The sequence below is a fragment of the Providencia sp. AGC89 genome, from assembly GCF_053543535.1.
The window spans coordinates 1-57,671 of record NZ_JBIXLP010000068.1 but is presented as its reverse complement, the minus strand read 5'-3'; the positions used below and the strand labels follow the sequence as shown (position 1 = coordinate 57,671).

Sequence of the window (57,671 nt, the reverse complement as noted above, 5' to 3'; positions counted from 1 at the left end):
AGGGCCCATCACATGGACAATACCTTGATATGGGTGATTTAAATCATATAAAGTCACACCAAACTCTTGGCAGTTTTTCATTAATTCTTGCATTTGGATGCGAGCCATATCGCCACAAGCATTGATATCTTTTGTTTGTGTCGAAACGTTATGATCCATAGTAGCAAAGGTCTTACTCGGCTGATGTAACGGGCGGTTTTTAGTTCTTAACCCATCAAAAGCTTGAGGAGAAGTCACTTCATGTACCAGATGGCGGTCGATATAAATTAACGGGGTTTCATTTTCGACTTCCCGAATAACGTGCGCGTCATATAATTTTTGATATAAAGTCTTAGCCATGTTACACCCCTTCTGCAATATAACGAGCAATGGTATCGCCCATTTCACTGGTACTAATTGATTTACCTGTACCAGCTAAATCTGATGTTCTATAGCCTTCTTCTAAGGCTTTATTGACTGCACGCTCAATAGCATCTGCAGCGTCAGCTTGGTCTAAGCTAAATCTTAACAGCATAGAGGCTGATAGGATCTGAGCAATTGGGTTTGCGATATTTTTCCCTGCAATATCGGGGGCAGAGCCGCCAGCAGGTTCATACAAACCAAACCCAGATTCATTCAAACTTGCAGAAGGTAACATACCCATAGAACCAGTGATCATGGCGCATTCATCAGAAATAATGTCGCCAAATAAGTTAGAACATAACACCACATCAAATTGTGAAGGTGCTTTAATCATTTGCATTGCCGCGTTATCGATATACATATGGCTGATTTCAATATCTGGGTATTCTTTTGCAATTTGATTAACGACTTCACGCCATAACACTGAACTTTGTAACACGTTAGCTTTATCAATAGAGGTCACTTTTTTATTTCGCTTACGAGCTGATTCAAATGCAATACGTGCGATACGCTCAATCTCATAGCGGTGATACACCTCGGTATCAAATGCATACTCTTCGCTGCCTTCACCTTTACGGCCCTTTGGTTGACCGAAGTAAATACCACCTGTTAATTCACGGACACAAAGGATATCGAAACCTTGGGCTGCGATATCAGCACGTAAAGGGCAGAATGCTTCCAGTGCCTGATATAAACGGGCAGGGCGTAAGTTGCTGAATAATTTAAAATGTTTACGTAAAGGTAATAACGCACCGCGTTCAGGTTGGCTATCGGGTGGTAAATGCTCCCATTTTGGTCCACCGACAGAGCCAAATAACACCGCATCTGCTTCTTCGCAACCTTGTACTGTTGCTTGTGGTAAAGGTTCTCCGTGTTTATCGATAGCCGCACCACCAACGTCATACTCTTTAGTATTAATAGTGATAGCAAAGCGTTTGCTAATGGCATCTAAAACTTTGTGTGCTTGCGCCATAACTTCAGGACCGATGCCATCACCCGGTAATACGGCAATTTTATAACTAGACATTGTTAAACAGCTTCCTTTGTGTTTGATTGTGATTCTTGGTTTATTTTTTGTTTTTCTATTTCGACTTGTTCTGAACGCCAAATGCTATTCAACACATGCACCATGGCTTTCGCTGAAGATTCGACGATATCTGTCGCTAACCCCATGCCGTGGAACTTACGGTTATGGCATTCAACCACGATATCCACTTGGCCTAATGCATTTTCACCGTGGCCTTTAGCTGATAACTGGTAAGATACTAATTTCATAGGGAATTTCGTGATGTTGCTGATGGCTTGGTAGATGGCATCAACGGGGCCATTGCCGGTTGCCGCTTCAGACTTCACTTCATCGCCACACTGCATTTTGACTGTTGCTGTTGCGACAATGCTAGAGCCTGATTGTGTACTGAAATAGTCCATCACGAAGTGGTCAGTTTCATCTTGTTGTTTCGTAAAGAAAGCTAAGGCTTCTAAGTCATAGTCAAAGACTTGACCTTTCTTATCGGCTAAATTCAAAAATGCAGTATATAATTCATCCAATTTGAAGTCTTTACCTTCGTGATACCCCATTTCTTCCATACGGTGTTTAACGGCAGCACGGCCTGAACGCGAGGTTAAATTCAATTGTTGTTCTTTTAAGCCGATAGACTCTGGCGTCATGATTTCGTAGGTTTCACGGTTTTTCAAGACACCGTCTTGGTGAATTCCTGATGAGTGAGCAAATGCGTTGCTACCTACAACCGCTTTATTGGCTGGGATTGGCGTATTACATAATTGGCTAACTAATTGGCTGGTACGGTAAATTTCTTTGTGATTAATATTGGTATGCACATTTAACATTTGTTCGCGCAATTTAATTGCCATAATCACTTCTTCTAATGCTGTGTTGCCAGCACGCTCGCCTAAGCCATTGATAGTCCCTTCAACTTGGCGGGCACCGGCTTGCACAGCACTGATTGAGTTAGCAACGGACATCCCTAAATCATCATGGCAATGAACAGAAATTACGGCTTTGTCGATATTGGGCACACGGTTATACAAATCAGTGATAATGCCGCCAAACTGGTAAGGCGTTGTGTAACCGACAGTATCTGGGATATTGATTGTCGTTGCACCTGCATTAATAGCCGTTTCTACAATGCGACATAAATTGTCAGGGTCAGTACGGCCCGCATCTTCACAGGAGAATTCAACGTCATCGGTATAGCGTCTAGCGCGCTTGATGGAATTGATTGCCATATCCATTATGCCATCAAAGGATTTATTTAATTTTTTCTCCATATGCAAATTGGAGGTGGCTAAGAAAATATGGATACGAAAGGCTTCGGCAACCTTTAATGACTCGGCTGCAACATCAATGTCATTTTCAATACAACGTGCTAATGCACAGATTCGGCTATTTTTAATTTCACGAGCGATGGTTTGGACTGACTCGAAATCACCTGGAGAGGAGACAGGGAAACCCGCTTCAATAACATCAACACCTAAACGCTCTAAGGCGAAGGCAATTTGTAATTTTTCTTTGACTGACAAGCTTGCCTGCAATGCCTGCTCACCGTCCCGTAAGGTGGTGTCGAAAATAATAACTTGGTTGCTCATATTGTGTTCCTCATCTCGAATTTTATTTTATTAAACCAATCGTTATGTTCTTTTAAAGCCGCAGGCATAAAAAAACCCGCGGGTTGCGCGGGTTCTTAATGTTTGTGGACAGTGTCTTGCTATTTTCCGTCCATAAGCATACCGCGCAAGTTTAATGCGAGTAGTAGTAGGCTTAGTAGGCGGATAGAAAACATCATTTTAAACTGTCTCTCTTGTGTTGCTTAATTAACTGTATTTATTGATACGTGATCTCATGGTTAATGTCAATCTTAGATTTTTCACATATTTTTACCAATCATGAATTACCTCTAAAAACTAGGGGTTGTGACTAAATTTTATAATTTATATGACGTTTTTACCTATATTTACTGGCTGAAATAAGGGTAAAATTCTTTTGGTGAAATAGTTGTGCGGATTGATTCATGTAATCTATTGTTTTTTAACTATTTCTTTGTTTTTGTATGTGGGTGATGGATTAAAAGAGGGAAATGAATCATGTTCACTGATGGTTTTCAATTAAATTAATTATCTAATAAATATATAATTAAAAAATAATCTGATAATGCGAATATTTCTTGAATTCACACACGATTTATTATGATTTCTTTCACAAATTGTTTTATTATTTTTACTGAGAGTGATTGTTCGCTTAATAAGTAACCATCATTCATTACTTTAGTGAATATTTACGTTTTAATAATGATATTTATACTGTGAATCTAATTAATGGGTAAAATAATATAAACGTCGTTTTAATAAATGCAGGGAAAGCGAAATGACTTATTATCTATAAGTTGTTTTAAACATAATATTTAATGAATTTATATATTCGTCGGTTTTTTCTCGATGAATGAGCCTTTTCATTAATGAAAAATGATAAATATATTTAGTGGAGTAAAAAATGACTGATTTTGATACGATTTTAACAGCCAAAAAAGACAATGGTGATATTCATTTGCGTAATGTTGATTTAAACTTATTAACGGTTTTTGATGTTGTCATGCAGATGCAAAACGTGACAAAAGCGGCTCAAGTTTTAGGGATGTCTCAACCCGCTGTAAGTAATGCGGTTTCTCGTTTAAAATCCATGTTTAATGATGAGCTGTTTGTTCGGTATGGTCGGGGTATTCAACCAACATCTCGTGCTAAACAGTTGTTTGGCCCCGTTAGGCAAGCGTTGCAGTTAGTACATAATGAATTACCTGGCGCGGGGTTTGACCCACAAGATAGCGAACGAATGTTTAATTTGTCTATTTGTTCTCCATTAGATATTCGCTTAGCTGCAATTATTGTCGCGAAATTTAAAATAGTATCACCTAATATTAATATTTTTATTCATTCATTTATGGATAACAACATTGCTCATCAATTAAAATATCAAGAAATAGATTTTTTCCTTGGCTATAGCCAATTCGAAAAACCCGAATATCAACAACAAATTTTATTTGATGATGAATTAGTATTAGTTGCATCAAACCATCACCCTCGTATTGGAAATACTATTTCTGCTATTGAAATAAACAATGAGCGTCATGCTATTGTTGCTATGGATAATATTGGCTCATTCAGTAAGCCTTATTATTATAATACTGAATTATCTGACAACGTGAGTTATCAAGGAACTGATTTAAACAGCGTGCTTAATATTGTTGCTCAAACTGATTTAGTGGCATTTGCACCAAAATGGTTGGTTGAACATTACTCAGGTCAATTCAAATTACGTTCGCTAACATTACCGTGGGAAAATAACACACGCCCTTGTTATTTAACGTGGCACGAGTCAACGGCAAGGGATAAAGGCCACCAATGGATGAAGTCTCAATTCAACCAAATGATTGCAGGGCTAACTGAGCAGGCGGCAGCGGCATAATTATTTTGGGCGTTAACTAAAGCTAGAGGAACAGACGTAATGGTTTTCAGTCAGTTGTCAGGGTGAGGCCAATGCAGCTAAAGGGTATTAACAAGCACGATTAATCTCCCTTCTAAAAACTACCTATAAAACAGAATAGGCACTACAACAGCATAACTAACTCATTATAGTGAGAACTATGATGAGTTTTGTAGTGCATATAACATTTGCAAAAAATTTACATATAAATGCTTTCCACGCTTCCCTTTAGTCGATACACTTCGAATATTCAGCTAACAGTTGTAAGCTGAAATTGTAAGATAGCTAAGTGCTTGTGAGCAAACCGAGCAACTTATATTGATAATGGCCGATAGGAAATTAACTTTGATTACTGAAAATCTATATCCATACCACTTGGTTAATCGCTTACGTAGCAGAATTAATGCACAAGAGTCAGCGAACCGGATAGCTTTCAGTCAATGGGATTGCGGGCAACAAAGCTCGTTAACATGGAGTGAGGTTGGTGAACGCATTTCTGCGATTTCTCGCCGCCTTTTGGCGTTACAAGTTGCAACGCAAGGTAATATTGGTCTCTTTGCTCATAACAGTATGGACTGGTCGCTTGTTGACTTTGCGGCTTTGCAAATTAGGGCGGTCACCGTTCCACTTTATGCAACCAGTAGCGTTGAGCAAGCAGCCTATATTGTTAATGATGCAAATATCAACATTCTTTTTGTTGGGGAAGACGTTCAATATCAGGTCGCTTGCCAGCTACCAGCACTTTGTCCACAGTTAAAAATGATTGTCGTGATGAATGAGAGCGTGGAGCTGATCAGTAGCTCCGTAGAAACGATGCATTTGTCGGCATTTATGTCTCAAGCTAAGCCTGAATTTCAAACTGAGTTAGATGCCCGTATTGCGGCGCATAATCTTAGTGATTTATTTACGATAATCTATACATCAGGGACCACTGGTGAGCCGAAGGGGGTCATGTTGGACTACTACAACATGGCGGCGCAATTGTACCTTCATGACCAACGGCTAAAATTAACAGCGGATGATATTTCTTTGAGCTTCTTGCCGCTTTCCCATGTGTTTGAGCGTGCTTGGAGCTTTTATGTGATGCACGTGGGGGCTTTAAATGTTTATCTAACCGATACCAACAATGTACGTGAAGCTCTCGCCGATGTTAAACCAACCGTCATGTGTGCGGTACCGCGTTTCTATGAAAAAGTGTATAGCGCGGTACAAAGTAAAGCGGCTAAACAACCGTGGTTACGCAGGGGGTTATTTAACTGGGCAATTTCGCTAGGTAAAAGCCGCGTCAATGCCATAGCAAAAGGTCGCCAACCTTCATTGTTTAACCGGGGTCTTTTCCCTCTCGCAGATAAACTAGTATTGAGTAAAATTCGTGCTGGTTTAGGTGGGCGAATTCGCTTTATGCCAGCAGCAGGTGCTCGTCTAGATGATGACGTGATTGCCTTTTTTCTTTCAGCAGGTGTCGATATCAAGTATGGATACGGCATGTCAGAAACCTGTGCCACGGTATCTTGCTGGGAAGAAGGTAAATACCCGTTAGGGTCTATTGGCACACCATTATCGGCAGTCTCTGTACGTATTGGTAAAGATGACGAAATTCAAGTCAAAGGTCCTGTCGTCATGAAAGGCTACTATAATCGGCCAATAGAGACCTTAGACACTTTTACATCTGATGGTTGGTTAAAAACTGGGGATGCAGGGAAAATCGATGCCCACGGTAACCTCTATATTACAGATAGACTGAAAGATTTAATGAAAACGTCTAACGGTAAGTATATTGCTCCACAAATGATTGAAGGCGTTTTAGGGCAAGACAAATTTATTGAACATATAGCCGTTATTGCTGATGCACGTAAATTTGTTTCTGCGCTGATCGTACCTTGCTATGACAGTTTGGAAGAGTACGCTAATTCAATTAATTTGAAATATCGTGACCGTTTAGAGCTCTTAAAAGACTCAAAAATTGTGGCGTTGTTTGAGTCCCGCTTAAAAGACTTACAAAAGAATGTAGAACATTTTCATCAAGTTAAACGTTTTACCTTATTACCGACTACTTTTACGATGGAACAAGGGGAATTAACCCCCACATTGAAGTTGCGCCGTAAAATTATTTCTGAGCGCTACCAATTAGAAATTGAAACTATGTATAAAGAATAATAGATATAGAAACTAAAGCCACTCAAGCTAACTTACTTGGGTGGCTTTTTTGTTTATGAACCTTGTGATTTTTGCAACTGACAATGCGAAGGGAAATTCCACTGTTTTTTTAGCTAAACTAGTCATTCAACCTCCTATTTTTTTCATATATAGTCAATCTACCTACCAACGACTGATGTTCAAGATTATCTGAAAGTTTAATGTACTTGGTGCTGAAAATGATGTTTGCTTCGTTTCAGCCGGAGCGATATGTTAATAGCACTAATTCACCTATTTTAATGATAAAAATAAAGGGGTAATTGATACCTCTTAACTTGCAAATAATGTCTGGGGGCAAACTCATGGAGATGTTGTCGGGAGCTGAAATGGTCGTCAAATCATTGATTGACCAAGGAGTAAAGCACGTGTTTGGTTATCCAGGCGGTGCAGTATTAGATATTTATGACGCACTTCACACTGTTGGTGGGGTAGAACATATTTTAGTGCGTCATGAACAGGCTGCGGTGCATATGGCAGACGGTTACGCTCGTTCAACAGGGGATGTCGGCGTGGTGCTTGTGACATCGGGTCCTGGTGCAACGAATGCAATCACAGGGATAGCGACAGCATATATGGACTCTGTTCCGATGGTCGTGTTATCAGGGCAGGTTGCTAGTTCGCTAATTGGCAATGATGCTTTCCAAGAATGCGATATGGTTGGGATTTCTCGTCCAATAGTTAAACACAGCTTTTTAATTAAAGATGCACAAGAGATCCCTGAAACAATCAAAAAAGCTTTTTATATTGCAGCCAGCGGTCGTCCGGGTCCGGTGGTCATTGATTTTCCAAAAGATACCGTTAATCCGGCTTTAAAATTTGCTTACCGTTATCCAGACAGTGTCTCTTTGCGTTCTTATAACCCAACGTTGCAAGGGCATAAAGGCCAAATAAAAAAAGCGCTATCTAAGCTAGTCGCAGCAAAAAAACCGGTTTTTTATATTGGTGGGGGTGCCATCAATGCAAATTGCTCCGCAGAAATTATTGAACTGGCTGAGAAACTGCAATTGCCGGTAGTATCCACACTAATGGGGTTAGGGGCTTTCCCTGAAACTCACCAGCAGTCTGTTGGTATGCTAGGTATGCATGGTACCTATGAAGCCAATAAGGTTATGCATAACTCGGATGTTATTTTTGCAGTTGGTGTGCGCTTTGATGACCGTACAACCAACAATTTAGAAAAATACTGTCCAAACGCGACGGTCATTCAAATTGATGTTGACCCAACGTCTATCTCAAAAACGGTTAATGCGGACATTCCTATTGTCGGAGATGCCAAATTAACACTAAAACAAATGCTGGGTCAGTTAGAGCAAACATCATCACAACAAGACAGCCAAGCGCTCAAAGATTGGTGGAAAGATATAGCGCAATGGCGTACTAAACAATGTTTGCGTTATGAAACTAACTCAACAAAAGTTAAGCCCCAGCAGGCGATTGAAATGATCTATCGTTTAACGAATGGGGAAGCCTATGTCACGTCTGATGTAGGGCAACATCAAATGTTTGCTGCATTATATTACCCTTTTGATAAACCACGTCATTGGATTAACTCAGGTGGCTTAGGCACGATGGGGTTTGGTTTGCCAGCTGCATTAGGGGTGAAATTAGCACACCCTAAATCAACGGTTATTTGTGTGACTGGCGATGGCAGCATCCAAATGAATATTCAAGAGCTTTCAACCGCGCTGCAATATGGTTTGCCAGTTGTCGTACTTAATTTAAATAACGGTTTCTTAGGCATGGTGAAACAATGGCAGGACATGATTTACCAAGGTCGCCATTCACAATCTTATATGGAATCATTACCTGACTTTATTAAGTTAGCAGAGGCTTATGGTCATGTGGGGATTTCAATCTCCTCACCTGATGAACTTGAAACCAAGTTGCAACAAGCCCTCGTTGAGGTGAACGAAAATCAACGGTTAGTATTTGTTGATATTAATATTGATGAAACTGAGCACGTCTATCCAATGCAAATCCGTGGTGGGGCAATGGATGAAATGTGGTTGAGCAAAACAGAGAGGACCTGATCATGCGTCGTATTTTATCCGTTTTATTAGAAAATGAATCAGGTGCTTTGTCCCGCGTCATAGGTCTGTTTTCTCAACGTGGTTATAATATTGAAAGCCTAACCGTCGCACCAACGGATGACCCAACCTTGTCACGGATGACCATCCAAACTAAAGGTGATGCAAAGGTGCTTGAGCAAATAGAAAAGCAATTGCATAAACTGGTTGATGTTTTGCGTGTCAGTGAGCTAACAGCGTCAGCACATATTGAACGCGAGGTCATGTTAGTGAAGCTACAAGCTTCCGGTTATGGGCGTGATGAAGTGAAACGTTGTGCTGATATTTTCCGTGGGCAAATCGTAGATGTGACTCCAACGCTTTATACCGTTCAGCTAGCGGGAACAAGCGAAAAACTCGATGCTTTTATCGAATCTGTACGCGGTGTTGCTGAAATTGTTGAAGTTGTGCGCTCAGGGATCGTCGGTGTTTCACGTGGTGATAAAATTATGCGATGAAAAATTTATCTTCCAAAGGTAGAATACTCGCGTTTAAGGCTCCGAATGACTCGGAGCTATTCCCAAAATTGTAAAGAGGTTAACGTGAAACTGGATGAGATAGCCCGTCTAGCGGGTGTTTCCCGCACAACGGCTAGTTATGTGATCAACGGCAAGGCCAAGCAGTATCGAGTCAGCGATAAAACTGTAGAAAAAGTGATGGCAGTCGTCAGAGAGCACAATTACCATCCAAATGCAGTCGCGGCGGGTTTACGTGCAGGTCGTACCCGTTCTATAGGGTTAGTGATCCCTGATCTGGAAAATACCAGCTATACCCGTATAGCGAACTACCTTGAAAGGCAGGCACGTCAGCGTGGTTACCAATTACTCATTGCGTGCTCAGAAGACCAACCAGACAACGAAATCCGCTGCGTTGAACACCTTCTGCAACGGCAAGTTGATGCCATTATTGTTTCAACGGCATTACCCCCAGAGCACCCGTTTTACCAGCGCTGGGCAAACCGTTCTTTACCTATTATTGCACTCGATAGAGCCCTTGAAAAAGAGCACTTTATTAGCGTAGTAGGGGATGACCAAGAAGATGCTTTCATGATTTCAGCAGAATTGCGTAAGTTTAAAGCTGAATCGGTATTGTATTTAGGGGCATTACCTGAGTTATCTGTCAGCTATTTGCGTGAGCAAGGTTTTCGTAAAGCATGGAACGAAGACCCTCGCCAAGTTGATTATTTATATGCAAATAGCTATGAACGGGATTCAGCAGCGGAAGTTTTTGCCCACTGGCTTGATAGTGGTAATGAAATGCCTGATGCGTTGTTCACGACGTCATTCTCCTTGCTACAAGGGGTACTTGATATTGCGCTTAAACGCAGCGGTCGTTTACCGGAACACATGGTCATTGCCACCTTTGGTGATAACGAACTGTTAGATTTTCTGGGGTGCCCTGTGCTTTCCCTAGCTCAGCGTCATAGAGACATAGCAGAACGTATCTTAGAGTTGGTATTAGCCAGCCTAGATGAAAAACAAAAACCGGAACCGGGTGTCACCCGTATTCGTCGTGATTTATGTCGTCGTGGAAGTTTAGGTCGTAAGCAATAATTACTCGCTTTAACTTTAGCCGAACAGTTAATTATTTATGCGATAATGAGTGATGTTAATCACAAAAATGAGTAAGATAACGGCCCCTACACAGTAGGGGCTTTTTTTTTATATGCAAAAATAGGTAAATATTTAACTTTAGGAATTATCTTAAAATATTTATTAACCATTTAACAGTGAAAGCTAAATTAGCGGATTAGAGTGAGAATTCGAGTCTGACTGTTTTATAAAAAATTAGTTTGTAAATCTTCTATAAATTAATACTGTTTATTAAAACAGTTATTTATTGGGTTGAAATATAATGGTTTTATTTTATTACAGGGGTGTTTTTGCTGTGATTATATATTAGTGGTTGTTTTAAGACCAAGTAAACCCAAAAAATTGGTGAGAGATGCACGGATTAAAAATAAAACATAGGTCAGACTTATAATAAATTGTTTGATTTTTAGTCAAATTATCATAATTTAGCTTATTTAGACTGTGTTCTATAAAATATGTCAATTATATCAATCTGTTATTTCTTATTTTCTTTCCTAGTAAGATTTTACCCGCCATTATTTTTTCTGAATTGTTCTGTAAATAAAGCTAAAGCTCAATCTGACTGGCTTGACAAGGTTTTCATACCATTCGTAAACTTTATATGTGGTGAATTGTGGGGTAAAGTGGGTGGCTTGGAAATAAAAGGGGTTTAATCGGGTATGTTTCGTGGGGCAACACTGGTTAATCTCGACAGCAAAGGGCGTTTAACCGTGCCTACTCGTTATCGAGGAATGCTGAACGAGGAATCAAAAGGGCAAATGGTTTGTACCATTGACCTTCACCAGCCATGCCTACTGCTTTATACCTTACCCGAATGGGAGATCATCGAAGAAAAACTTTCTCGGTTATCGACCATGAACATTGCAGAACGGCGCGTACAAAGGCTTTTGCTTGGCCATGCAAGTGAATGCCAAATGGACAATGCGGGGCGTCTTTTGTTAGCCAGTACATTGCGTCAACACGCAGGGCTAACCAAAGAGGTCATGTTGGTTGGCCAGATTAATAAATTTGAACTTTGGGATGAACAAACTTGGTATCAGCAAGTGGATGACGATATTGCCGCTGAACGCCTTACCAATGAACCACTTTCAGCCCGCTTACAGGATTTGTCACTATAACAATGACGCAACAGCAATTTAAGCACGTAACAGTATTATTGGATGAAGCCGTTAATGGCTTAAATATTCAGCCTAATGGGGTATACATCGACGGCACATTTGGTCGCGGTGGGCACTCCCGTCTGGTTTTAAGCCAACTGGGTGAACATGGTCGATTGATAGCCATTGACCGTGACCCAGAAGCCATAAAAGCAGCACAAAGTATTGATGACCCTCGTTTTATGATTAAACATGGGCCGTTTTCTGATATAGCAGCCTACGTAGAAGAAGAAGGTTTAGTGGGTAAAGTTGATGGGGTCTTGTTGGATTTAGGTGTTTCTTCGCCGCAATTAGATGACCCAGAAAGGGGGTTTTCCTTCATGCGTGATGGGCCATTAGACATGAGAATGGACCCAACGAAAGGCCAGTCAGCACAACAATGGCTGATGAACGCTGAGGCAGATGACATTGCTTGGGTACTTAAAACATTTGGTGAAGAGCGTTTTGCTAAGCGTATCGCAAGGGCGATCGTTGAACGTAATCACAATCCAGAAGAAGAGCCATTAACTCGTACGCGGCACCTTGCTGAATTAATTGCCAAAGTTAGTCCAATGAAAGACCGACATAAGCACCCAGCAACCCGCAGTTTTCAAGCGATTCGTATTTATATCAATAGCGAATTGGAAGAAATTGAACAGGCATTAGAGGGGGCGATGAATGTACTTGCTCCAAATGGGCGTTTATCTGTAATTAGTTTCCACTCTTTGGAAGATAGGCTAGTTAAACGATTCATTCGCAAAAATAGCAAAGGGCCTACTGTACCTGCGGGGATACCCCTCACGGAGAGTCAAATAAAGGAACTCGGTGCTGCGAAATTGCGCGACTTAGGGAAAATGAAGCCTTCAGATAGGGAAATAAACGAAAATCCACGCGCACGTAGCTCTGTGCTGCGTTTTGCAGAGAAGGCGGGGCAATAATGGTTCCTGAAAGGCACAGCCTAGCACGCGTGATTGGGCGCGATTTATTCCGTTATGGCGTTGTTCCTTTGATTTTATTAGCTGCAATTATTGTTAGTGCAATATTTGTGGTGACCACGGCACATGAGACACGTTTGTTAACTGCTGCGAAAGACAGGCTCTACGAAGAGAAAGACTCGCTAGATATTGAATGGCGCAATCTGATCCTTGAGGAAAATGCATTAGCGAGCCATAGCCGGATAGAACGTTTGTCTATTGATAAATTACAGATGGTACAAGTTGAACCATCACAAGAAAAAATTATTGTTTCTAAACAATAAAAAGGTCCCTAATGAAAGCACCGAAAACAGCGAAAAATAAGAAACAAGATGAAAGCACCAGCTTTATCCGCTGGCGTTTTATTTTGCTGTGTGGATGCATTGTCTTAGCGTTAGCTGGTTTATTGGCGCGTGTGGCTTATCTACAAATTATAGCGCCAGAAAAACTGGTAAAAGAAGGCGACATGCGCTCTTTGCGTGTGCAAGAAGTGGCAACCTCAAGAGGAATGATTAGTGACCGAGAAGGGCGCCAACTCGCCGTCAGTGTGCCTGTTAATGCAATTTGGGTTGACCCAAAAGAAGTGTTTGAAAAAGGGGGGATCAGCAATGATGAGCACTGGAAAGCACTCGCTGATGCACTTGAGATACCACTGGAACAAATTACCAACAAAATATCGGCCAATCCAAGAGGCCGTTTTGTGTATTTAGCGCGCCAAGTTAATCCATCTATCGGTGATTACGTTAAAAAATTAAAAATCCCAGGGATCTATTTACGTAAAGAATCCCGCCGCTATTACCCATCAGGCCCAGTTACCGCGCATTTGCTTGGTGTGACAAATATTGATGGTGAAGGGATTGAAGGGGTCGAAAAAAGCTTTGACCGTTGGTTAAAAGGGGCGCCGGGTGAGCGTACCGTGCGTAAAGACCGTAATGGACGCGTTATCGAAACTATCTCATCGGTTGATAGCCAAGCAGCTCATAACTTAACGTTGAGTATTGATGAGCGAATTCAGTCTATTGTATACCGTGAGTTAACTCGTGGTGTTCAACAAAATAAAGCCGAATCTGGTGTGGCAATTTTAGTGGATGTGCATACAGGGGAAATCTTAGCGATGGCTAACAGCCCATCCTACAACCCTAATAACCTTGCTGGTACACCAATGGATGCAATGCGTAATCGTGCTATTACCGATATTTTTGAACCGGGTTCGACCGTGAAACCAATGGTCGTAATGAGCGCGTTGCATAATAAAATTATTAAAGAAAACTCAGTGATAAATACTTATCCATATCGTGTTGGCGGTCATGAAATTAAAGACGTTGGGCGTTATGCAGAGTTAACAATCACTGGGATTTTACAGAAGTCGAGTAACGTTGGTGTTTCTAAACTGGCGTTAGCGATGCCTGCCACAGAGCTGGTGGATGTGTATAACCGCTTTGGGTTTGGCAAGCCGACTAATCTGGGGTTAGTCGGGGAAAGTAGTGGCATATTCCCAAGTAAAAAAACACGGTGGTCTGATCTTGAAAGGGCCACCTTTTCTTTTGGCTACGGGCAAATGGTAACTCCGTTACAGCTTGCGCGGGCCTATGCAACAATCGGTAGTTTTGGTATTTATCGCCCATTATCTATCACAAAGGTAGACCCTCCTGTTCCAGGGACTCGTGTATTTCCCGAGCCGATTATGCGAACAGTGGTTCATATGATGGAAAGCGTCGCTTTACCAGGCGGTGGTGGTGCAAGTGCAGCCATTAAAGGCTATCGCATTGCAATCAAAACAGGGACCGCGAAAAAAGTCGGTCCTGAAGGGCGTTACGTCGAAAAATATCTAGCCTACGCCGCTGGCGTTGCGCCAGCCAGTAATCCGCGTTATGCATTGGTGGTGTTAATTAACGAACCAAGTGCAGGCAAATATTATGGTGGTGCGGTATCTGCACCTATATTTGGTTCAATTATGGGCGGGGTCTTACGACTCATGAATATTGAACCTGATGCATTACAACCGAACGAACAAAACGAAATTGTGAATAGCAAAAAAGAGGTTAAAAGTGGCAGATCGTAATCTTTGTGATCTTCTCTCACCTTTTGGTGTGAGCATAGCTCCAGTCTCACTACGTGAGATGACACTAGACAGTCGAAAGGCTGCCTCGGGCGATCTGTTCATTGCTATAAAAGGTCATCAATCGGATGGTCGACACTATATTCCTCAAGCAATTGCTCAAGGAGTTTCCGCTGTTATTGCTGAGGCACAGGGAGAAGCGGCAGAAGGCGAAGTGCGTTTTATCCACGGCGTACCTGTTATTTATCTGCATGACCTTAATAATCGCTTGTCGGCACTTGCTGGTGAGTTTTACCAACATCCATCAACAAAAATGAAATTAGTTGGTGTTACTGGGACAAACGGTAAAACGACGACAACACAATTAATTGCGCAGTGGGCAAAAGGCTTAGGTGAAACCAGTGCCGTAATGGGAACTGTGGGTAATGGGCTATTAGGGCAGGTTACGCCAAGTGAAAACACCACTGGCTCAGCAGTTGATATCCAGCTTGAACTTACACAATTATTAAATAAAAAAGCGAGTTTAACCGCGATGGAAGTATCTTCACATGGCTTAATTCAAGGCCGTGTGGCTGCATTACAATTTGATGCGGCAGTATTTACCAACTTAAGCCGTGATCACCTTGATTATCATGGTGATATGGAAAATTACGAAGCCGCAAAATGGTTATTATTTTCTACTCATAATACAAAATCGCAAATCATTAATGCAGATGATGATGTCGGGTTGAAATGGTTACAGCGTTTACCTCAGGCCTGTGCGGTAACGATGGAAAATCGAATACCTAATGGTTGGCAGGGCCCATGGTTAGCTGCGACAGAGGTGGAATACCATGATAAAGGCGCGACGATCCACTTTGCTTCCTCGTGGGGGAATGGGGTGTTCGAAAGCCCATTAATGGGGGCTTTTAATGTCAGTAACTTATTAGTGGCGATGGCAACTTTATTAATGATGGATTACCCATTGGGCGAACTGATGGCGACAACATCCTCATTATCGCCAGTGTGTGGTCGCATGGAAGTATTTAGTGCACCTAACAAACCGACAGTGGTGGTTGATTATGCCCATACACCTGATGCCTTAGAAAAAGCATTAGCTGCGGCTCGTTTACACTGTAAAGGGCAACTCTGGTGCGTGTTTGGCTGTGGCGGCGACCGTGATAAAGGCAAGCGCCCACTAATGGGGGCTGCGGCGGAAGAATGGGCTGATAAAATAGTCATTACAGATGATAACCCTCGTAGTGAAGACCCGATTGACATTATTAATGACATTATGGCGGGTTTGTTAGATTCAAGCCGAGCATTAGCTATCCCTGGCCGTCCAGAGGCGGTGACCAGTACAATTTTGCAAGCCTCACCAGATGATGTGATTGTGATCGCGGGTAAAGGCCATGAAGACTACCAAATTATCGGCCAGCGAAAATTGGATTATTCAGACCGCTTAACGGTCGCAAGGTTATTGGGGGTAATCGCATGATCCCACTAACACTTGCACAATTAGCACAAATTACAGCTGGGCAGATTGAATGCACGGCAGATAACCAATTACAGCTAACCGCAGTGAGTACGGATAGCCGGAAAATTCCAGAAAACGGCTTGTTTATTGCTTTAAAAGGTGAGCGTTTCGATGCCCATGATTTTGCACAGCAGGTGGTTGAGGCGGGTGCAAAAGCCTTATTGGTAGCACGTAAACTGAATGTGGATTGCCCACAAGTCATCGTGAAAGATACTCGGATTGCTATGGGGCAACTGGCTGCGTGGGTACGTCAACAAAGCCGAGCGAAAGTTGTTGGCTTAACGGGCTCTTCTGGCAAGACGTCGGTGAAAGAAATGGTGGCGTCAATTTTGTCAGAGCGGGGCAAAACACTATATACCGCGGGTAATTTGAATAATGATATTGGTGTTCCGTTAACGTTATTTCGCTTGACTGACGAATACGATTTTGCCGTCATAGAAATGGGGGCCAATCACCCCAATGAGATTGCTTATACGACGAATATAGTGAAGCCTGAAGCGGCACTAGTGAATAATTTATTTGGGGCGCATTTAGCAGGTTTTGGTTCACCTGAAGGGGTTGCTAAGGCCAAAGGTGAAATTTATCAAGGTGTGGCAGAAGAAGGCACTGCGATTGTTAATCTTGATAGCTACAGTGATAAATGGCGGTTTCAGCCACGCCAGACGGTTTGGTATTATTCATTAGCGCCAGAAGCTAACGTGGATTTTTACCCTTCAGATATTCAAGTTAAGCAACTGACAACGGATTTTGTTTTACACACACCAGTGGGGCGTGCTGATATCACATTGCCACTTCCGGGGATGCATAATATTGCGAATGTCCTTGCTGCGAGTGCATTAGCCATTTCAGTGGGGGCTAGCCTTGAAAACATTAAAAATGGCTTGGCGAAAACTCAAGCTGTACCGGGGCGCTTATACCCTGTCAGTTTAGCTGAGCATAAAGTGGTTTTCGATGATACCTATAATGCAAATGATGGCTCAATGATTGCTGCTATTAATGTGCTAGCACAAATGCCGGGATATCGCATTCTGGTTGTCGGCGATATGGGCGAGCTAGGCGATTACGCTCACGATTGTCACCAACGTGTTGGTATCGCAGCTAAGCAAGCAGGTTTAGAAAAAGTATTAAGTGTTGGTGAACTGAGTGAGCTGATCAGCCAATTAAGTGAGTGCGGTGAACACTTCACCACCAAAACAGATTTATTGTCCCGACTAATTCCGCTAGCACAGCAGAATGATGTTGTTTCCATTTTAGTTAAAGGTTCACGCAGCTCCGCGATGGAAGATGTAGTGAATGCATTAAAGGAGTGCTTTGAATGTTAGTCTGGCTTGCCGAAATGTTGGTCCACAAGTTTTCCGTGTTGAACGTCTTTTCTTATTTGACGTTCAGAGCCATTGTCGGTTTGCTGACAGCACTCGCTATTGCTTTATGGATGGGTTCACATCTAATTACTTACTTGCAAAAAATGCAAATTGGTCAAGTCGTTCGTAGTGAAGGGCCTGAGTCACACTTTAGTAAACGCGGCACGCCAACCATGGGCGGCTTATTGATTTTATTCTCAATTACAGTTTCAACACTGTTATGGGCTCGCTTAGATAATCCGTATGTTTGGTGTGTATTACTGGTGTTAGTCGGCTACGGTATTGTTGGCTTTGTTGATGATTACCGCAAAGTGGTTCGTAAAGATACGCGGGGGTTAATCGCGCGTTGGAAATATTTCTGGCAATCCGTTATCGCATTAGTCGTTGCATTTTCAATGTACGCGATTGGTAAAGACACACCAGCAACACTGTTGGTTGTTCCATTCTTTAAAGATGTTATGCCGCAACTGGGTGTGCTGTATATTTTATTGACTTACTTTGTGATTGTCGGGACTAGCAACGCGGTTAACTTAACGGATGGCCTAGATGGCTTAGCGATTATGCCGACTGTTTTCGTTGCAGCTGGGTTTGCTTTAGTGGCATGGGCGACAGGTAACGTCAACTTTGCAGGTTATTTGCATATTCCATTTTTACCTCATGCAGGTGAATTGGTGATTGTGTGTACCGCCATTGTTGGCGCTGGCTTGGGCTTCTTGTGGTTTAACACCTATCCAGCACAAGTCTTTATGGGCGATGTTGGCTCATTAGCGCTTGGTGGTGCACTCGGTACCATTGCGGTGCTACTACGCCAAGAGTTTTTATTAGTGATTATGGGTGGTGTGTTTGTGGTTGAAACACTGTCGGTGATCTTACAAGTTGGTTCGTTTAAATTACGCGGTCAACGTATTTTCCGCATGGCACCAATTCACCACCATTATGAATTGAAAGGCTGGCCAGAGCCACGAGTGATCGTGCGCTTTTGGATTATTTCGTTAATGTTAGTCCTGATCGGGCTAGCAACCTTGAAGGTGCGTTAACATGGTCGATTATCAGGGTAAGAATGTAGTTATTATAGGTCTTGGGGTAACAGGCCTATCCTGCGTTCATTTTTTCATTGAGCGTGGCGTTGTGCCGCGTGTGATGGATACCCGAACCGTACCGCCCGGTGTTGATAAACTTCCTGTAAATGTGGCGTGCCATAGCGGTAGTTTGAATAACTCATGGCTACAAGAAGCGGATTTAATTGTTGCAAGCCCTGGTATTGCTTTAGCAACACCGCAATTGCAGCAAGCTGCACAAAACGGCATCGAAATTGTGGGTGACATTGAACTCTTTTGCCGTGAAGCCGATGCTCCGATAGTGGCTATTACGGGGTCGAATGGTAAAAGTACGGTTACCTCACTTGTGGGTGAAATGGCAAAAGCCGCCGGGATTTCAGTCGGCGTTGGTGGCAATATAGGTATTCCTGCACTTTCATTACTGAATGCAGGGCATGCTCTCTATGTTTTAGAGCTATCAAGCTTTCAACTGGAAACGACATCCAGTTTAAAAGCGGCTGCTGCAACGGTATTGAATATTAGTGAAGACCATATGGATCGCTATCCATTGGGGCTAGTGCAGTATCGCGCAGCAAAATTGAAAATTTATCATCAAGCTGAAAACTGCATTGTGAATGGGCAAGATGCGCTGACATTACCCGAAAACCTAACACAAGATGAATGCATCAGTTTTGGTTTAAATAACGGTGATTATTTCTTTGATACCCAAAAACGTGTGTTAGTGGCTAAAGGTGAGCAACTGTTGGATGTTAACGAGATGCATCTGACCGGCCAACATAATTACCTCAATGCGTTAGCCGCATTAGCCTTGGCAGATGCAGTTAATATTCCTCGTAAAGCGAGTGTACAAGTCTTGAAAGAATATGCAGGGCTGGCACACCGTTTTGAATTGGTCCTATTTAAACATGGTGTTCGTTGGATTAACGACTCTAAAGCAACTAATGTTGGTAGTACAGAAGCGGCGCTGAATGGGTTACATGTTGAAGGCACTTTGTATTTATTATTAGGTGGCGATGGTAAGTCTGCTGATTTTTCATCACTCAAACCTTATATTGCTGCGGATAACTACCGTTTGTATTGTTTTGGTCGCGATGGTGAAACATTGGCGGCGCTGGCGCCGGAAAAATCAGTATTGACAGAAACCATGGAGCAAAGCTTACGCCAAATTGCACCAAATTTAAAAGCCGGTGATATGGTGTTGTTATCTCCTGCCTGTGCAAGTTTGGATCAATTTAAAAGTTTTGAGCAGCGCGGTGCTGTCTTTGCTCAATTAGCCGAGGAGTTAGGTTAATGACAATACCGGGTGCATTGCGTATCAAAAACTGGGTCATTGGTGAAAGAAATGGCGTGATTTCAGGCTCAACGCTTTACGACCGTACATTAGTATGGTTGGCATTCGGTCTTGCTGCGGTTGGTTTCATTATGGTGACATCCGCGTCGATGCCCGTAGGGCAACGTTTAACGGAAGACCCATTCTATTTTGCTAAACGTGATGTTGTGTATATCGTCATTGCATTTATTTTAGCGCTAGGTGTAATGCGTATTCCGATGGCGGTTTGGGAAAAATACAACTTTATATTACTGATGGCATCATTAGCCATGCTAGTTGTAGTACTTGTCGCAGGCAGCTCGGTTAATGGTGCATCACGCTGGATAGATATCGGGTTGGTAAAAATCCAGCCTGCGGAGCTCTCAAAATTTACATTATTTTGCTATGTATCTAGTTATTTAGTTCGTAAATCAGATGAGGTACGTACACGCTTCCTCGGTTTTATCAAACCAATGTGTATTTTGGTCGTTATGGCCTCTTTACTGTTATTACAGCCTGATTTAGGAACCGTCATTGTTTTAGTGGTCACGACACTTGGTTTATTGTTTTTAGCTGGGGCAAGGCTCGCACCATTTATTATTGGGATCGCTGCTTGTGCAGTTGGGGTATTAGCATTGATTTGGTTTGAACCATATCGTTTGCGACGTGTTACCTCTTTCTTAAACCCATGGGATGACCCGTTTGGTAGTGGTTATCAGTTAACGCAATCCTTGATGGCTTTTGGTCGTGGGGAAATGTTTGGTCAGGGGTTAGGTAATTCAGTACAAAAATTGGAATATTTGCCCGAAGCGCATACGGATTTTATTTTTTCAGTTTTAGCCGAAGAGCTGGGTTATTTAGGCGTGGTACTGGTTCTGCTAATGGTATTTATGTTGGCATTCAGGGCGATGATGATTGGTCGCCGCGCATTAATGTCAAATCAACTGTTTGGTGGTTATTTAGCGTGCTCAATTGGGATTTGGTTTACTTTCCAAGCACTTGTCAACGTCGGTGCGGCATCCGGTATGCTGCCAACGAAAGGGTTAACATTACCATTAATTAGTTATGGTGGTTCAAGTTTACTGGTTATGGCTGCTGCGATAGCAATATTATTACGAATTGATTTTGAAACACGTCTTGAAAAAGCACAGGCGTTTGTAAGGAGCGTTAAATGAGTCAGGCAAAAAAACTACTCGTCATGGCCGGTGGAACAGGGGGACATGTTTTTCCTGGTCTAGCTGTGGCGCATTATTTGCAGGCTCAGGGCTGGGAAATTCGTTGGTTAGGCACCGCCGATCGTATGGAAGCTACATTAGTACCTAAACATGGCATTGATATCGAGTTTATTCAGATATCGGGTTTAAGGGGAAAAGGGATTGCGGCATTGGTCGGTGCACCTTGGCGGATTTACAAAGCGATCCGTCAAGCTAAGGCCATTATTAAACAGTATCAACCCGATGCAGTCTTAGGGATGGGGGGCTATGTCTCCGGTCCGGGTGGAATTGCAGCATGGCAGTGTGGGGTTCCGGTTGTTTTGCACGAACAAAATGGCATCGCTGGTTTAACGAATAAATGGTTATCTCGAATAGCTAAGCGTGTATTACAAGCTTTTCCGGGGGCATTTCCAAATGCACCTGTGGTTGGCAACCCCGTCCGTGAAGATGTTTTAGCTTTACCGGCCCCACAAATCCGTTTGGCGGGTAGAGATGGCGCAATACGTGTATTGGTTATCGGTGGTAGCCAAGGGGCGCGAATTTTAAACCAAGTTATGCCTTTAGTGGCTGAAAAAACAAGCAAGCAGTTAAATATTTGGCATCAGGCTGGAAAAGGTAGTAAAGGTTCTACTGAAGCATTGTATAATGAACACCTGCAAGTTTCGGGTAATTCCGAGTATAAAGTTACTGAATTTATTGACGATATGGCGCAAGCTTATGCTTGGGCAGATATTGTTGTTTGCCGCTCAGGTGCATTGACAGTAAGTGAAGTTGCAGCCGCAGGTTTACCTGCCATTTTTGTTCCTTTTCAGCATAAAGACCGCCAGCAATATTGGAATGCACTGCCGCTAGAAAAAGCAGGGGCCGCTAAAATATTAGAACAGCCGCAATTTACGGCTGATGCTGTGGCTAACCTACTTGAACAGTGGGATAGGGCAACGTTACTGTCGATGGCGCAAAAAGCCCATGATTGTGCAATAACTGATGCAACGGAACGCGTTGCTGCTGTTATTTGCGAAGTGGCTAAATAATTTTAGCCATAATTGATACCGATTTAATTAGAAGCGAAGAAATATAGTGAATACACAACAATTAGCGAAATTAAGAATATCAGTGCCAGAAATGAGAAGAGTTAGGCACATCCATTTTGTTGGCATCGGTGGTGCCGGCATGGGTGGTATCGCTGAAGTGTTGGCAAATGAAGGTTATGAAATTAGTGGTTCTGATTTAGCACCAAATGCAGTGACTCAACAGTTAACCGAATTGGGCGCAACAATTTATTTTAACCATCGCCCCGAAAATGTTGAAAATGCGAGTGTGGTTGTAGTTTCTACAGCTATTTCCAGTGAGAACCCTGAAATTCAAGCAGCAAAAGAGTTACGTATTCCTGTTATTCGCCGTGCAGAAATGTTAGCTGAACTAATGCGTTATCGTCATGGTATTGCTGTTGCAGGGACTCATGGCAAAACAACAACGACAGCAATGATTTCTGGGATTTATGCACAAGCAGGTTTAGACCCAACCTTTGTGAATGGCGGTTTAGTTAAATCAGCAGGGACACATGCTCGCTTAGGCAGTAGCCGTTACTTAATTGCTGAAGCTGATGAAAGCGATGCTTCATTTTTGCACTTACAACCGTTAGTTGCGGTCGTCACGAATATTGAAGCTGACCATATGGATACTTATCAAGGTGACTTTGATAATTTAACCAATACGTTCATTAACTTCTTACATAATTTGCCATTTTATGGCCGTGCAGTCATGTGTATTGATGACCCTGTAATTCGTTCATTATTACCCAAAATTGGTCGTTATATAACGACTTATGGTTTTAGTGAAGATGCTGATGTGCGTATCACAAAATATGAACAAAAAGGTAATCAAGGTTTTTTCACCATTGCGCGTGAAGGAATGCCAGAACTGACTGTCGTACTTAATGCGCCGGGGCGTCACAATGCATTGAATGCAACGGCTGCGGTTGCTGTGGCAACTGAGGAAGGCATTGATGACTTACATATTTTGTCTGCGCTGGTAGAGTTCCAAGGCACTGGGCGTCGTTTTGATTTCCTAGGTAATTTCGCATTACGCAATGTGAATGGTAAGGAAGGCGAAGTGATGTTAGTTGATGACTACGGTCATCATCCAACAGAAGTTGACGCCACCATTAAAGCAGCAAGAGCAGGTTGGCCAGATAAACGTATTGTTATGATTTTTCAGCCTCATCGCTATACACGTACGCGTGATTTATACGATGATTTTGTTAATGTGCTGGGGCAAGTTGATATATTACTGATGTTAGATGTGTATTCTGCTGGTGAGAAGCATGTTCCGGGGGCTGATAGCCGCTCATTATGTAGAACAATTCGTGGTCGCGGTCAGATTGATCCTATTTATGTTGCCGACGTTGAACAAATACCACACATCCTAGCTCAAACTCTTGATGAAAATGATTTAATTTTAGTTCAAGGCGCAGGAAATATTGGTAAAATAGCAAAAAACCTAGCGGAAACGAAATTACAGCCGCCGATGGTTGAGGAATAAATATGGCAGAGAAAGTTGCGGTTTTATTAGGAGGGACATCCGCTGAACGTGAGGTTTCACTTCAGTCAGGGAGTGCTGTGCTGACAGGGTTACGTCAAGCAGGTATTGATGCTCATCCTATTGATACCAAAGATTTTCCTGTTGAAACACTGAGAAATGCAGGTTTCGATAAAGTATTTATTGCGTTACATGGTCGTGGCGGTGAAGACGGAACATTACAGGGGTTATTGGAATTTTTAAACCTACCTTATACTGGTAGCGGTGTAATGGCCTCGGCACTCAGCATGGACAAGCTAAGAACAAAACAATTGTGGGAAGGGGCAGGGTTAAGTGTGTCTCCGTATGTATACTTGACTCAGCAGCAGTATACCCAAGCTTCCCATGAACAAGTTATCGAAAAGGTTCAACAACTCGGTTTACCACTTATTGTTAAGCCAAGTTTAGAAGGTTCCAGTGTTGGGATGAGTAAAGTCGACAGTTTAGAGACATTGTCTTCAGCACTAGAATTGGCATTTCAGTTTGACGATACAGTGTTGATAGAAAAATGGCTTAGTGGCCCAGAATTTACGGTTGCAATATTAGGTGATAAGACATTACCGTCCATCCGTATTCAACCACCGGGTATTTTTTATGACTATGAAGCAAAATATCTGTCAGATGAAACGCAATATTTTTGCCCAAGTGGTTTAGATGAACAAGCGGAATCTGAGTTGTCTGAGTTAGCAATGAATGCATATCAGACAGTAGGATGTGAAGGCTGGGGGCGAGTGGATGTAATGCAAGATAGTGACGGTCAGTTCTATTTATTAGAAGTGAATACCTCACCAGGCATGACTAGCCATAGCCTAGTACCAATGGCCGCACGTCAAGCAGGTATGGAGTTTTCTGAGTTAGTTGTGCAAATTTTGAAATTGGCTCGTTGATATGTCGCAGGCAGCATTAAACGTTAAACATCATAACCATAAGAACGATGAAGACCCAAGTTCAGGGCCAAGTAATGGTGCATTTTTAGGTGGGTTATTTTTCTTCCTAATTGTTGTAAGTACTATCATTTGGAGTGGTTGGATGGTAACGACATGGATGAAAGATGCAGATAGGCTACCAATGTCTAAGTTGGTTCTAACAGGGGAGCGTCATTACACCAAAAATGATGATGTTAGAAAGGCAATTTTAGCATTAGGGCAACCGGGTACGTTTATGACAGTTGATGTCAATGCTATCCAAAATCAAATAAGCATGATGCCTTGGATACGCCAAGTTACAGTGCGCAAACAATGGCCTGACGAATTAAAGATTCACATTGTTGAGTATCGTCCATTTGCAAGGTGGAATGATCAAAACATGGTAGATGGAGAGGGGCGGGTATTTAGTTTACCGGTCAGCGAAAATGGGAAAGGCGACTATGTGTTGCTGTATGGCCCACAAGGTAGCCAAAAAGAAGTTCTTAAAGAATTTGCAGTATTTAAGAATACGTTAGCTGCACATAACTTAAAGCTAAAGTCACTCTCTATGACTGCTAGGCATGCATGGCAAATTATTTTAGACAACGATGTCAGAATTGAACTGGGTAAAAAAGATGTTTCAGAGCGGCTAAACAGGTTCCTTGAACTTTATCCGCTTTTGCAGCAAACGACGGATAAACGAGTTGATTATGTTGACTTACGTTATACCAGTGGTGCTGCGGTGGGTTGGGCACCACTATTGGTCGATGCTCCACCGAGTTTACAATAATGACTAATAACTCTAATTAGGCAGAAGAAATGATTAAAGCAACGGACAGAAAATTAGTGGTAGGCCTTGAAATTGGAACTTCCAAGGTATCAGCCCTTGTTGGCGAAATTCTGCCCGATGGTATGGTTAATATTATTGGGGTGGGAAGTTGTCCATCTCGCGGAATGGACAAAGGTGGCGTAAACGACCTTGAATCAGTGGTAAAATGTGTCCAAAGAGCGATTGATCAGGCCGAATTAATGGCAGATTGCCAAATATCTTCAGTATATCTTGCGTTATCGGGTAAGCATGTTAGCTGCCAAAATGAAATTGGTATGGTGCCAGTTTCAGAAGAAGAAGTGACACAAGAAGATGTTGATAGTGTGGTACATACTGCAAAATCAGTTCGTGTTCGTGATGAACACAGAATATTGCACGTAATTCCACAAGAGTTCGCGATAGATTACCAAGAAGGGATTAAAAACCCGGTTGGGTTATCGGGTGTACGTATGCAAGCCAAAGTACATCTGATCACCTGCCATAATGATATGGCGAAGAACATAGTCAAAGCAGTTGAGCGTTGTGGGTTAAAAGTCGATCAGCTTATTTTTGCGGGTCTTGCTGCAAGCTATAGCGTGTTAACTGAAGATGAGCGTGAGTTAGGCGTTTGTGTCGTCGATATTGGTGGCGGTACAATGGATATGGCAGTTTATACGGGGGGCGCTTTACGCCACACTAAGGTTATTCCATACGCAGGTAATGTGGTGACTAGTGATATCGCTTATGCTTTCGGAACACCGCCAACAGATGCAGAGGCAATCAAAGTGCGTCATGGTTGTGCAGTAGGTTCGATTGTCAGTAAAGATGAGACCGTAGAAGTGCCTAGTGTGGGTGGTCGTCCACCTAGAAGTTTACAGCGTCAAACCTTAGCAGAAGTTATCGAGCCACGGTATACTGAGCTGTTAAACTTAGTAAATGAAGAAATTTTAAATTTACAGGAACAGTTACGCCAACAAGGTGTCAAACACCATTTGGCCGCTGGTATCGTGTTGACTGGTGGAGCAGCTCAAATCGATGGTTTAGTCGAATGTGCTCAAAAAGTGTTCCATACGCAAGTGCGAATTGGTACACCGCTCAACATCACAGGATTAACGGATTATGCGCAGGAGCCATACTATTCAACTGCGGTTGGGCTTCTGCACTACGGTAAAGAAAGCCATTTAGGCGATGATACCGAAATAGAAAAACGAGCATCAGTGAGCGGGTGGTTTAGTAAAATAACTAGCTGGCTGAGAAAAGAATTTTAATTTTTATAAAGAAGCATATTATTAGCTTCAAAAGTAGTAAGCACAAAACGGAGAGACATTATGTTTGAACCAATGGAGCTAACCAACGATGCGGTGATTAAAGTCATCGGCGTTGGGGGCGGCGGCGGTAATGCCGTTGAACACATGGTGCGTGAACGTATTGAAGGCGTTGAGTTCTTCGCTGTCAATACAGACGCACAGGCACTGCGTAAAACCGCAGTTGGACAAACTATCCAGATCGGTACAGGTATTACCAAAGGTCTGGGTGCTGGCGCAAACCCTGAAGTCGGCCGTAATGCCGCTGAAGAAGATCGTGAAGCTCTGCGTAATGCATTAGATGGCGCAGATATGGTCTTTATCGCAGCAGGTATGGGCGGTGGTACAGGAACTGGGGCTGCTCCAGTTGTTGCCGAGGTAGCCAAAGAACTGGGTATTCTGACAGTTGCTGTTGTGACTAAGCCTTTCAATTTTGAAGGTAAAAAGCGCATGGCATTTGCAGAAGCGGGGATTACTGAGTTATCAAAACACGTAGACTCACTGATCACCATCCCAAATGATAAATTATTGAAAGTACTTGGTCGTGGTATCTCGTTACTAGATGCTTTTGGTGCGGCAAATGACGTACTTAAAGGTGCAGTACAAGGTATCGCTGAACTGATTACACGCCCAGGTTTGATGAACGTAGACTTCGCTGACGTACGTACAGTCATGTCAGAAATGGGCTACGCGATGATGGGTTCAGGTGTCGCTCGTGGTGAAGATAGAGCAGAAGAAGCGGCTGAAATGGCCATTTCTAGCCCACTACTTGAAGATATCGACCTGTCTGGTGCGCGTGGTGTGTTGGTTAACATCACCGCTGGTTTCGACCTGCGCTTGGATGAGTTTGAGACGGTAGGTAATACTATCCGTGCTTTCGCATCTGATAATGCGACGGTAGTAATCGGTACTTCTCTAGACCCAGAAATGCACGAAGAGCTGCGCGTCACTGTTGTTGCTACGGGTATTGGTATGGACAAACGTCCTGAAATTACCTTAGTCAGCAATAAGATGTCTCAGCAGACGTCAATGGAGCAACGTTATCAGCAAATGCAAAATAGCATGTCTTCATTAACAGAAGAGAAACCAGCAGCTAAAGCGGTTAATGACCAAAATACGCAAACAAATAAAGAACCAGATTATCTTGATATTCCTGCGTTCTTGCGTAAGCAGGCCGATTAATTTTAATTTATATTGGTTTCTCCGCTTTTTGTGCTAAAATTTCCTACTGGTTATCCTGTAAGATAATCAGTAGGACTTATAACATTGCGAGAAAAATACGATGATCAAACAAAGGACATTAAAACGTATAATTACAGCGACTGGTGTCGGTTTACATACCGGCAAAAAAGTTACGCTTACTTTACGTCCAGCGCCGGCCAATACCGGGGTCATCTACCGTCGTACTGACCTTAATCCACCGGTTGATTTTCCGGCAGATGCGAAATCAGTTCGCGATACTATGTTATGTACTTGCTTAGTCAACGAAGATAACGTACGTATTTCAACTGTTGAGCATTTGAATGCTGCCTTAGCAGGGTTAGGTATCGATAACATTGTTATTGAAGTCAATGCGCCTGAAATCCCTATTATGGATGGCAGTGCAGCACCATTTGTTTTCTTACTGCTTGATGGCGGTATCGAAGAGTTAAATTGTGCAAAGAAATTTTTGCGTATTAAAGAAACTGTACGTGTTGAAGATGGTGATAAATGGGCAGAGATGAAACCTTATAATGGGTTTAGTCTTGATTTCACTATTGATTTCCAACACCCGGCTATTGATAGCAGCACACAACGCTATTCACTTGATTTCTCTGCGGAATCATTTGTTAATCAAATCAGCCGAGCACGTACTTTTGGTTTTATGCGTGATATTGAATATCTGCAATCAAAAGGCTTATGCTTAGGCGGTAGTTTCGACTGCGCTATCGTTGTTGATGACTATAAAGTTCTTAACGAAGATGGCTTACGTTTTGAAGATGAATTCGTTCGTCACAAAATGTTGGATGCAATAGGTGACTTATTCATGTGTGGGCATAACATTATTGGCGCATTTACTGCGTTCAAATCTGGTCATGCACTGAATAATAAACTTCTACAAGCGGTTTTAGCGAAAGAGTCCGCTTGGGATCTTGTTACCTTTGAAGATGAAGCTCAATTGCCAGTGGCATTTAAAGCCCCTTCAGCTGTATACGCATAACGTTGGTTATGCGGCTATCACCGAAAATAATCGGGGTTAGCCCTTTCTGTTGGCTGTGCTAGTACTCTCTCCGGCTAGTGCAGCCAGCCGCTCAAACCTTTCTTTTAACCCTTTTGGGCTATTCTCCGCTAATTTTAATAATGTTAGTGCTGTTTGCGTGCTTATCTGACGGTTGTTCATTTTTTGACTTGCTGAGTCTGTTTGCTTAGTTACTGAACTATTTTGCTTCGATTTTCGCATTAGATCGGGATTGATTCTGATGTCGATAGAAGATAAAGATGGTAGAATAGATGTCCTTAATGCAGAAAGAAGGTTTATTTTTTCATAATTAAGGCGGGTCATCCAGCTGGCATTAGCCACTTCGAGGACCATAACATTGTTACGGTAGTTTGCAACACGGCACATTGGTTTGATTTCACTAGGAAGTAAGCCTTTTACTGCACGGTTCAGTTTAACAATGGCTTTTGCATTGCGCTGAATTATCTGCAACGTGTTCGATGATGTTGCCAATGACCCTTCAAGAACATCAAAAAGTGCTTGGGGATGACTATCTCTCATTTTTGGCTCCAGCTAACAATGTGCAATGATAAAACGTATAGACAGATAATAGCATTGTCACGAATTGATGATATAAGAGTTTAATGGGCATTTTAAATTTTTGGCGACAACTTGGTAGAAAATACTTTTGGTCCCACCTATTATTAGGTGTGGTTGCCACGGGTGTCGGCTTGCCTACAATTTTAAATGCATTATCTGAGTCTCAATTAACACAAATTAACTCTTCACCAGTTAATCGCCAAAGTCAGGCGGTTAATGCGTTTGATAATTTATTTGCTCAGCAAAATTCTCAACGTTCTTCATCCTCATCCTCTTTTTCGGTTAATTATTGGCAGCAACATGCGGTAAGAAATGTCATCCGTCAGTTAACTTTTGCCTTTTCAGCAACCGAAGATGACGATGCAAGTACGGCCAAAAAAGAATCAGAACAACTTATTGTACCACAATTGATGTTAGATACGTTGTATGCCATGTTGGCTCAGCGTTCACTTCAATGGGATGAACGTATTGTTCAAGTTAATCATTATGATTACCCTCACTTTATTTCCTACCAACCTGCGATGTGGGTGGCACAAGTCCATGGTATTCGTGCAGGGCCGTTAACTTCTTAATCTCCCTCATAAAGTATCAGCAGATATCGCTGTATTATTTTATGGCATAACAATGAATAAAAAATTAAATAACTAATTGATATATTAGAGATTAAAGATATGTTAACAAAGATCCTAACCAAAGTTTTTGGTAGCCGTAACGACCGCACACTACGCCGCTTACGCAAAGAAGTTGAAAAAATTAACCGTTTAGAGCCTGATTTCGAAAAGTTATCGGATGATGAACTAAAAGCTAAAACAATTGAGTTTCGTGAGCGTCTAGAGAAAAACGAAAGCTTAGAAAGCATCATTCCTGAAGCGTTCGCTACGGTACGTGAAGCGAGTCGACGTGTATTTGGTATGCGTCACTTTGATGTACAGTTAATTGGTGGGATGGTACTGAATGAACGCTGTATCGCTGAAATGCGCACAGGTGAAGGTAAAACACTTACCGCAACGTTACCTGCATATATTAACGCATTAAGTGGCAAAGGTGTCCATGTTGTAACAGTAAACGACTACTTAGCAAAACGAGATGCGGAAAATAACCGCCCATTATTTGAGTTCTTAGGCTTAACGGTGGGTATTAACTTACCGGGTATGGCTCCTCCAGCGAAACGCGAAGCGTATGCTGCGGATATTACTTATGGAACTAATAACGAGTTTGGCTTCGACTACTTACGTGACAACATGGCGTTTAGTCCTGAAGAACGCGTTCAACGTAAGCTTCATTATGCTTTAGTGGATGAGGTTGACTCAATCCTTATCGATGAAGCTCGTACACCTCTAATTATCTCAGGTCCTGCTGAAGATAGCTCAGAATTGTACCAAAAAGTGGATAAACTAATTCCACATCTGCAACGCCAAGAAAAAGAAGACTCCGATACTTTCCAAGGGGAAGGTCATTTTTCGGTTGATGAAAAGGCACGTCAAGTTACCATTACTGAGCGTGGGCTAGTATTAATCGAAGAGTTATTGGCAAAAGAAGGCTTAATGGCTGAAGGAGAGTCGTTATATTCTCCATCTAACATTATGTTAATGCACCATGTTATGGCTGGCTTACGTGCGCATGCTTTATTTACGTTAGACGTTGATTATATTGTAAAAGATGGCCAAATTGTTATTGTCGACGAACATACAGGTCGTACAATGGAAGGGCGTCGTTGGTCTGATGGTTTGCACCAAGCTGTTGAAGCGAAAGAAGGTGTTGAAATCCAAAATGAAAACCAGACACTCGCGTCTATAACATTCCAAAATTACTTCCGTTTGTATGAAAAACTAGCCGGTATGACGGGTACCGCAGATACAGAAGCGTTTGAATTTAGCTCTATTTATAAACTTGATACCATCGTTATTCCAACTAACCGCCCAATGGTTCGTAAAGATTTACCTGATCTGGTTTATATGAATGAAGCAGATAAATTCGCTGCAATTATTGAAGATATCCGTGAAAGAACTGCCAATGGTCAGCCAGTACTGGTCGGTACTATTTCGATTGAAAAATCAGAGCTAATTTCTAATGCATTGAAAAAAGCTAAGATTGCGCACAATGTTCTTAATGCTAAATTCCACGCAATGGAAGCTGATATTATCGCCAATGCGGGTCAAGCGGGTGCTGTCACCATTGCAACGAACATGGCGGGGCGTGGTACTGATATTATGTTGGGTGGTAGCTGGCAATCTGAAATTGCCGCTTTGGAAGACCCAACTCAAGAACAAATTGATGAAATCAAAGCCCAATGGAAAATTCGTCATGATGCAGTATTAGCATCCGGCGGTTTACATATCATTGGTACAGAGCGTCATGAGTCTCGCCGTATTGATAACCAGTTACGAGGCCGTGCTGGTCGTCAAGGGGATGCAGGTTCATCACGTTTCTACTTATCGATGGAAGATGCACTTATGCGCATTTTCGCCTCTGACCGTGTCACTGGGATGATGAAAAAACTAGGGATGAAACCTGGTGAAGCAATAGAGCATCCATGGGTCACTAAAGCGATTGCGAATGCGCAACGTAAAGTTGAAAGCCGTAACTTTGATATTCGTAAACAATTACTTGAGTATGATGATGTAGCGAGCGACCAACGTCGTGCTATCTATACTCAGCGTAATGAATTGTTGGATGGTGGTGATATCAAGGAAACCGTTGATAGCATTCGTGAAGATGTATTCACAACAACAATGGATGCATATATTCCTCCGCAATCATTAGAAGAAATGTGGGATATTGAAGGGCTACATCAGCGTTTAGTTAATGATTTTGACCTCGATTTACCAATCAAAGAGTGGTTAGATAAAGAACCAGAACTGCACGAGGAAACATTGCGTGAACGTATCATGGCAAAAGCCATTGAAGTTTATGATCGCAAAGAAGAAATTGTCGGTGCAGAAGCAATGCGTAACTTTGAAAAAGGGGTAATGTTGCAAACATTAGATACCTTATGGAAAGAGCATTTAGCTTCAATGGATTATTTACGTCAAGGTATTCATTTACGTGGTTATGCTCAAAAAGACCCGAAACAAGAATATAAACGTGAGTCTTTCAGCATGTTTGCAAATATGCTTGAAGCACTGAAATATGAGGTGATCAGTACGTTATCTAAAGTACAAGTTCGTTTACCTGAAGAGGTCGAAGCTTTAGAACAACAGCGCCGTGAAGAAGCAGAGCGTTTAGCGAAGAAACAACAACTTAGTCACGAAGCAGGTTCGGAATCTTTAATGACTGAAACTGAAGCCAAAATAGCAACACAAGGCCATAAAATCGGTCGTAATGACCCATGTCCTTGTGGCTCAGGTAAAAAGTATAAGCAATGCCATGGCCGCTTAAACTAATTCGTTGTTAAAAATATCAATACTATAAAAAAGGCGGGGGTACCCGCCTTTTTGGTGAAGAAATAATGGAAAAAAAACATTTGCATATTGCAGCTGGGATTATACGCAATTCACAGCAGCAAATTTTTATTACTAAACGCCCAGAAGGTACTCACATGGCTGGTTTTTGGGAGTTTCCGGGCGGCAAGCTTGAAAAAGGAGAATTACCAGAAGCGGCATTAATCCGTGAACTTGAAGAAGAAGTTGGCATTATTGTCACTCAAAGTGAATTATTTCACCGCGTTGACCATGAGTTTGATGATCGGTTTATTACACTTTACTTCTTTATGGTTTCCGAATGGGATAATGAACCTTATGGTAAAGAAGGGCAGGTTTCACGTTGGGTTGCTCAACAAGATCTGGTTGCGGATGAATTCCCACCAGCAAACCGTGTTATTGTTGAAATGCTAAGGTAAAATCGGGTAGTTTTTAGCCCGGTACTAATTGAGGCCTAAACATAAAGAATCGTACCTGAAAGCATAATAAGTGGAAAATACATAAGGGGATAATCACCATATTTTGCATTTTCCACCTAAATTATAGATATTACTTATCGGGTTGTTCACTCCAATCATCGCTGTCAGATATGTCACCTTGACTCGCAATGCGTTTTTCTTCACTTGCCCATTCACCAAGATCAATAAGTTGGCAACGTTTACTGCAAAAAGGTCGATAAGGGCTAGTTTCATCCCAGACCACTATTTTTTTGCATGTGGGGCAATTTACCTCAATAATTTCACTCATAAATTATAACTCTAGCTAGCAACAGGATAATTCAAAATTAATTACGTCTGGTAGTATACCATTCTCACTGTCAATATGCAGGAAACGTAGAGCAAACCGTGTTTTGTGCCCTGAGATTTGCGGGTAAATCAGGTATTCTGTAGATAGCTTGATACGCAACAATTCTTTGCCTTCTACATTATCTTGGTAGAAGCCATTATTAGACTCTCTGACTTCGAATTTTCCACTTTGCCGAATTAAAGTAAGAACAGTTTTTAATGCGTCATTTAGAGGCTCAATACTTTGTAGCCAGCCGTTAATCGCTTTATCCCGTTCAACTTGAGGGATATTTAACCAGAGTTGTAATGTAGGAAGATCAAAACTACAGCATCCTCCAGGAATGCTTAGGCGTTGGCGCACCATACTAATAATTTTATCTGTACGTAAGTGATGACCAAAACGAGGCGCAGACATTAAATGGGAAATTTTACCGGATAATTGTTCTAATAATGAGGAAATCAATTCATTATCTGCGTTAGGGGCTTCAGCCCAATTGGATAACCGAGTCCGTTGTTTTTCAAGTTCTTTAATTAGCTCAGAACGAACTTCCCCTCTATCGAGAATTTCAATTAATTCTGAAACAGAGCGAAAAAAAGCGATACCTGAAGAATAAGAGGTAATATTACTAAGCTCATAAATTTGAGATAAAAGTGTTTCAAGGCGCAACCATGAACGGATCTTTTCATTCATCGGATACTCATAAGTAATAAAATTTGTTGCAATTAATTCGCCCATTTTTATTCCTATTTTTTTATTTTTGCTAATGCTAAATATTGATTGTGTAGAATTGCTACCTTATCTGAAATATCTGTGTCGTTAGTATGGTTTGTAATTATGTCATCGGCATAAGATAGACGTTTTTCACGGCTTACCTGCGCATTTAGTATATTCGTTATTTGCTCAAGACTGGTATTATCTCTTTTCAGGGTTCGTTGAATTTGTTCTTCGGGTGTTACATCTACAATTAACACTCTATTAGCCAAATGATAAATATTATTTTCAATTAATAATGGAACAACCCAGAGCACGTAAGGGTAATTTGCTTGTTGGAATTGCTTTTGTGTTTCTTGCTGAATAAGGGGGTGTAGCAGTGCATTCAACCATTTTTTTTCATTAGGGTTAGAGAAAATAATTTCCCTGAGCTTACGCCGGTTGAGAGAGCCATTAGGGAGAATAACCTCTTCACCAAAATGAGATTTAATGGTTTCTAATGCTGGTGTATTTGGCTCTACGACCTGACGCGCGATGACATCCGCATCGACAAGAGGGACACCGTATTTTGCAAACTCGTTTGCAACCGTTGTCTTTCCGCTACCAATACCACCTGTCAAAGCTACTATATAGGGCATAAAATTATTCATTTATTCATCGAAGAAAAATAGATTACACTGAAACAATCAGTTTGTCTTTACTCAATTTTGTATTAATTTCACTAGTTAAAAATAACTAGTGAAAGTACGCCATATGATATTGATATTCTGTAAATATAACAATTGTATCTTTATTAAAATAAGTTATAACCCAGTTATTACATTACCTAAATTAAATATCGGCAAATACATCGCTAACATAATCGTACCGACTAAAATTGCAATAAAAACCAATAAAATAGGCTCTAGGTTTTTGAGCGATTTTTCAGTTAAAAATAGATATTGCTCTGAATAATATTTAAATAAATATTGGGTGAAATACTGAAGCTTTCCTGACTCTTCAGCAATAGAGAGTAGCTGTACAGATAAATCAGGGAAGAATTTAGTGTGCTTCATTGCATAAGAAAGTAATTCCCCTTGGTGTACAGAGGTTTGTATTTGCCTACAATCTTTATTGTATTGGTAATTGCTGATAGTTTGAATAGTGCAACTTAAACATTCAGATAATGATAATCCGACTCTTAATGTTGAGTGCATGGTTAAAAAATAAAGGCTTAAGTAATGGGTTTGTATTAAATCTTTGAGTAATGGTATGCGCATCATGACTCTATTTAAAATAGATTTAAGTGTAAATTTAAATTTAACTGTTAATACTGATAAAGTGAAAAATATAAATAACAGAATGATTGATTTTTCTTGTATATATTCAGAGGTAAAAATAACAACTTTAGTAACAAAAGGTAATTCATGTTGAAAATTACCATATATATTTTCAAATTGAGGGACAACATAGTACATCATAATTATTAATAGTAAGATTGAAAATAGTGATAGTGCGATTGGATAACGTATTGCTTTTTTGATAAGTAATGCATTTTTTTCATTGTGTTCTAACATTGTGCTAATAACTTGAAAGCTTTCATCGTAACGCCCTGTTTTTTCGGCAACAATTATTAGGCTGACTATTGTGTTATTAAAAATAAGAGGGTGCTTATTTAGATGCTGTGAAAGCTTATCGCCTTTTTCTAGGTTTTCAATTGAATTTTCTATCATGTTTTGCCAATAAGGAAGGTGGCAATTAGATAGTAGTATTTTTAGGCATTGAACTAGGTTAATACCTGAAGATGCCAATATACTTAATTGGTGAAAGAAATGTATTCGATAATCTATATTCTCACGATTTAAAATAAAAATCATTTTAAATTTAATTTTTAATGGGGTTAGGTTATTTTTAGTAATTGCCAAAAAAGCATTTTTCTTACTACTGGCTAAAAGGTTTTTTTTAATTAAATTGTTGTTACTGTCAATAGCAATATATGAATAAATAAACATAATTATAGTTTTCCATGCCCAATAACAGAATAAATTTCTTGCAGAGTTGTTTCACCTGATTCAACTAAAGTTAGGCCTGCTTTAAATAAGTTATCGAAACCCTCTATGCTAGAGGGCTGACCAGAAAATAATTTGCCTATCTTTGGTTGATCGATATACTCATAAATAGCGGTTCTGCCCATAAAGCCAGAGAAGCAGAGCTCACACCCTTTAGACGACCACTGATTAATAATTAGATCATCATTCAGTTTAACGGGCTGCGCTGTAATTCCTTTACAATAAGGGCAAAGCTTTCTTACTAACCTTTGTGCTATTACCATTTTTAAACACGATTTTAATTCAATATGACTAACACCTAGCTGATTCATGCGCTCTATCGCACTAAAGGTACAATTAGTATGTAATGTTGATAAAACTAAATGCCCTGTTTGTGCGGCACGCGTGGCAATTTTAGCGGTTTCTTCATCTCTAATTTCCCCAATCATAATAATATCTGGGTCTTGTCTTAGTAATGCTCTCAGAATAAAAGCGAAGCTAAGATCATATTTTTCATTGACTTGAGTTTGATTGACCCCTTGTAAAGGGATCTCAATTGGGTCTTCGATGGTTGAGATATTTCTAGAGGACTTATTTAAATATTCAAGGGCACTATACAACGTTACTGTTTTACCGCTACCTGTAGGGCCTGTAACTAAAATTAACCCTTGTGGCTGATTTAGATAGTCTTGTAGTGAAGAAAGAAGGGAAGAGCACATCCCAATGTGCTCTAAAGAATATTTTAACTGTGTATTCAAAATGCGTAATACTAGTTTTTCACCATGAAGAGTTGGAATACTTGATAGGCGGATACTGTAATTTTTCCCATCAAAATACCAACTCATTTGCCCATCTTGTGGACGCCGTTTTTCTGCGATATTCATTTTTGCGAGTATTTTTATACGAGCAATGATTTCATTGTTAATTTCATATGGTGGGGAAGGGATAAAATATAATTTCCCATCAACCCGCAACCTAATCTTTAACCCTTGTTTGGTAGGTTCAAGATGGATGTCCGATGAACGTTTATGAACAGCGGTTTTTAGTAGGTCCTCAACAAAATCAACAGCGGGTGAGCTAACATTAAGGGACTCAGCCTCTTTAGGTTGATATTGAGTCTCTTCTTCTTTTATTTGATGTATTTCACTGTTGAAATAATGGTCGATTTTCTCTTTTGGCCAAATATCGTAGCAAACGGGTACACTTGCAATAAATTTTAGTGTGGCAATTAAATTATCATTAGGCTTTTTTGCGACAGCGATAGATAACCTTTTGTGATTATAATCAATTATGATCATATAGTTTCTATCACATATATTTTTTAACTCTTTTAAAATATATTGCTTGTCCTTGAGTGTGTTCATGAAAACTCCTAATTAAAATACAAATGTCTTTTCACATAATGATTTTAAATTTGCATCAGTTTTACTTTCACAAAGAACTGACCATTTAAAAGGCATGCTATTTGCTGGGATTGACGGTGTTAAGGTTATATTAAGTGCTGATAGTGACTTATCACCCGTTAATTTAATAACCCCAGACTTTACTTCTATTTTACTAATGTACTTTCCTGTTATATTAGTAGGTATGTTATTATTTCCATTATTACATTGTGATAAACTTCCTTGCTCAAAACTACACAGTTCTATACTACTTTTATAGGGGAGCACCATTTGTAGTACATCTGTCATCGCAGCTTTTTGCATATACCCTTGATAACCAGGAATAGCAATAGCACTAAGTATAGAAATGATTGCGATGACTACCATTATTTCGATAAGAGAAAAACCTTGCTGATTCATAATTAAAACCTCTTTTGTTTAGTGAGGTTTAATCATAATTAATTTTTTTTAATAAACTTATCGATAAATAAAAAAATAGAAAGCGTTTTGTAAGTTTTGTAGTGTGAAAGGATGCGTTACATTATTTTTTTCGAGTGGCTTCGCAATAAAAAAAGAATTGCTTTTAAAACAGTGTTAGGTAATGAATTGTTATATAAGATAATAGCGGTGCTATTAACAGCTAATATATATTAAAATAAAAATATTAGCTGTTAATTAAGTATAATAACTATTAACGTTTTAATTTATTTTTATATTTTTGCCAATCGAAAAATGGGCCTGGGTCTGTTTTCCTTTCAGGGGCTATATCACTGTGACCAGTAATATTATGTTTAATTAATGGGTACACAGAAATAAGCAACTGGGTTAGTTGGGCAAGAGACTGGTATTGCGCTTCAGTGAATGGTTCAAAATCTGTACCTTCCAGCTCAATGCCAATTGAAAAATCATTACATTTTTCTTTGCCTTGGTAGCTAGATTGCCCTGCATGCCAAGCTCGTAAATGAAAAGGTACATATTGAACGATCGCACCATCACGGCGTATTAAGCAGTGTGCAGAAACACGAAGGTGTTTGATTTCTTCAAAAAAGGGGTGTTCTTTAGGGTTTAACTTCCCTGTAAAGAGTTGATCAATATAAGGTCCACCAAACCTACCGGGGGGGAGGCTAATATTATGGATAACCAAAAGAGAAGGAATAACATTCTCAGGGCGTTGGTCGTGGTGTGGGGAAGGGATATGAGTCACATTATTTAGCCAACCATCATGTATTTTCATATCGTTATCCATAGTATTCTCTTTTCTTTTTTGTTAATACTCGTTATCTGCGAATGAAAAGATTAGCATAGATAAAATAAGACGGGTGCATATTTTGGAGTTATAAATGCCTATACGACGTTATGATGAACAGCAAAGACGTACAATTCTTCAGGCAAGATTGGATACGGATATTCCATTTATGGTTGGTGTTGCTCTGAAAGAAGATTTAGGTCAGGTCATTGATTATAAAAGGGATATAACAGGTCAGTTATTGAATGCGGATACTCAAGCGACTGCACGCATTATCACTCGTGAAAATGGGGTCTTTTGCGGGAAACAATGGTTAGAAGAGGTGTTTCTTCAACTAGGGGGGCAAGTCAAAATTGACTGGAAAGTACAAGATGGCGAAGTTGTTACGCCAAACCAAGTATTGTGTGAGATGCATGGCCCATCACAAATTTTATTAACTGGCGAACGTACTGCGTTGAACTTTATTCAAACACTTTCATCGGTATCAAGTGTAACCGCGCAGTATGTGAAACAAATCGAGGGGACGAAAGCTAAACTGCTTGATACCCGTAAAACCATACCTGGGCTGAGAACCGCTTTAAAGTATGCTGTGCTGATGGGCGGTGGTTTTAACCATCGACTAGGGTTGTCTGACGCTTATCTAATAAAAGAGAACCATATTATCTCCGCAGGGTCTGTTGAGCGCGCTGTTGAGTTAGCTCGCCAAGCTCACCCTGATGTACCGATTGAGATCGAAGTTGAAAGTTTAGCTGAGCTATTACGTGCTTTGAAGGCAGAGGCTGACATCATTATGTTAGATAACTTCACTTCAATGATGATGAAAGAAGCCGTAGTACTCACCGCAGGGAAAGCAGCACTTGAGGTCTCAGGGGATGTTACATTAAATACAATAAAGGAATTCGCGGAAACAGGGGTTGATTTTATTTCTGTAGGGGCATTGACTAAGCATATTAAAGCAATGGATTTATCAATGCGCTTTGTTGAAAGTAAAGTATAAATTGGCCTTTCTTTTACTGTTAAAATTAATTAGATCAAAGGGTTAGTAGAATCGGAGGGCGGTAAAATGTCATTATTTTTGTCGCCCCATGATTAAACTAAATAAATAGGCTTGCGCCTATCCGCAATATTGAAATATTAGCGTGTTATTCTATTCATTACTTCCATTTTATTCTGAAGTTTTATGGTAAAAAAAGTGTGTTATCAACACACTGTGTTTCACTTAAGTCAGGGTTAACTCTTTTGTTAACATTTTCATTACAATAGATAGTGTTTTTTAGAGCCTGAATATAGGTTGGTTTTTATTGTCGATTACTTATTCAGAAAATATGAATTTAAATTTAAAGAATGACTTACTTTAACGCTTCAGCTTTTGTTTTTTAGCATAAAAAATCGGTTTTAATGTTAAAAATATTCATATGTGATTGGTTATTAAGTTATCAAATCATGCTAAATATTAAAAAAAATTGTTAAGATTTGCAGGATTTTATGATTTAGCGCAAGGTCTTTATGGACAGATAGTGAATACTTTGTTACTTTATTACCCCATAAGAAAATTGGTATTACCAATTAACACTGGGTAATACCTAATCAATAATTACTCACTAATGAATATGGCAGATTATGACTTACGGTAAAATTCGCCAACCAAAGTTATCAGATGTGATAGAGCAACGACTCGAACATCTTATTTTCGAAGGGACACTACGGCCCGGCGAAAAGCTGCCTCCTGAGCGTGAACTTGCCAAGCAATTCGACGTATCTAGGCCATCAGTGCGTGAAGCAATTCAAACGTTAGAAGCTAAAGGGCTTCTATCTCGTCGCCAAGGTGGCGGCACTTTCGTTCAAAAGAAAATGTGGCAAAGCTTCAGTGATCCTTTAGCCCAACTACTTGAAGGTAATCCCGAATCTCAATTCGATCTGCTTGAAACTCGCCATGCTCTCGAAGGTATTGCAGCTTATTATGCTGCACTTCGCGGCACAGAAGAGGATCTTGAACGAATTCGGCAAAGCTATGAACTAATTAAGACAGCACAAGAAAATGGCGGCCTAGAAGCTGAGTCAGATGCCGTATTGCAATATCAATTAATTGTGACGGAAGCTGCCCATAATGTTGTGCTATTACACCTATTGCGTTGCATGATCCCAATGCTAGAACAAAATATTCGTCAGAATTTTGAGTTCTTATATACCCGTAAAGAAATGTATAAAGCAGTTAGTGAACATAGAGCCCAGATTTTTGCAGCTATAATGGCAAGAGAGCCAGAAAAAGCGCGTGAAGCTTCTCATCGTCATTTAGCTTTTATCGAAGATTTGTTATTGGATATCAGCCGTGAACAGACAAGACGAGAACGTTCTTTACGTCGGTTACAGCAACATCCTGATTTAAATTAATAATATAGATCCTGACTGCTGCGTCTATATTATTGTGAATACTCTAAACGAGAGTTAAAGCGGCAACTACATCAGGGCCTATCTTCCCGCTATTTTTAGTCATATTGGGAAAATGGCAGGAAGATAGGCTCCATATAACCATATAAAATAGATAACAGATAAGGAATACACCATGTCAGATATGCTAAAAAATGACGTGGATCCGATTGAAACTCGCGACTGGCTACAGGCGATTGAATCGGTCATCCGTGAAGAAGGTGTTGATCGTGCTCAGTTTATTATCGAACAGGTATTAAGCGAAGCGCGTAAAGGCGGTGTTAATATTGCCGCTGGTGCATCTGGTCGTTCTGATTACATCAACACAATTGCTGTTGAAGATGAGCCGGCATACCCTGGTAACATGGATTTAGAGCGCCGTATTCGCTCGGCAATTCGCTGGAACGCAGTAATGACTGTTCTGCGGGCTTCTAAAAAAGACTTAGAACTGGGTGGCCATATGGCTTCTTACCAGTCATCAGCAACCTTATATGAAGTATGCTTCAACCACTTCTTCCGCGCTCATAATAACAATGATGGCGGTGACTTAGTATTTTTCCAAGGTCATATCTCTCCGGGGATCTACGCACGTGCTTTCTTAGAAGGTCGTCTAACTGAAGAGCAAATGAACAATTTCCGTCAAGAAATTGGCGGCAATGGTCTGTCTTCTTACCCGCACCCTAAATTAATGCCTGATTTCTGGCAGTTCCCAACCGTATCAATGGGGCTGGGGCCAATTAATGCTATTTATCAAGCTAAATTCCTGAAATACCTAAACAACCGTGGTCTGAAAGATACATCCGCTCAGCGTGTGTATGCATTCCTTGGTGATGGTGAGATGGATGAGCCAGAATCTAAAGGTGCAATTACTATTGCAACGCGTGATCAATTAGATAACTTAGTTTTCGTTATTAACTGTAACCTGCAACGTCTGGATGGCCCAGTTACAGGTAACGGTAAAATTGTTAACGAATTAGAAGGTGTCTTTAGTGGCGCTGGCTGGCAAGTTATCAAAGTGATGTGGGGCGACCGTTGGGATGAACTGCTGCGTAAAGATACGAGTGGCAAACTTGTTCAACTGATGAACGAAACCTTAGACGGTGACTACCAAACCTTTAAATCACGTGATGGCGCATATGTCCGTGAGCACTTCTTCAACCGCTACCCTGAAACGGCTGCATTAGTTAAAGATATGACTGATGATGAGATTTGGGCACTGAACCGCGGTGGTCATGATCCGAAGAAAGTGTATGCAGCATTCAAAAAAGCACAAGAAACCAAAGGCAAACCAACTGTTATCTTAGCTCAAACCATTAAAGGTTATGGTATGGGTGAAACAGCAGAAGGTAAAAACATTGCGCACCAAGTGAAAAAAATGAACATGGATGGCGTTCGTCATTTCCGTGATCAATTCAATGTTCCAGTCGCTGATGAGCAAATCGAAAAACTGCCTTATGTTACTTTTGAAAAAGATTCAGAGGAATACAAATATCTGCACGAGCGCCGTCAAGCGCTGGGTGGTTATTTACCTGCTCGTCGTTCAACTTTTGATGAGAAGCTGGAAATCCCTGCACTGGAAGATTTCAGCCAATTATTAGAAGAACAATCGAAAGAAATTTCGACCACGATCGCTTTCGTTCGTGCATTGAACGTTATGTTGAAAAACAAGTCTATCAAAGAGCGTTTAGTGCCAATCATCGCTGATGAAGCGCGTACTTTTGGTATGGAAGGTCTATTCCGTCAAATTGGTATTTATAGCCCGAAAGGCCAGCAATACACACCACAAGACAGAGAACAAGTCGCATACTATAAAGAAGATTCGAAAGGCCAAATCCTGCAAGAAGGTATCAATGAATTGGGTGCAGGTTCTTCTTGGTTAGCTGCTGCAACATCTTACAGCACTAACAACTTGCCGATGATCCCATTCTATATCTACTACTCAATGTTTGGTTTCCAACGTATTGGTGACTTAATGTGGGCAGCGGGTGACCAACAAGCACGTGGCTTCTTGATTGGTGGTACTTCAGGTCGTACAACGCTAAATGGTGAAGGTTTACAACACGAAGATGGCCATAGCCATATTCAATCACTGACAATCCCTAACTGTATTTCTTATGACCCAGCATTTGCTTATGAAGTTGCTGTAATCATGCAAAACGGTTTAGAGCGCATGTACGGTGAAAAACAAGAGAACGCGTATTACTACATCACGACTCTGAACGAAAACTATCATATGCCCGCAATGCCAGAAGGTGTAGAAGAAGGTATCCGTAAAGGTATCTATAAACTGGCTTCAGTTGAAGGTAGTAAAGGCAAAGTTCAGTTGTTAGGTTCAGGTTCTATGATGCGTCATGTGCGTGAAGCGGCGGATATTCTGTCTGCAGATTATGGCATCGGCTCTGATGTATACAGCGTGACTTCATTTACTGAATTGGCGCGTGATGGCCAAGACTGTGAGCGTTGGAATATGCTACACCCATCTGAAGCTCCACGTGTTCCATATATCGCACAAGTGATGAACGATGCACCAGCAGTAGCGTCAACTGACTACATGAAACTGTTTGCTGAACAAGTTCGTACTTATGTACCAGCAAGTGACTACCGTGTTCTGGGTACAGATGGCTTCGGTCGTTCAGATAGCCGTGAAAACTTACGTCACCACTTTGAAGTGGATACTAGCTATGTGATCGTTGCAGCATTAGGTGAATTAGCTAAACGTGGTGAGATTGATGTTAAGGTCGTTGAAGAAGCGATCAAAAAATACAACATCAACCCAGATAAAGTTAACCCACGTTTGGCATAAGAGGTAAAAATCAATGTCTATTGAAATCAAAGTGCCAGATATCGGTGCTGATGAAGTTGAAGTCACCGAAGTGATGGTTAAAGTGGGTGATAAAGTAGAAGCTGAGCAATCGCTTATTACCGTTGAAGGTGATAAAGCTTCTATGGAAGTCCCATCTCCACAAGCGGGTGTGGTTAAAGAAATTAAAATTGCAGTTGGTGATAAAGTCACAACCGGTAAATTGATTATGCTGTTTGAAGCAGAAGCGGGTGCAGCAGCACCTGCTCCAGCAGAAGCACCTGCAGCGGCTCCAACGGCAGCACCAAGCGCAGCAGCGTCAAAAGACGTTGCTGTACCAGATATCGGTGGTGATGAAGTTGAAGTTACCGAAATCATGGTAAAAGTCGGTGACACCGTTGAAGCTGAGCAATCATTGATTACTGTTGAAGGTGATAAAGCTTCGATGGAAGTACCTGCTCCATTTGCAGGTACTGTTAAAGAAATCAAGATCTCGACTGGCGACAAAGTACAAACTGGCTCGCTAATTATGGTCTTTGAAGTGGCAGGCGCAGCGCCAGCAGCAGCTCCAGCTTCTGAAACGGCGGCACCAGCTGCTCCAGCAGCTTCAGCAATTAAAGATGTTAATGTTCCAGATATTGGTGGCGATGAAGTTGAAGTTACCGAAGTGATGGTTAAAGTGGGTGACACCGTTGAAGCTGAGCAATCAATCATTACGGTTGAAGGCGATAAAGCATCAATGGAAGTGCCTGCACCATTTGCGGGAACTGTTAAAGAAATCAAAATTGCGACTGGCGACAAAGTGAAAACTGGCTCGCTGATTATGACTTTTGAAGTTGCGGGTGCAGCGCCAGCTGCGGCACCAGCACCTCAAGCATCAGCACCTGCTCAAGCAGCAACGCCAGCTCCTGCGGCGGCTACTCCAGCTAAAGCCGCTGATAGCAAAAATGAATTCGTTGAAAACGATGCATATGTACATGCAACGCCAGTTATTCGTCGCTTAGCGCGTGAATTTGGTGTTAACTTAGCGAAAGTAAAAGGTACAGGTCGTAAAGGTCGTATCCTGCGTGAAGACGTTCAAGCTTACGTGAAAGATGCGGTTAAACGCGCAGAGTCTCCAGCAGCAGCTGGTGGTGGTTTACCAGGCATGTTGCCGTGGCCAAAAGTGGATTACAGCAAATTCGGTGAAGTCGAAGAAGTTGAACTGGGCCGTATTCAAAAAATCTCTGGTGCTAACCTGAGCCGTAACTGGGTGATGATCCCGCATGTTACGCTAATGGAAGAAGTAGATACCACAGAAGTTGAAGAATTCCGTAAGCAACAAAATAAAGAAGCAGAGAAAAAACAGCTTGGCGTGAAAATTACCCCACTGGTATTTGTCATGAAAGCCGTTGCTCGCGCACTGGAAGAAATGCCACGCTTTAATAGCTCGATTTCTGAAGATGCGCAGCGTTTATTCCTGAAAAAATACATCAACATCGGTATTGCAGTTGATACACCAAATGGCTTAGTTGTTCCTGTCTTTAAAGACGTTAACAAAAAAGGCATTTTAGAGTTATCTCGCGAACTGATGGAAGTTTCTAAGAAAGCACGTGCAGGTAAACTGACTGCATCTGATATGCAAGGCGGATGTTTCACTATTTCTAGCCTTGGTGGTATCGGAACAACCGGCTTTGCACCAATTGTGAATGCACCAGAAGTTGCGATTATGGGGCTGTCACGTTCTGCAATGAAACCAGTTTGGAATGGTAGTGAGTTTGTTCCTCGCCTGATCCTGCCTATGTCACTGTCCTTTGACCATCGTGTTATTGATGGCGCTGATGGAGCTCGCTTCATTACCTTAGTAGGGCAATTAATGAGCGATATTCGCCGCTTAGTGATGTAAATAATAAGACCGGCTTATAGGCCGGTCTGCTTTATTTAGGCTGAGACAGAATTTTTTGCTGCTGCTACGAAAGGTTGGGAGTTACATCACGAAATGAGCCTTTTCAGGGTGTTAACAATTCTGTAAACTGCTCTCGGTGTGTACTTTTCCAGTGGAAAATCGTTTATTCAGCAGTACCGCTGGACAAAACAAAAAGAGGTCATGATGAGTACTGAAATTAAAGCCCAAGTCGTTGTGCTTGGTGCAGGCCCTGCAGGTTATTCTGCGGCTTTCCGTTGCGCTGACTTAGGTTTAGAAACTGTTTTAGTAGAACGTTATTCAACGCTTGGTGGGGTTTGTTTAAACGTTGGCTGTATCCCTTCAAAAGCTTTATTGCATGTTGCAAAAGTGATCGAAGAAGCAAAAGCTTTAGCTGAGCACGGTATTGTTTTTGGTGAGCCAAAAACTGACATTTCCAAAGTCCGTTTATGGAAAGAAAAAGTGATTAATCAGCTGACTGGCGGTCTAGCTGGTATGGCTAAAGGCCGTAAAGTTAACGTGGTTAACGGCTTCGGTAAATTTACAGGCGCTAATACTCTGGTTGTTGAAGGCGAAAATGGTAGTACGACTATCAATTTCGATAACGCAATCATTGCTGCAGGTTCCCGTCCAATTCAATTACCATTTATCCCACATGAAGACCCACGTATTTGGGATTCAACAGATGCATTAGAACTGACTGAAGTTCCTGAGCGTCTGCTGGTGATGGGTGGTGGTATTATCGGTTTAGAAATGGGGACTGTGTATCATGCACTGGGTTCTCAAATCGATGTGGTTGAAATGTTTGACCAAGTCATCCCAGCGGCTGACAAAGATGTGGTTAAAGTATTCACCAAACAAATCAGTAAAAAATTCAACCTACTGTTAGAAACTAAAGTAACAGCAGTTGAAGCGAAAGAAGACGGTATCTACGTTTCGATGGAAGGTAAAAAAGCTTCCGCAGAACCACAACGTTATGATGCGGTATTAGTGGCTATCGGCCGTGTTCCTAACGGTAAAAACTTGGATGCAGGCAAAGCAGGCGTCGAAGTTGATGATCGTGGCTTTATCCATGTGGATAAACAAATGCGCACTAACGTGCCACATATTTTCGCTATCGGTGATATCGTTGGTCAGCCAATGTTAGCGCATAAAGGTGTGCATGAAGGTCACGTTGCCGCTGAGGTTATCTCTGGTCTGAAACATTACTTTGACCCGAAAGTTATTCCTTCTATTGCCTATACTGAGCCAGAAGTTGCATGGGTTGGTTTAACTGAGAAAGAAGCGAAAGAGCAAAATATCAGCTATGAAGTTGCGACTTTCCCATGGGCAGCATCAGGCCGTGCAATCGCATCTGATTGTTCAGAAGGTATGACTAAACTGATTTTCGACAAGCAATCTAACCGTGTTATTGGTGGTGCTGTTGTCGGTGTCAACGGTGGTGAATTACTGGGTGAAATCGGCCTAGCAATTGAGATGGGTTGTGATGCCGAAGATTTAGCATTAACTATCCACGCGCACCCAACACTGTACGAATCAATCGGTATGGCTGCTGAAATTTACGAAGGTAGCATTACTGATTTACCAAACGCTAAAGCGAAAAAGAAAAAATAATTTTCTTTAACTGCACTGATAAACAGTATCTCTAGTATGCTGTTTATCACCAAAGCGAATTGAAGCCAATGTGGAAACATGTTGGCTTTTTTTTGTTTTTGTGAATATAAACAACTAGTCACATGTTTCAGTTCAATTATTTATTAAAATCTAAACAAATATTAATTGAAAATAATTTAATTACCTTCAGAAAAAACATTGCGGAGATTGAAAAACCGCTCGGCTGGAAATTTTTAATTGACCCACAAAAATATCCTTGTACATAAAAATGGCATTCAAATAGGAAATAGGACTTTAATTGAAATGCCAAATAAAGGTAACGCAAAGGTTTTTAATGGAGCATCAGAAGTAGAAATTAAGCAGTAAAGGCACTGTGCTTTATTGGCAAGTCGATAATTTTAATTTGGCCTGTGAACATTTCACTCAGTTAGGAGCAAAATTATATCGAGGGCCAATGTTAATCGATGATAACAACCACATGTGCCAGTTTATTGACCGCTTCGGAAATTTACTTGGAATAAAAGGTTAATAAAATCAATAAAATCCTTTAAATAGATTAAAACCAATCGTAATGATTTACCTTATCAATTAGTAATGTAAATAAAATTACGATAATAAATATAATTTGTGATACCCAAAGGAAAAAGCCATAAAAGAGGGTGCTTTAATCAGCGAAATGCATTATAAAAAGTATGGTTTTTTCAGCTTTTTATAAAGATTTATAATCTCTTAAGCTAAAAAATAACCCGTAATTAAGTGTTAAGGCATGAAGTTAGTAGATAAATGTTACTTTCTTGTGAATGAATTAACATTGCGTTTAAATTCTGCTATGCTGAGAGCCCGAAGCTGGACATAATTTTACCGCCATTGAGATTATGCGAGCAAATTCCTCTGACCTGGCACCGGATGATAATTTTATCAATAAGGTGCAGACAGCCGGGTATATAAATAACAAAGAAGCGAGGAGAACGTCGTGCTAGAAGAATACCGTAAGCACGTAGCCGAGCGTGCCGCTCAAGGGATTGTCCCTAAGCCATTAGATGCGTCACAAGTAGCTGCACTGGTAGAGTTACTAAAAAACCCACCCAAAGGTGAAGAAGATTTCTTGTTAGACCTGCTAACCAACCGCGTCCCCCCTGGTGTTGATGAAGCAGCGTACGTAAAAGCTGGATTTTTAGCCGCAATTGCTAAAGGCGAAACTTCCTCTTCTCTTATCTCCCCTGAAAAAGCCATTGAATTACTAGGTACCATGCAGGGCGGATATAACATCCATGCACTAATTGAAGCTCTTGATGATGCTAAATTAGCGCCTATCGCAGCGAAAGCCCTTTCCCATACATTATTAATGTTTGATAACTTCTACGACGTAGAAGAAAAAGCGAAAGCTGGAAATGCGCATGCGAAACAAGTTATTGAATCATGGGCTGATGCTGAGTGGTTCAAACAGCGCCCTGCATTAGCAGAAAAAATGACCGTGACTGTTTTTAAAGTCACTGGCGAAACGAATACTGATGACTTATCTCCAGCTCCGGATGCATGGTCACGTCCTGATATCCCTCTACACGCTTTAGCCATGCTGAAAAATGCGCGCGATGGTATTGAACCAGACGATGCGGGCAATGTTGGCCCAATCAAGCAAATCGACGCGCTAAATAAGAAAGGCTTCCCATTAGCTTACGTGGGTGACGTAGTCGGTACCGGTTCTTCTCGTAAATCAGCCACTAACTCCGTGCTGTGGTTTATGGGTGATGATATCCCATTTGTGCCAAATAAACGTGGTGGTGGGGTAGTATTAGGCGGCAAAATTGCCCCAATCTTCTTCAATACGATGGAAGATGCTGGTGCGTTACCGATTGAAGTAGATGTGTCTAAACTAAATATGGGTGATGTTATTGATATCTATCCATTTAAAGGTGAAGTACGCAACCATGAAACAGGTGAGCTGCTTGAAACATTTGAATTAAAAACGGATGTTTTAATTGATGAAGTCCGTGCCGGTGGCCGTATTCCATTGATTATTGGCCGTGGTTTAACTAACAAGGCTCGCGAATCATTAGGTTTAGAAGCAACTGATGTATTCCGTCATGCGAAATCTGTAGCTCAAAGCAACCGTGGTTTCTCATTGGCACAGAAAATGGTTGGTCGTGCTTGTGGTCGCCCGGGTATCCGCCCAGGTGAGTATTGTGAGCCAAAAATGACGTCAGTAGGTTCACAGGATACAACAGGCCCAATGACACGTGATGAGCTAAAAGACTTAGCTTGCCTTGGTTTTTCTGCTGACTTAGTGATGCAGTCATTCTGTCACACTGCGGCGTATCCAAAACCTGTTGACGTTACTACGCACCATACATTACCGGATTTCATCATGAACCGTGGTGGTGTTTCTCTGCGTCCGGGCGACGGTATTATCCACTCTTGGTTAAACCGTATGCTCTTGCCTGATACCGTCGGTACAGGTGGTGACTCACATACGCGTTTCCCTATTGGTATTTCATTCCCAGCAGGGTCAGGGCTAGTTGCGTTCGCAGCGGCAACAGGGGTAATGCCTCTGGATATGCCTGAGTCTGTTTTAGTTCGTTTCAAAGGTGAAATGCAACCAGGTATCACATTACGTGACCTTGTTCATGCCATCCCTTTGTATGCGATTAAAGACGGCCTTCTGACTGTTGAGAAAAAAGGTAAGAAAAATATTTTCTCAGGTCGTATTTTAGAAATCGAAGGTTTGCCAGAACTGAAAGTTGAACAAGCGTTTGAATTAGCTGATGCTTCAGCAGAACGTTCAGCCGCGGGTTGTACTATTAAATTAGATAAAGCACCAATCACTGAATACTTGCAATCGAATATCGTTTTATTGAAATGGATGATCGCTGAAGGTTACGGCGACCGCCGCACTATCGAACGTCGTATTAAAGGTATGGAAAGTTGGTTAGCTGATCCGCAACTGCTCGAAGGCGATGCAGATGCAGAATATGCAGCAGTGATTGAAATTGACTTAAACGATATTAAAGAGCCAATTTTGTGTGCACCAAATGACCCTGATGATGCACGTTTACTGTCTGATGTCCAAAACGAGAAAATTGATGAAGTGTTTATCGGTTCTTGTATGACAAACATCGGTCACTTCCGTGCAGCAGGTAAATTACTGGATTCTCACAAAGGCCAGTTACCAACCCGCTTATGGGTTGCTCCACCCACTAAGATGGATGCAGCACAATTAACCGAAGAAGGTTATTACAGTGTGTTTGGTAAGAGTGGTGCAAGGATTGAAGTTCCAGGCTGTTCACTGTGTATGGGTAACCAAGCGCGTGTGGCGGATGGGGCAACGGTTGTTTCGACATCAACCCGTAACTTCCCTAACCGTTTAGGAACAGGGGCGAATGTGTATCTTGCATCAGCTGAGCTTGCTGCAGTTGCTTCATTGTTAGGCCGTTTACCAACGCCTGCAGAGTACCAGCAATTTATGGATAAAGTCGACGAAACAGCAGCGGATACATACCGTTACTTGAACTTTGACCAATTATCACAATATACCGAAAAAGCGGATGGCGTGATTTTCCAAACAGCGGTTTAAGCCACTTTTTATATTAACGGTAAAGGCTCCTAATTTAGGGGCCTTTTTTGTCTCTATTGCAGAATATTGAGTTAAATGTATTGTGAAATTTCAATTAGGTTTAAGTCAGGGTCGCGTAAATAAATTGACATAATTGGCCCCACTGCACCAGTACGTTTCACTGGCCCTTCTACAATTTTTACACCTTGTTGTTCGATGTGTGCCTGTACCTGTTCAAGGGGGATATCGCTAATAAAACACAGGTCTAATGCGCCGGGAACGGCTAAATGTGCTTTCGGCTCAAATTCCTTTCCATATTGATGAATATTTATTTTTTGCTGACCGAATTGCAGGGCATAGCGTTGTTCACCAAAGGTCATCACTGACATCTTTAATACACGCTGGTAGAAATCAAGGCAGGCATCAAGGTGAGTGGTTGTTAGAACTAAATGGTCTAAGCGGTTGATCATTGGAACTCCTATAATCTAAACAGAGGTTATTATCATTTTTTAGTCATTTAATATTAAGTGAATATAAAAATTATAGTGTTGAAATTGGTGTTTTATCGAAATTTCTTTCAGCGAGCAGGTAATACCTCTCAACAAACGTGATTGTCTCACGTTATACTGGTCATAATGACGCAAAGAGTAGAGGTATTGCATATGGACTACCAATTTTTCCAAGATATCACCGGAGCTATCTCCGCTAAATTCTCGATGGATCATGAGGCTATTGGATATTGGCTTAATGAAGAGGTTAAAAATAACCTTAGTCTGTTAGATGCTATCGAAGATAATTATAAAAAAGTCAAAGGCAGTGAAAAGCAGTGGGAGCTTATTGGTCATGAATATACACTGTTACTTGATGATGAAGAGGTGATGATCCGAGTTAATCAATTATTCTTTGAAACAGATGGCCTAGAAGAGGGAATGAGTTATTACGATAATGAAAGTATTGCATTTTGCGGTATCGATGACTTTCTTTTAATGTTAAAAGATTACCGTGTTTTTGTTATTGAAAATGGGAAAAAATAATTTTTTTAGTGATTTGTTTTGTATTTCTATAAATTATCGCTATTATTTTCAGGGTATAGCTAGCTATTAAACTTTTTATTAGAAACTTAAATGGCTAGGGTTGATATTGATAATGAGATCCAAAAGGGCATATATATATGAATACTGATGATGTTACAGGGGCGTTGAATAATGCAACGAATTGGTTTGTGGCAAACCAAGATCTGTTAGTTCAGTATGTGGTGAACATCGTGTCAGCTATTGTTATCCTCATAGTCGGTATGATGGTAGCAAAAGCAGTCGGGCGCGGTTTGCATCGCGTAATGACGATGAAAGGCATTGACGCTACAGTGAGTGACTTTTTATCTGCAATAGTTCGCTATACGATTGTTGCGTTTACCTTAATCGCGGTATTAGGCAAAATTGGTGTACAGACAGCTTCTGTTATTGCGGTAATGGGTGCGGCAGGTTTAGCGGTTGGTTTGGCATTACAAAATTCACTCGGTAACTTTGCTGCTGGTGTATTACTGGTAATATTTAGGCCATTAAAAGCGGGGGAGTATGTCACTATAGGTGCGGTTGAAGGCACGGTGCAAAATGTGCAAATATTCTCAACTACACTAAAAACAGTTGATGACCGCATTATTGTTATTCCAAATGGCAAAATAATTGCTGATAACATAATTAACACCTCACGTGAACCTAACCGTCGTCAAGATATCATTGTCGGGGTGGCTTATGACTCTGATATTGATACCGTGAAAAAAGTATTAGGTGATATTGTTGCGGCTGATGAACGTATTCAGCACAGCAAAGGGGTCACGATACGTTTACATGATATGGCGCCATCTTCATTAAATTACGTAGTGCGTTTTTGGACGACAAATGGGGATGCATGGCCAGTGTATTGGGATCTGCTAGAAGAATTCAAGCGTGCCTTAGATAAGCACCAAATTGGTATTCCATTCCCACAAATGGATGTCCATTTATACAAACAAGATACAGCAACGAATAAAGTATCAGCAGAGTAATTTGCATTAATATTTAAAAATGGAGCCAATTTGGCTCCATTTTTGTTTTTAATATACCAATATGGCATTGGCATTTATGACAGAAAATCTAGCTTAATTAAGTTAAATGCCATAAGTCTGACTTATGACCCATTAGAGTAAATCATTTCCGCTAATAATTGTTTCTCGCTAATATCCCGCATATAAATTGAATAACTATTTGGAATTTATGCATGATTACGATTTATTTTCAGGGGATATTATTGGGTGCAGCAATGATATTGCCATTAGGGCCACAAAATGCATTTGTTTTACAGCAGGGAAGTCGTAAGCAGTTTCATTTAATGAGTGCATTGTTATGCTCTTTAAGTGATGCCGTTTTAATTAGTGCTGGTGTTTTTGGTGGTAGTGCATTACTGAGTCAGTCAGAAATATTAATGCAATTGATAACTTGGGCTGGGGTATTGTTTCTTTTGTGGTATGGCTATGGTGCATTCCGTATTGCAATGAGCCCAGATGAGACAATTCTTCAAGTTGAAAACCGAGTGATTACTCGGTGGAAAGTAATTGTAACTTTGTTTGCCGTGACATGGTTAAACCCACACGTGTACTTAGATACTTTTGTAGTGTTAGGTAGCGTAGGTGGCCAACTAGAAAGCCAGCTACGGCCTTGGTTTACCGCAGGTGCACTGACGGCATCCTTTGTATGGTTTTTTGCTTTAGCTATATTAGCTGCATGGTTTTCACCTGTACTTAATAAACCTCGTTCACAACGCTTGATCAACGTATTTGTTGGTAGTGTTATGTGGTTTATTGCTGTTCAGTTAGCATTGCAAGGCTTAAAAGGGTTTTAAAAGACAATATTACATCAACAGATTGAAAACGCCTTTCAGTTTCTTATTATTCTGAACTACGTTTTTTATTTAGTGTGATATTGTTAAGTTGTATTGAGGGATAGTTTGTTATGAACTATCCTTTTTTTAGCGATAAATAATATCATTGGGAGGTTCTGTGAAATTAAAGTCTTTAGTTTTTGCTACTATGGTAGCTGGTGCTGCGGTTCCGGGCTTCTCATTCGCCGATCCACTACCGAATGGCCCACATATTACGACATCAGGGAACGCAATCGTAAAAGCAGCCCCTGATATGGCAACACTGAATATTTTGGTCGAGGTAACAGCAAAAGATGCGGCTGCGGCTAAAGCGGGTGTTGATAAACGAGTCGCTGAGTATTTTGAATTTTTGAAGAAAAATGGCATTGAAAAACAAGATATTAATGCTGCTAATGTGCGTACTCAGCCAAAATACGATTACAGTAGTGTGAAGCAAAAATCGACGATTGAAGGTTATACTGCAACACGCTCAGTGGAAGTTAAGGTTAAAAAACTTGATCAACTGAATACTTTATTAGATGGCGCTTTAGCAGCTGGTCTTAATGAAATAAACTCAGTACAGTTTGGTGTTGCTAACCCGCAACAGTACCGTGATGAAGCACGGTCTCAAGCGATTAAAAATGCGACAGAACAAGCCAATATCTTAGCGAAAGGTTTTAATGTTCAGTTAGGCCCAGTTTACAGCATTAACTATAATGCGCCAGCTGCGGTGCCATATCCAATCGCTGCAAGAAATTACGGTGGGGCAATGAAAGCCTCTGTTGCTCAAGACCTCAAAGTTGATGAGACCTATGAACAACAGAGTATTGATTTTAATGACCAAGTGGATGTGGTGTTTGAGTTGAAACGTTAATTTTCAGAGGCTATATCATCTTCTTGTTTTAACATTTGGCGCCCTGTTTTCAATAGGGCGTCGGTTACTCTCTTCATTGTACGGCTTTCAGGTGCGAACCGGTGCCAATACAGCATGCGCCTTTGGCATAACCCCGGCGTTAAATCAACCAATTCACCATTTTTCAGCTCATCTGCTATTTGCAAATGAGGGATCATGCAGCAAGTTGAACCTTGTTTCGCCAGTTGGACAAAGGCTTCGGATGAATTCACGATATGGCAAGGAACACTCCCCGGTGATAGCCCAAAATTTTGTTGCACAAAGGCTTGGTGCATATCATCTAAATGGTCAAATGCAACCGCGGGGGCTTTAAGTAATGAAGAACGAGTTACACCATCAGGGAAATATTTAGCGGCAAAGTCAGGGGAAGCGACAAAAATGTAGTCGAGAGCACCGAGTTTATCAACTAAGCAGCCGGGTAATGCTTGGGGTTGAATACTGATAGCACCCACGACTTCACCACGCCTTAACCTTTCCTGAGTTCGAGTTTCGTCTTCAACTTGTATATTTAGCCGAATAGGGCTATTACCCAGTACTGGGTTTAACGCGGGTAGCAACCAAGTTGCTAAGCTGTCTGCGTTAACGGCAAGGGACAGAAGAAGTGGTGTTGAGCCCCCATTTTCATCGCCAAGCCATTGTTCCTCTAATAGTTCTACTTGATGAAGTAGCGCTAGCAGTTTTTGCCCTTGTTCTGTTGGATGAGGCGGAACAGTGCGGACAAGTAAAGGTTGCCCAAACAGGTTCTCTAGCTGCTTGATACGTTGTGAAACAGCAGATTGTGTGATGCAAAGTTTCTGAGCCGCACGCTCAAAGCCGCGTTCACGAATGACGGCATCCAGTGCTTGTAACGCGCGATAATCAGGGCGCTTCATCGAAAAGATCTCCTTATTGTTATTCTATTCGAGGCTATTGACCTTTGCTGTTCCATAAAAATAGATGGGGAAAACACACAAGGCGAATTTCCAACTCAGTGTAAAAGCTCAGCTAGGGTTATTAACAAAGAGCAGTAACCTTAAATCACTATGCCATATTTTTAGTGATAACACTTGAAAATATTATTGTTGCTAGATAAATCCCAAAAACAACGGCATAAATGTAAAGAACAATACTGCAACTTAGCCAGTGTCCGGTATATACTAGCTATTCATAACCTTAATCACGACTCAATTAATTAGCAAAAGGCATGATCATGACTCAGGACGAATTAAAAAAAGCGGTAGGTTGGGCTGCACTCGATTACGTTAAACCGGGTACTATTGTTGGTGTTGGAACGGGTTCAACAGCTTCTCATTTCATTGATGCTTTGGCAACGATGAAGGGGCAAATAGAAGGGGCGGTATCCAGTTCAGAAGCATCAACCCAAAAGCTAAAATCACTGGGGATCACTGTATTTGACTGTAATGAAGTTGATTCATTAGATGTTTATGTCGATGGCGCTGATGAAGTCGACCATCATATGAATATGATTAAAGGTGGCGGGGCAGCCTTAACAAGAGAAAAAATTGTTTCAGCTATTGCAAAAACATTTGTCTGTATTGTTGACCAATCCAAATTAGTTGATGTTTTAGGTAAGTTCCCATTACCCGTTGAAGTGATCCCTATGGCTCGTAGCTATGTGGCACGTGAGTTGGTGAAATTGGGGGGGACCCCTGAATATCGTCAAAATGTCGTAACTGATAACGGAAATGTGATTTTAGATGTCCATAATTTAAGCATTGTAGACCCTGTTGCATTAGAAAATACTATCAATGGTATTGCTGGCGTGGTGACTGTTGGGCTATTTGCTAACCGTGGTGCAGATGTCGTATTAATGGGAACCTCTGATGAAGGGGTTAAAACTATTAAGTTATAATTTATGTTATAACAAATAGATAAATTCAGCGTCTTAAAATAAGTCAGTAGATGTCATATTTACTGGCTTTTTTTATGTTTGATTGAGAATTGAGCGGGTGTTATTTCTGAGATAGCACTAAATTAATTAACCAGTTTTATAAATATCGATGATTTGAAATTTATTTCATTTTTTTTAATACCCCGTTATTTTGGTGATATATCTCACACTAATGCGCATTGTGCAGGAAAAAAACTTATTTTGTGTTACTGCTCCTGATTTTCTACCGTTTAACTTCTTTTTCTTTGCTATTTTTAGTATCCATAAAGCAAACGGTTGTATTGATACTGCGCCGTTTTTTGTTATGTTGGTATAGCTGCATACTTCAAGGTGGGTGG

49 protein-coding genes (1 of these 49 running past the window's edge) are annotated in these 57,671 nt (G+C 41.1%); 35 read left to right on the top strand and 14 right to left on the bottom strand.

All coding sequences use genetic code 11. The features are described from left to right. The 3 genes in view from leuC to leuA are tightly spaced (at most 2 nt apart) and all read right to left on the bottom strand, a layout consistent with a single transcriptional unit that may run on beyond the window. Positions 1–339 carry the 5' portion of a 3-isopropylmalate dehydratase large subunit gene (gene leuC / locus ACIPUA_RS13955; RefSeq protein WP_071548287.1) on the bottom strand. 1,065 nt of this gene lie to the left of the window's left edge, so 339 of the gene's 1,404 nt are visible here — the first part of the coding sequence; it begins with the start codon at positions 337–339; its stop codon lies off the left edge, out of view. Between the two features lies 1 nt (position 340). Further along, positions 341–1,429: a 3-isopropylmalate dehydrogenase gene (leuB, locus tag ACIPUA_RS13950; protein ID WP_048607947.1), complete on the bottom strand. Its 1,089-nt coding sequence runs from the start codon at positions 1,427–1,429 to the stop codon at positions 341–343. A gap of 2 nt (positions 1,430–1,431) precedes the next feature. Beyond that, complete coding sequence (gene leuA, locus ACIPUA_RS13945; protein WP_071548286.1) at positions 1,432–3,009, bottom strand: 2-isopropylmalate synthase; 1,578 nt, start codon at positions 3,007–3,009, stop codon at positions 1,432–1,434. 901 nt (positions 3,010–3,910) lie between these two features. Here leuA and leuO point away from each other — a divergent pair. The 21 genes from leuO to lpxC all read left to right on the top strand — a co-directional run bounded on the left by leuO (position 3,911) and on the right by lpxC (position 29,172). Next, the gene (leuO, locus tag ACIPUA_RS13940) at positions 3,911–4,879 is read left to right on the top strand and encodes a transcriptional regulator LeuO (RefSeq protein WP_042845131.1); all 969 of its coding nucleotides are present in this window, start codon (positions 3,911–3,913) and stop codon (positions 4,877–4,879) included. 342 nt (positions 4,880–5,221) lie between these two features. Beyond that, positions 5,222–7,054, top strand: coding sequence for an AMP-dependent synthetase/ligase (locus ACIPUA_RS13935; RefSeq protein WP_449059797.1), 1,833 nt, complete (start codon positions 5,222–5,224; stop codon positions 7,052–7,054). 341 nt (positions 7,055–7,395) lie between these two features. Further along, the gene (gene ilvI / locus ACIPUA_RS13930; protein ID WP_042845418.1) at positions 7,396–9,123 is read left to right on the top strand and encodes an acetolactate synthase 3 large subunit; all 1,728 of its coding nucleotides are present in this window, start codon (positions 7,396–7,398) and stop codon (positions 9,121–9,123) included. 2 nt (positions 9,124–9,125) lie between these two features. Next, the gene (gene ilvN, locus ACIPUA_RS13925; RefSeq protein ID WP_042845128.1) at positions 9,126–9,617 is read left to right on the top strand and encodes an acetolactate synthase small subunit; all 492 of its coding nucleotides are present in this window, start codon (positions 9,126–9,128) and stop codon (positions 9,615–9,617) included. Positions 9,618–9,701: 84 nt separating this feature from the next. Then, positions 9,702–10,712, top strand: a complete 1,011-nt coding sequence (gene cra, locus ACIPUA_RS13920) for a catabolite repressor/activator (RefSeq protein WP_042845417.1) — start codon at positions 9,702–9,704, stop codon at positions 10,710–10,712. A gap of 698 nt (positions 10,713–11,410) precedes the next feature. Beyond that, entirely contained in the window at positions 11,411–11,869 is a 459-nt protein-coding gene (gene mraZ / locus ACIPUA_RS13915) for a division/cell wall cluster transcriptional repressor MraZ (protein ID WP_042845126.1), read from the top strand. A 2-nt stretch (positions 11,870–11,871) separates the two neighbouring features. Beyond that, a complete protein-coding gene (rsmH, locus tag ACIPUA_RS13910; RefSeq protein ID WP_042845125.1) occupies positions 11,872–12,825 on the top strand; it encodes a 16S rRNA (cytosine(1402)-N(4))-methyltransferase RsmH in 954 nt (317 codons plus the stop codon). Beyond that, positions 12,825–13,145, top strand: a complete 321-nt coding sequence (gene ftsL / locus ACIPUA_RS13905; protein WP_048607944.1) for a cell division protein FtsL — start codon at positions 12,825–12,827, stop codon at positions 13,143–13,145. The genes rsmH and ftsL overlap by 1 nt, the downstream gene beginning before the upstream one ends. An 11-nt stretch (positions 13,146–13,156) precedes the next feature. Beyond that, positions 13,157–14,923, top strand: a complete 1,767-nt coding sequence (ftsI, locus tag ACIPUA_RS13900; protein WP_042845122.1) for a peptidoglycan glycosyltransferase FtsI — start codon at positions 13,157–13,159, stop codon at positions 14,921–14,923. Next, positions 14,910–16,397, top strand: coding sequence for a UDP-N-acetylmuramoyl-L-alanyl-D-glutamate--2,6-diaminopimelate ligase (gene murE, locus ACIPUA_RS13895; RefSeq protein WP_048607943.1), 1,488 nt, complete (start codon positions 14,910–14,912; stop codon positions 16,395–16,397). Before ftsI ends, murE begins: the two co-directional genes overlap by 14 nt. Then, positions 16,394–17,758 carry a UDP-N-acetylmuramoyl-tripeptide--D-alanyl-D-alanine ligase gene (murF, locus tag ACIPUA_RS13890; RefSeq protein WP_048607942.1) on the top strand — a complete coding sequence of 455 codons (1,365 nt, stop codon included), beginning with the start codon at positions 16,394–16,396 and terminating at the stop codon, positions 17,756–17,758. Before murE ends, murF begins: the two co-directional genes overlap by 4 nt. After that, positions 17,752–18,834: a phospho-N-acetylmuramoyl-pentapeptide-transferase gene (mraY, locus tag ACIPUA_RS13885; RefSeq protein WP_449059796.1), complete on the top strand. Its 1,083-nt coding sequence runs from the start codon at positions 17,752–17,754 to the stop codon at positions 18,832–18,834. The genes murF and mraY overlap by 7 nt, the downstream gene beginning before the upstream one ends. Position 18,835: 1 nt before the next feature. Further along, on the top strand, positions 18,836–20,146 hold the full coding sequence (murD, locus tag ACIPUA_RS13880; RefSeq protein WP_071548284.1) for a UDP-N-acetylmuramoyl-L-alanine--D-glutamate ligase: 1,311 nt from the start codon (positions 18,836–18,838) through the stop codon (positions 20,144–20,146). Beyond that, positions 20,146–21,339, top strand: a complete 1,194-nt coding sequence (gene ftsW / locus ACIPUA_RS13875) for a cell division protein FtsW (protein ID WP_042845117.1) — start codon at positions 20,146–20,148, stop codon at positions 21,337–21,339. The genes murD and ftsW overlap by 1 nt, the downstream gene beginning before the upstream one ends. Next, on the top strand, positions 21,336–22,409 hold the full coding sequence (murG, locus tag ACIPUA_RS13870; protein WP_042845116.1) for an undecaprenyldiphospho-muramoylpentapeptide beta-N-acetylglucosaminyltransferase: 1,074 nt from the start codon (positions 21,336–21,338) through the stop codon (positions 22,407–22,409). Before ftsW ends, murG begins: the two co-directional genes overlap by 4 nt. 46 nt (positions 22,410–22,455) lie before the next feature. Then, positions 22,456–23,919, top strand: a complete 1,464-nt coding sequence (gene murC, locus ACIPUA_RS13865; protein WP_042845115.1) for a UDP-N-acetylmuramate--L-alanine ligase — start codon at positions 22,456–22,458, stop codon at positions 23,917–23,919. A gap of 2 nt (positions 23,920–23,921) precedes the next feature. Then, complete coding sequence (locus ACIPUA_RS13860; protein WP_071548283.1) at positions 23,922–24,842, top strand: D-alanine--D-alanine ligase; 921 nt, start codon at positions 23,922–23,924, stop codon at positions 24,840–24,842. Position 24,843: 1 nt separating this feature from the next. Then, entirely contained in the window at positions 24,844–25,650 is an 807-nt protein-coding gene (gene ftsQ, locus ACIPUA_RS13855) for a cell division protein FtsQ (RefSeq protein ID WP_042845113.1), read from the top strand. Positions 25,651–25,679: 29 nt separating this feature from the next. Then, a complete protein-coding gene (gene ftsA / locus ACIPUA_RS13850; RefSeq protein ID WP_042845112.1) occupies positions 25,680–26,936 on the top strand; it encodes a cell division protein FtsA in 1,257 nt (418 codons plus the stop codon). A 60-nt stretch (positions 26,937–26,996) separates the two neighbouring features. Next, the gene (gene ftsZ, locus ACIPUA_RS13845; RefSeq protein WP_042845111.1) at positions 26,997–28,154 is read left to right on the top strand and encodes a cell division protein FtsZ; all 1,158 of its coding nucleotides are present in this window, start codon (positions 26,997–26,999) and stop codon (positions 28,152–28,154) included. A gap of 100 nt (positions 28,155–28,254) precedes the next feature. Then, complete coding sequence (gene lpxC, locus ACIPUA_RS13840; protein ID WP_042845110.1) at positions 28,255–29,172, top strand: UDP-3-O-acyl-N-acetylglucosamine deacetylase; 918 nt, start codon at positions 28,255–28,257, stop codon at positions 29,170–29,172. A gap of 36 nt (positions 29,173–29,208) precedes the next feature. Here the strand turns inward: lpxC and ACIPUA_RS13835 are convergent, their stop codons facing one another. Further along, on the bottom strand, positions 29,209–29,730 hold the full coding sequence (locus ACIPUA_RS13835; RefSeq protein ID WP_042845108.1) for a DUF721 domain-containing protein: 522 nt from the start codon (positions 29,728–29,730) through the stop codon (positions 29,209–29,211). An 83-nt stretch (positions 29,731–29,813) separates the two neighbouring features. Between ACIPUA_RS13835 and secM the strand changes: the two genes are divergently transcribed. From secM to mutT, 3 genes are all read left to right on the top strand, one after another. After that, positions 29,814–30,341, top strand: coding sequence for a secA translation cis-regulator SecM (gene secM / locus ACIPUA_RS13830; RefSeq protein WP_042845101.1), 528 nt, complete (start codon positions 29,814–29,816; stop codon positions 30,339–30,341). Positions 30,342–30,440: 99 nt separating this feature from the next. Then, entirely contained in the window at positions 30,441–33,152 is a 2,712-nt protein-coding gene (gene secA, locus ACIPUA_RS13825) for a preprotein translocase subunit SecA (RefSeq protein ID WP_042845099.1), read from the top strand. Between the two features lie 65 nt (positions 33,153–33,217). Next, positions 33,218–33,607, top strand: coding sequence for an 8-oxo-dGTP diphosphatase MutT (gene mutT / locus ACIPUA_RS13820; protein WP_449059795.1), 390 nt, complete (start codon positions 33,218–33,220; stop codon positions 33,605–33,607). Between the two features lie 130 nt (positions 33,608–33,737). On the opposite strand, the gene yacG is transcribed toward mutT, so the two are convergent. From yacG to ampD, 7 genes are all read right to left on the bottom strand, one after another. After that, a complete protein-coding gene (gene yacG, locus ACIPUA_RS13815) occupies positions 33,738–33,935 on the bottom strand; it encodes a DNA gyrase inhibitor YacG (protein ID WP_042845096.1) in 198 nt (65 codons plus the stop codon). Between the two features lie 15 nt (positions 33,936–33,950). Further along, complete coding sequence (gene zapD, locus ACIPUA_RS13810; protein WP_042845094.1) at positions 33,951–34,709, bottom strand: cell division protein ZapD; 759 nt, start codon at positions 34,707–34,709, stop codon at positions 33,951–33,953. Between the two features lie 8 nt (positions 34,710–34,717). Then, positions 34,718–35,323 (bottom strand): dephospho-CoA kinase, encoded by a 606-nt coding sequence (coaE, locus tag ACIPUA_RS13805; RefSeq protein WP_042845092.1) that lies wholly within the window; start codon positions 35,321–35,323, stop codon positions 34,718–34,720. Positions 35,324–35,488: 165 nt separating this feature from the next. Beyond that, positions 35,489–36,676, bottom strand: a complete 1,188-nt coding sequence (locus tag ACIPUA_RS13800; RefSeq protein ID WP_071548281.1) for a type II secretion system F family protein — start codon at positions 36,674–36,676, stop codon at positions 35,489–35,491. A 2-nt stretch (positions 36,677–36,678) separates the two neighbouring features. Beyond that, entirely contained in the window at positions 36,679–38,076 is a 1,398-nt protein-coding gene (locus ACIPUA_RS13795; protein ID WP_042845090.1) for an ATPase, T2SS/T4P/T4SS family, read from the bottom strand. Positions 38,077–38,088: 12 nt separating this feature from the next. After that, complete coding sequence (ppdD, locus tag ACIPUA_RS13790; RefSeq protein ID WP_042845088.1) at positions 38,089–38,514, bottom strand: prepilin peptidase-dependent pilin; 426 nt, start codon at positions 38,512–38,514, stop codon at positions 38,089–38,091. Positions 38,515–38,785: 271 nt separating this feature from the next. Further along, positions 38,786–39,328, bottom strand: coding sequence for a 1,6-anhydro-N-acetylmuramyl-L-alanine amidase AmpD (ampD, locus tag ACIPUA_RS13785; RefSeq protein ID WP_370661217.1), 543 nt, complete (start codon positions 39,326–39,328; stop codon positions 38,786–38,788). Positions 39,329–39,434: 106 nt separating this feature from the next. On the opposite strand from ampD, the gene nadC reads away from it, so the two are divergent. The 6 genes from nadC to acnB all read left to right on the top strand — a co-directional run bounded on the left by nadC (position 39,435) and on the right by acnB (position 51,655). After that, a complete protein-coding gene (nadC, locus tag ACIPUA_RS13780; protein ID WP_042845085.1) occupies positions 39,435–40,337 on the top strand; it encodes a carboxylating nicotinate-nucleotide diphosphorylase in 903 nt (300 codons plus the stop codon). A gap of 623 nt (positions 40,338–40,960) precedes the next feature. Beyond that, positions 40,961–41,731, top strand: a complete 771-nt coding sequence (gene pdhR / locus ACIPUA_RS13775; protein WP_042845083.1) for a pyruvate dehydrogenase complex transcriptional repressor PdhR — start codon at positions 40,961–40,963, stop codon at positions 41,729–41,731. 172 nt (positions 41,732–41,903) lie between these two features. Beyond that, on the top strand, positions 41,904–44,570 hold the full coding sequence (gene aceE / locus ACIPUA_RS13770) for a pyruvate dehydrogenase (acetyl-transferring), homodimeric type (RefSeq protein WP_449059794.1): 2,667 nt from the start codon (positions 41,904–41,906) through the stop codon (positions 44,568–44,570). A gap of 13 nt (positions 44,571–44,583) precedes the next feature. Next, positions 44,584–46,452, top strand: a complete 1,869-nt coding sequence (aceF, locus tag ACIPUA_RS13765; RefSeq protein WP_048607932.1) for a pyruvate dehydrogenase complex dihydrolipoyllysine-residue acetyltransferase — start codon at positions 44,584–44,586, stop codon at positions 46,450–46,452. A 204-nt stretch (positions 46,453–46,656) separates the two neighbouring features. Then, positions 46,657–48,084, top strand: coding sequence for a dihydrolipoyl dehydrogenase (gene lpdA, locus ACIPUA_RS13760; RefSeq protein WP_094301215.1), 1,428 nt, complete (start codon positions 46,657–46,659; stop codon positions 48,082–48,084). Between the two features lie 973 nt (positions 48,085–49,057). Further along, entirely contained in the window at positions 49,058–51,655 is a 2,598-nt protein-coding gene (acnB, locus tag ACIPUA_RS13755; protein WP_042845076.1) for a bifunctional aconitate hydratase 2/2-methylisocitrate dehydratase, read from the top strand. A gap of 71 nt (positions 51,656–51,726) precedes the next feature. On the opposite strand, the gene ACIPUA_RS13750 is transcribed toward acnB, so the two are convergent. Continuing rightward, a complete protein-coding gene (locus ACIPUA_RS13750) occupies positions 51,727–52,104 on the bottom strand; it encodes a VOC family protein (RefSeq protein WP_071548278.1) in 378 nt (125 codons plus the stop codon). A gap of 192 nt (positions 52,105–52,296) precedes the next feature. Between ACIPUA_RS13750 and ACIPUA_RS13745 the strand changes: the two genes are divergently transcribed. The 4 genes from ACIPUA_RS13745 to ACIPUA_RS13730 all read left to right on the top strand — a co-directional run bounded on the left by ACIPUA_RS13745 (position 52,297) and on the right by ACIPUA_RS13730 (position 55,403). Beyond that, positions 52,297–52,668 carry a YacL family protein gene (locus ACIPUA_RS13745; protein ID WP_449059793.1) on the top strand — a complete coding sequence of 124 codons (372 nt, stop codon included), beginning with the start codon at positions 52,297–52,299 and terminating at the stop codon, positions 52,666–52,668. A 137-nt stretch (positions 52,669–52,805) separates the two neighbouring features. Continuing rightward, positions 52,806–53,678 (top strand): small-conductance mechanosensitive channel MscS, encoded by an 873-nt coding sequence (mscS, locus tag ACIPUA_RS13740; protein ID WP_048607929.1) that lies wholly within the window; start codon positions 52,806–52,808, stop codon positions 53,676–53,678. 212 nt (positions 53,679–53,890) lie between these two features. Next, positions 53,891–54,511, top strand: a complete 621-nt coding sequence (argO, locus tag ACIPUA_RS13735) for an arginine exporter ArgO (protein ID WP_042845070.1) — start codon at positions 53,891–53,893, stop codon at positions 54,509–54,511. 157 nt (positions 54,512–54,668) lie between these two features. Then, on the top strand, positions 54,669–55,403 hold the full coding sequence (locus ACIPUA_RS13730) for an oxidative stress defense protein (RefSeq protein ID WP_042845068.1): 735 nt from the start codon (positions 54,669–54,671) through the stop codon (positions 55,401–55,403). Here ACIPUA_RS13730 and ACIPUA_RS13725 read toward each other — a convergent pair. Beyond that, entirely contained in the window at positions 55,400–56,314 is a 915-nt protein-coding gene (locus ACIPUA_RS13725) for a LysR family transcriptional regulator ArgP (protein WP_042845066.1), read from the bottom strand. The genes ACIPUA_RS13730 and ACIPUA_RS13725 overlap by 4 nt on opposite strands. A gap of 317 nt (positions 56,315–56,631) precedes the next feature. On the opposite strand from ACIPUA_RS13725, the gene rpiA reads away from it, so the two are divergent. Next, positions 56,632–57,294: a ribose-5-phosphate isomerase RpiA gene (gene rpiA, locus ACIPUA_RS13720; protein ID WP_042845064.1), complete on the top strand. Its 663-nt coding sequence runs from the start codon at positions 56,632–56,634 to the stop codon at positions 57,292–57,294. 174 nt (positions 57,295–57,468) lie between these two features. Here rpiA and ACIPUA_RS13715 read toward each other — a convergent pair. Then, positions 57,469–57,671, bottom strand: a 203-nt coding sequence (locus tag ACIPUA_RS13715) for a hypothetical protein (RefSeq protein ID WP_449059792.1), incomplete at its 5' end; no start/stop codon positions are given.

Coding starts and splice junctions, on each gene's coding strand:
- leuB (WP_048607947.1), bottom strand. CDS start 1,429: ATGTCTAGTTATAAAATTGCCGTATTACCGGGTGATGGCATCGGTCCT.
- leuA (WP_071548286.1), bottom strand. CDS start 3,009: ATGAGCAACCAAGTTATTATTTTCGACACCACCTTACGGGACGGTGAG.
- leuO (WP_042845131.1), top strand. CDS start 3,911: ATGACTGATTTTGATACGATTTTAACAGCCAAAAAAGACAATGGTGAT.
- ACIPUA_RS13935 (WP_449059797.1), top strand. CDS start 5,222: ATGGCCGATAGGAAATTAACTTTGATTACTGAAAATCTATATCCATAC.
- ilvI (WP_042845418.1), top strand. CDS start 7,396: ATGGAGATGTTGTCGGGAGCTGAAATGGTCGTCAAATCATTGATTGAC.
- ilvN (WP_042845128.1), top strand. CDS start 9,126: ATGCGTCGTATTTTATCCGTTTTATTAGAAAATGAATCAGGTGCTTTG.
- mraZ (WP_042845126.1), top strand. CDS start 11,411: ATGTTTCGTGGGGCAACACTGGTTAATCTCGACAGCAAAGGGCGTTTA.
- rsmH (WP_042845125.1), top strand. CDS start 11,872: ATGACGCAACAGCAATTTAAGCACGTAACAGTATTATTGGATGAAGCC.
- ftsL (WP_048607944.1), top strand. CDS start 12,825: ATGGTTCCTGAAAGGCACAGCCTAGCACGCGTGATTGGGCGCGATTTA.
- ftsI (WP_042845122.1), top strand. CDS start 13,157: ATGAAAGCACCGAAAACAGCGAAAAATAAGAAACAAGATGAAAGCACC.
- murF (WP_048607942.1), top strand. CDS start 16,394: ATGATCCCACTAACACTTGCACAATTAGCACAAATTACAGCTGGGCAG.
- mraY (WP_449059796.1), top strand. CDS start 17,752: ATGTTAGTCTGGCTTGCCGAAATGTTGGTCCACAAGTTTTCCGTGTTG.
- murD (WP_071548284.1), top strand. CDS start 18,836: ATGGTCGATTATCAGGGTAAGAATGTAGTTATTATAGGTCTTGGGGTA.
- ftsW (WP_042845117.1), top strand. CDS start 20,146: ATGACAATACCGGGTGCATTGCGTATCAAAAACTGGGTCATTGGTGAA.
- murG (WP_042845116.1), top strand. CDS start 21,336: ATGAGTCAGGCAAAAAAACTACTCGTCATGGCCGGTGGAACAGGGGGA.
- ACIPUA_RS13860 (WP_071548283.1), top strand. CDS start 23,922: ATGGCAGAGAAAGTTGCGGTTTTATTAGGAGGGACATCCGCTGAACGT.
- ftsQ (WP_042845113.1), top strand. CDS start 24,844: ATGTCGCAGGCAGCATTAAACGTTAAACATCATAACCATAAGAACGAT.
- ftsA (WP_042845112.1), top strand. CDS start 25,680: ATGATTAAAGCAACGGACAGAAAATTAGTGGTAGGCCTTGAAATTGGA.
- ftsZ (WP_042845111.1), top strand. CDS start 26,997: ATGTTTGAACCAATGGAGCTAACCAACGATGCGGTGATTAAAGTCATC.
- lpxC (WP_042845110.1), top strand. CDS start 28,255: ATGATCAAACAAAGGACATTAAAACGTATAATTACAGCGACTGGTGTC.
- ACIPUA_RS13835 (WP_042845108.1), bottom strand. CDS start 29,730: ATGAGAGATAGTCATCCCCAAGCACTTTTTGATGTTCTTGAAGGGTCA.
- secM (WP_042845101.1), top strand. CDS start 29,814: ATGGGCATTTTAAATTTTTGGCGACAACTTGGTAGAAAATACTTTTGG.
- secA (WP_042845099.1), top strand. CDS start 30,441: ATGTTAACAAAGATCCTAACCAAAGTTTTTGGTAGCCGTAACGACCGC.
- mutT (WP_449059795.1), top strand. CDS start 33,218: ATGGAAAAAAAACATTTGCATATTGCAGCTGGGATTATACGCAATTCA.
- yacG (WP_042845096.1), bottom strand. CDS start 33,935: ATGAGTGAAATTATTGAGGTAAATTGCCCCACATGCAAAAAAATAGTG.
- zapD (WP_042845094.1), bottom strand. CDS start 34,709: ATGGGCGAATTAATTGCAACAAATTTTATTACTTATGAGTATCCGATG.
- coaE (WP_042845092.1), bottom strand. CDS start 35,323: ATGCCCTATATAGTAGCTTTGACAGGTGGTATTGGTAGCGGAAAGACA.
- ACIPUA_RS13800 (WP_071548281.1), bottom strand. CDS start 36,676: ATGTTTATTTATTCATATATTGCTATTGACAGTAACAACAATTTAATT.
- ACIPUA_RS13795 (WP_042845090.1), bottom strand. CDS start 38,076: ATGAACACACTCAAGGACAAGCAATATATTTTAAAAGAGTTAAAAAAT.
- ppdD (WP_042845088.1), bottom strand. CDS start 38,514: ATGAATCAGCAAGGTTTTTCTCTTATCGAAATAATGGTAGTCATCGCA.
- ampD (WP_370661217.1), bottom strand. CDS start 39,328: ATGAAAATACATGATGGTTGGCTAAATAATGTGACTCATATCCCTTCC.
- nadC (WP_042845085.1), top strand. CDS start 39,435: ATGCCTATACGACGTTATGATGAACAGCAAAGACGTACAATTCTTCAG.
- pdhR (WP_042845083.1), top strand. CDS start 40,961: ATGACTTACGGTAAAATTCGCCAACCAAAGTTATCAGATGTGATAGAG.
- aceE (WP_449059794.1), top strand. CDS start 41,904: ATGTCAGATATGCTAAAAAATGACGTGGATCCGATTGAAACTCGCGAC.
- aceF (WP_048607932.1), top strand. CDS start 44,584: ATGTCTATTGAAATCAAAGTGCCAGATATCGGTGCTGATGAAGTTGAA.
- lpdA (WP_094301215.1), top strand. CDS start 46,657: ATGAGTACTGAAATTAAAGCCCAAGTCGTTGTGCTTGGTGCAGGCCCT.
- ACIPUA_RS13750 (WP_071548278.1), bottom strand. CDS start 52,104: ATGATCAACCGCTTAGACCATTTAGTTCTAACAACCACTCACCTTGAT.
- ACIPUA_RS13745 (WP_449059793.1), top strand. CDS start 52,297: ATGGACTACCAATTTTTCCAAGATATCACCGGAGCTATCTCCGCTAAA.
- mscS (WP_048607929.1), top strand. CDS start 52,806: ATGAATACTGATGATGTTACAGGGGCGTTGAATAATGCAACGAATTGG.
- argO (WP_042845070.1), top strand. CDS start 53,891: ATGATTACGATTTATTTTCAGGGGATATTATTGGGTGCAGCAATGATA.
- ACIPUA_RS13725 (WP_042845066.1), bottom strand. CDS start 56,314: ATGAAGCGCCCTGATTATCGCGCGTTACAAGCACTGGATGCCGTCATT.
- rpiA (WP_042845064.1), top strand. CDS start 56,632: ATGACTCAGGACGAATTAAAAAAAGCGGTAGGTTGGGCTGCACTCGAT.